Below are 57671 nucleotides of genomic sequence, written 5' to 3' on the forward strand. Positions count from 1 at the left end.
TTTAATTGAAACAGTCAATGACCAACTCAAAAATATTTCTCAAATAGAGCATTCAAGACACAGGAGTATCTGGAATTTTCTGGTGAATCTTCTGGCTGGATTAGTAGCTTACTCTTATTTCCCGCAGAAACCTTCTCTTGATCTAGAGCCCAAAGCTTTATCGGCTCTCCCTCCTACTGTTTTTTAACCCTGATTCAGCAGCTAGAAGATAGAGCCTAATCCATTTTAAATCTCATGACGCACAAAGCGCCAAGCTTTGCTGAGCGCAATTTATTTTTTAGCGATCGCGTATGGTCTTGGTTTCATCTTGTCGAACTCAGGTTGCTCAATGGCTTTTGGGAGAACCAGTTAGCTTATCTCAACTTAGTCCTCGGGAGTTATCCTTAGAGCCAATTCGAGCTGATGCCCTAATTCTGCTGCAATCGTCAGAGTTGGTGCTACATATTGAATTTCAAACCGAACCCCAAGCAGAAATACCCTTTCGCATGGCGGACTATCGTTTGCGAGTTTATCGTCGCTACCCCAATAAGCGAATGCATCAGGTAGTGATTTACCTCAAACCGACTAGTTCAGAATTGGCCTATCAAGAGAATTTTAGTGTTCCTGGCACTCGGCATGAATTCCAAGTGATCAGATTGTGGGAACAACCAAAAGAAATCTTTTGGCAATCGACTGGCTTGTTACCCTTAGCAGTTTTGGGTCAAACTAAGAGTAGAACAGAAACTTTAAGGGAGATAGCTCAAAGAATTGAACAAATTGAAGAACGTCGTCAACAAAGCAATATAGCAGCTTCAACGGCGATTCTGGCAGGATTAGTCTTAGAAAAGAAAGTTATTGAAGCATTATTGAGGAACAAACTTATGCGCGAATCAGTTATTTATCAAGAAATTAGAGCTGAAGGTAAAGCTGAAGGTAAAGCTGAAGGTAAACAGGAAGGAGAAGTTTCTTTAGTGTTACGTCTTCTGAAAAAACGCATCGGGAAAGTTGCTCCAGATTTAGAGCGGCGGATTAAAAGTTTATCGATCGCGGAATTGGAGGATTTAGGCGAAGCTTTATTAGATTTTGCCACTATAGCGGACTTAGTAAATTGGCTGAATTGATATTAGAGATCGCGCAAACTGTCCAATTCCATAAATTTACTTTTGACTTTTGACTTTTGATTTCAAATCCCATGACTTTTTCCAATCACCCAACTACGACGAAAAAAGCGAGCTAAAGTAGATTCTTCGAGAGATAAATAAATCGGTCTTCCGTGGGGACAAGTACGAGGATTTCGGGTTATTTGCCAACGATCTACAATTTCCTGCATCTTGGCTTTAGTTAAAGGTGTGCCATTGCGAATTGCACTACGACAAGCCGTGGCTACTTGCGCCGCCTCTAAGTCTCCTCCCCAGCTCAGCTCAATTAAAGCAGCCTGACAATCTTCTCTTGTTGCCAACATCGCAGGAGCATTACGAATTGCCCATAGTTCCTCACCAAAGGGTTCAATTTCTAGCCCTAATATTTCCAGTTGTTGTAATTGAGATGGCCGAAGATTATTTAAGACAATGGGAGTGGCTAAAGACACAATTTCCCACTGGTCTTGTAATTGCTCGTATAAAATTCTTTCATGGGCAATATGTTGTTCGATAATCCATAAACCATGGGGATGCTCGGCGATGATATAGGTTTTATTAACCTGTGCGATCGCTTTTAATTTGAGCTGACTAATATCATGAGGTAGCTTGTCTGAGAGGGTTGTCTCCTCATTGAAATTGTAAATAGCTTTTGGTTCAGCAGCTTTGAGAACTTTTTTGATTCTGCGATCGCCCTCACCCTGAGGAGAATAATCATTATTGAGCCGTAAACTCTTTTCAATAGCATGACCAACTTTTTCTTGCCAATGGCCAAGAGAATGGAGATAGATTTCCTCTTTGGCCGGATGACGATTCCAATCGATTTGATCTGGATTGACATGGAGATGCAAAAAAGCAATGGGAAAGCGATCGCGAGGTAAAGTTCTACTCATCCCCGAAATCATAGCTTGTTCTAATTCTTGATTGCGAATTACTCGGCCATTTACTGCCACTTTGACCCAATCTGGCTTGTAACGATGGGCGCGGTCTGGCAGGCCCAAAACCAGCTCCAGGCTTGATTCTCCATCTCCAAATTCGCGAAAATATCGTAAATCGCCTGTGGTAATTTTCCTCAGGAATTGCGGCAAAATATGCCGTGAATTGACCCCAGGACTGATATGGAACCAAGGCTGATTATTTTGTTTAACTTGCCAAGTAATAGTCGGATGAGCCAAAGCAATATATTGAATTAATTTTTGAATTGCTTTGAGCTGTTGGTTAACTGGCGGTAAACCTCGACGACGTACCGGCAAAGAACTAAAGAGATTGGTTACTGTAACAATTGTTCCTGAGGCGATCGCGATCGCTTCTTCTTCAATAACCTTTCCTTTTTGATAACCAATCCGCCATCCCACAGCATCCAGCCTGCCCGACAAACGACTACAAATAGCGAGCTCCGATACTTGAGAAATACTATGAAGCGCTTCCCCACGAAAGCCTAAACTAGTTATATTCCACAAATCTTGGCTAGTGCAAATTTTGCTCGTACTATGGGGAGCGGCACAAACTCTTAGATCTTCTAGGGTCATCCCTTTGCCATTATCAGATACTTGGACTTGCCATAAACTCGGCAACAGAGAAACACTGATTCTTGTCGCTCCTGCATCCAAGGCATTCTCCACCAATTCCCTAACTACAGCCGACAGAGAATCAATTACCTCCCCAGCAGCGATCAAATCAACTACCTCAGCAGGTAAAACTTGAATACTCATGCAAAAAAAATTGAAAATTGCTTGCCCTCGAATGGGGGAAAATTGAAAATTGAAAATTGAAAATTGAAAGTTGTAATTACTCAATGTTTAGTGGATTTTAAATATTCCTGAGAAATCTCCCATGCGGTATTAATCAGTTGCATTGATTGTTCTGATCCCTCTAAATCTGGATGGTGTTTACGACACATTTGGCGATAAGAATCTCGACCAAAAGCAATAAAAGCCACCGCGCACCAAACCAAATCTAGCCCGTCAACAATTATATTTTGATAGATATGATACTGTTCTAAATAACTTGCCACCAATTTCTGATAGATTTTTTCCGCATTGGGTAATTCGGCTTTAACTTTGTCAATACTTAATTTCGACCCTTGATTAAGATCTTCTTCGACATTAATCACTGCATTTCCCTGTTGCATAGTCAATGTTGGGACAGTTTTTGGTTTTTCCTCAACTAGTACTTTGTTAGAAACAGAAGAGTATAAAGTACTCAACAACTCTTGATTGTCCTGGCATTCTTCAGCCAATTCCTGAAAATTTTGAGCTAGATCGGCAATTTTGTTGAGCTTATTTAATTTTGTCTCCAATTTTTCTGACTGAGCACATAAATCTATGATTTCTTGATCTAATTTACTTTGGCGACCATATTGCTTTTGGAGACTATCTTCCAAGTCCTTAATCTTCTGGCTAATGATAGCTTGTTCTTTTTGGTTAGCTTCTTTCTTGGCGGAGATCTCTGTCAGTTGGGCTTCTATTTGAGGAATCATTTCCATGAAGTTCATCTTTATGATGGCAATATCATTAATGGATAATGGGCAACAGTCATTTGTCAAAAATCTATCTTAGTACTAGTAATCTTAATTTCTCAAGCTTATTCTGTCGTTTAAATTTCAGAAAATTAAAAGAATAGCTGTCTTCTCTAGGAAAACAGCTAAGATGCAATGATTATTGTTATTAAAAATGTGATTAGCTATTAGCTAATTTTAGTAATCGAAGTCACCGCCAGGAGCAGCAGGAGCTTTTTCTTTCTCAGGTTTGTCTACTACGATACATTCGGTAGTTAAGACCATTCCCGCGATGGAAGCAGCATTTTGCAGTGCAGAGCGAGTAACTTTTGCCGGATCAACAATTCCAGCTTCAAACATATCAACGAACTCATTAGAAGCTGCGTTGTAACCAACATTAAAGTCTTTCTCTTTAACGCGCTCAGCAACAACTGCACCATTCTGGCCAGCGTTTTCGGCAATTCTTCTAAGAGGAGAAGCTAAAGCACGGGATACGATCAAAGCACCAGTTAAAGCTTCGTCTTTAAGATTGGCAGTTGCCCATTCTTCTAATGTAGGAGTGAGGTGAGCCAGAGTAGTACCTCCACCAGGAACAATACCTTCTTCTACAGCTGCTTTAGTTGCGTTGATCGCATCTTCCAAGCGTAGTTTGCGGTCTTTCATTTCAGTTTCGGTAGCAGCACCAACTTTAACTACGGCAACACCACCACTAAGTTTTGCTAGGCGCTCTTGAAGTTTTTCTTGGTCGTAGGAAGATTCTGATTCTTCGATTTGACGACGTAGTAAGTCGCAACGAGTTTTCACTGCTGCTTCGTTACCTTCTGCAACGATAGTTGTGCTGTCTTTAGTGATATTAATGCGACGAGCAGTACCAAGCATTTCGATTTTGGCACTTTCGAGTTTTAGCCCTGCATCTTCAGAGATTACTTGTCCACCAGTGAGAACAGCAATATCTTCGAGCATTTGCTTGCGGCGATCGCCAAATCCAGGAGCTTTAACAGCAGCTACATTGAGAACACCACGAAGACGGTTAACTACCAAAGTAGCCAATGCTTCTTTTTCGATATCTTCAGCCAAGATGAGAAGAGTTTTACCTTGACGAGCTACCTGCTCAAGAATGGGTACTAGATCTTGTACTAGAGCAATTTTCTTGTCAGTAATTAGAATGAAGGGTTCTTCTAAATCTGCTTCCATGCGCTCAGTATCAGTTACGAAGTAAGGAGAAATATATCCTTTATCGAAACGCATCCCTTCGGTAATTTCTAATTCGGTAGTCATGGATTTACCTTCTTCGAGAGAGATAACTCCTTCCTTGCCGACCTTATCCATTGCTTCGGAGATCATTCTACCGACTTCTTCGTCGTTACCAGCAGAAATTGTTCCTACTTGAGCGATCGCTTTAGAATCAGCTACAGGCTGAGCATGATCTTTGATTTTATCGACCAAATAATCAGTTGCTTTGTCGATGCCGCGTTTGAGGGCGATCGGATTTGCTCCAGCAGCTACGTTGCGCAAACCTTCTTTAACGATCGCGTGAGCTAGTACAGTTGCAGTGGTAGTACCATCACCGGCAACGTCGTTAGTTTTCGAAGCTGCTTGACGAATTAAGGATACACCAGTATTCTCGATATGATCTTCTAATTCAATTTCTTTGGCAATTGTCACCCCATCGTTGACAATTTGGGGTGCGCCAAATTTCTTCTCAAGAACTACATTACGTCCCTTGGGGCCTAGAGTAACGGCTACTGCTTCGGCTAAGAGATCAATTCCTTTTTCCAATGCACGACGGGCTTCGTCGTTATAAATAATAGATTTTGCCATTAAATTTGATCTTCCTTACTTAAAAATGGTGGACAAGAAATTACATTTCAACAGATTCACAGTCAAAAGCTAACTTCTCACTGGTCAATGTTCACTTATCAATGACTAGGAGACTGCGGCAAGAATGTCTTTTTCGGAAAGTAGTACATACTCATCACCACCAAGTTTGATGTCAGTGCCAGCATATTTGGAGTAAAGAACTTTGTCGCCAACTTTTACTTCCAAAGCTGTAAAGCTACCGTCATCGTTGCGTTTGCCAGGGCCTACTGCTGCAACTTCACCTACTTGGGGTTTTTCTTTTGCTGTATCGGGTAAATAAAGACCACCAGCGGTTTTTTCTTCAGATGCACTTACTTTGATGAAAACGCGATCGCCTAAAGGTTTTACAGTAGATACGTTAATGCTAATAGCTGCCATAGAAAATCCTCTTAAATGGAGAAATAAGTTTGAGTTTAATTTCAATTACTTAGGGAAGAATGCTTCCTGAATTTTCTAGGATTAGCACTCTCCCCTTCCGAGTGCTAATTTAGCTAAATTTGCTACAATCTGGCAACTAGCTAGTCAGTGTGGTTTACCGTACTAGGAGGGCAGAGGGCAGAGGGCAGATGGGGGGAGTCAAGAGTCAAGAGTCAAAAGTCAAGAGTCAAAAGTCAAAAGTCAAGAGTCAAAAGTCAAAAGTAATAGGGACGTGATATTCCGATCTGTTTACTGCTATTTCCACTGGAGAATTTGCCTGCAATTATTATAATAATTAAACTAGTGAAATTGAGAAAGTGATTGTGGAAAATATTTTTACGAAGGAAAAGATTGGTAACTTGTCGGCGGAGATTGATCGGCAAATTCAAGAGCTTGCTCAAGCATCTCCTGCTGAGAGCCAAAAAGGAGTGACAGAAGAGCAAGAGCAACTGCCTGCCAGACAAAGTCAAGCTATTGCCGAAATTACTAATGAAAATCCTACAACCTTTTTGCAGACTTTTCGGCATGTGGCCAAAAGTGATCTCTGTGAGGAAGGAGGAGTTCTTTATGGTTAGTGGCAAAAATGGTCAGATCTTAACAATGAGGATGTGATCAACAGATTCACGGCAATTTTGGTAGGACTGGGATTTGCTGGTGGTGCTTTGGAAATTCTGTTGGTCTCGGTTGCTGTCATTGTGATTCATCTGGGAGTTAAAGCTTTTTGCGAACACTATTCCAATTAAGCTACACTCAAATAAGCGTCCTCATCCTTCCCTAACTTAATTAGGAATCTGGCATGGAATTAAACCTGCGTTTCCCAGAGATCGATCAAGTAATTGTTAAATTCGATGGCAACGAAACAAAAGCCCGAGAATTTATTTCTCCGATTAAGGGCGCAGCGCTCAAAGATATTCAATGGTATCTAGAAACCTATGCCGCCCAATATACTGCTGATGTCGATGACCAAAGGGCGCAGCGGATTGCCGAGGAGTTGCCTCTATGGGGTGAGGCTTTGTTTGATGCTGTTTTCTGCGATCGCGCTGCCCAACGCTTGTTTAATGACTTTCAGGATCAAGATGAACCAGGTAAATTACTGACTATCAGCACTAGTCATCCTGCCGTCTTATCCTTGCCCTGGGAACTATTGCGGGATTCGGCAGGTACCTATTTGGTTAACGATAATCCTCGAATCTCAATCCGTCGTCGCTTTGCCGGGGCAGGTGGCGGCCGCAGATCTCTCAGGGTACAACCCAAAGATCGCTTGCACATGCTGTTTGTGATTAGTCGTCCCACAGATGCGGGTTTTATTAATCCTCGCGGTGAGGCGATCGCAGTTTTGGAAGCTATAGAAAAAGAAGCCGCCGGCAAAATAGAAGTCGAGTTTCTCCGCCCAGCGACTTTGGATAATTTGGTAGAACGCCTAGAAGATCGGCGCCAACCTTCGGTGGATATTGTTCATTTTGATGGTCATGGTGTATTTGATCCTGATGGCAATTTGTACGAGCAAGCGAAGAAGAGCGATCGCAGACTGACGAAGGAAACCACCGCTGCTAATGCAGCCAATATGGGCTATCTGCTGTTTGAAGATCGCGAGGGCAAACAAGCCCTAATTACAGCAGAAACCTTGGGGGATATGCTCAATCGTCAGAAGGTGGGGTTGATGGTGCTATCGGCCTGTCAATCGGCGAAAATGGCAGGAGAAGATGCCATGGGCAGTGTAGCAGCAAGATTAACCCATGCAGGCATTCCTTCGGTTTTGGCTATGACCCACTCGGTGCTGGTAACCACGGCACAGGAACTTTTTGCCAAATTTTATCAGCGTTTGACTCGCGGGGAAGCCATGGGGGAAGCGCTGGACAATGCCCGACGACATTTGTATCTCAACCAAGAAAGGGGCGAGCGACAACGGGGCGAAACCAGAATCACTCTCAAATTGCAGGATTGGTTTTTACCTGCACTTTATCAAGCAGGAAGGGATACACCTTTGTTGACGGATAGTTTATCTGAAGCGATAGAACCTGTCAAATGGGGCAATTTGCCGAAATTACAGGAAGCAGGCTTTTTTGGACGAAGTCGGGAATTATGGTTAATTGAAAGAGCCTTGGTAGGTAAAACCCGTCGTTTGACGATTTCTGGGTTTGGGGGGCAGGGCAAAACTTCTTTGGCCGTCGAAGCTGGGCGCTGGCTCTATCGCACGGGAATGTTCGAAAAAATCTGTTTTGTTGATTATACGGATTTTCAGAGCATCGACGCGGTAGGGTTGGCAGTTAGTATTTTGAGAACGGTTGTGGAGCAGAGTTTTATCGATGGGGATGCGGTCACGACCTATTTACAGAGGGATAAACTGCCACTGCTGATTATTTTGGATAATTTGGAAGTTCTAGAAAACGAAGGTTTGCAAGCATTGCTAGATGTTGCCAAAAAATGGTCGGAAGCGGGTAATTGCCGAATTTTACTAACAACCAGAGCCGGAAATTTCAATCATCCAGATTACCCTACCGAAGGTAGTTTAATTCATCAGGCTTTGACTTTGCAGGGTTTGGGTTCTCCGAAATATCCAGAAGATGCCCTAGATTTTTTTCAAACCCTAATGAAATTTCCCCCGGCACCGAAATTCGATTTGCCCCAACGGAATGCGCTGATAAATTTATTCAAGCTGGTCGATTTTCATCCTCTGTCGATCAAGTTATTGGCAAGACAGTTAAAAGAACGCCGTCCTGCGGACGTAGGGCAAGCTCTGGAGCGGTTGCTTGAGGAAACGGCTGAGGTAGAGGAAAAGGATAAAAGTTTAATTGCTTCTTTGAATTTGTCCCTAGAACGGCTCGACCCCGAAGCCCAGAAGTTTTTGCCGCGCTTGGGGATATTTCAGAGTGGAGCGATGGAAGATGTCTTGTTGAGAGTGACTGGGTTAGGGAAAACAGAGGAAGATCTTGAACTTGAAAAAGCTAAACAGTTAGCAGAAGCAATATTAAGCAACGATCCAATTCTTATTGGCCGTGCTCTCGGTTACGATGTTCCTGACGGGGCTGAATTGACTCAAGAAGGGGTAGAGCAGCTACAACAATATGCCAGAGAAAATGTAGAGAATGCTAGAGAAGTAATTCAGATGCCCCAATCTGAATTGGCAGCAGGAGCCAACGAGGCAACTTGGGCAACCTTACGTCAAGCATTGGAAGCTACAGGGTTAATGCAGACAGAACGCCTACCAGGAGTTACTGCGCCCTATCTCAAGTTTCATCCCACCCTAGCTCCTGTGCTTCTCTCCCGTCTCACCCCGGAGGAACTAACCGCACTGACTATTCGTTATCAAGCGCAATATTATCAACTATCTCGCGATTTGTATGTCCAAGATAGAACCAATCCCCTAGATGCTCGTGCTGTAGCTCAGCGAGAATTGCCCAATTTGCTAGCTGCGGTGAACGGAGCTCTGGATGCAGGAGCAGAATCAGCAGTTGAGTTTGTTGATAAAGTAAACAAATTTCTCGACTTTTTTGGCCTCAATAAAGATCGCGCTGCCCTCACCCAACGCGCTCAAGACCTAGGTCAACCAGGTTCCTATGCCTGGTATCTCGCCCGCAGTAATAAAGGACAGCAATTGTTTAATGCTGGTCGCTACGAGGAAGCCAAGCAACTGTTTGCTGAGATATTAGCGGGATTGGGGGAAGAGGCGAGTTACGAGCGCTGCTTTACTTTGAACAGGCTAGGAAGATGCTTGATGGCTCAAGGTCGCTCAGCGGAAGCAGCAGAATGCTACCGTCAGGGAATCGCCACGGCAGAACAGTTACCAGTTTCTAACAGCGTGAAAAGACAGATTGGGACATTCCAGACTGATTTGGGGGATGTGTTGACGGATATGGGTGATTACGGCCAGGCTAGAATTGCCTACCAGGAATCACTAGCGATCGCAAAAGAACTTGGTGACACCAGGCAAAAAGCAGTAGCAAACATACAACTGGGAACTCTAGCCCTAGTGCAAGGCAAATTAGCAGAAGCAGCAAAAGCCTATCAAGAAGCACTAAAGATATTCCAGGGACTCAATGAACCAGCATCCGAAGCAACAGTTTGGCATCAAATGGGTATGGTGCACGAAGAAGCCCAACAGTGGGAAGCGGCGGAACAAGCATACCGAGAATCGGCAAAAATTAAAGAATACCAAGGTAATCTAGAGGGTGCTGCCCAGACTTGGAATCAATTAGCTATGGTCAATGAAAATGCTGGCAGACTGAAAGAAGCAGAGACCTGGTATCGCAAAACCTTAGAGCATTGTGAAGCTTTACCAGATAAAGGAGCTAAAGTATTCAACAACCTCGCTGATTTGCTACAAAACCAGCGCGATCGCCTGCCCGAAGCACGACAATTAGCAGAAGAAGGACTGGCGATCAAAAAAACCTTAGATCCGGCAGCGGCTGAGATTTGGAAAACCTATGGACTTTTAGCAGCAATTGCAGATAAGCAGGGCGATACCGACCAAGCTAGAGAATATCGTCGTCTATCTCGCCAAGAATACAATCAGTTCGCGGGAATGCCCTATCAATTGCAGCAATACGAGAATTTGATTGCAGGAGTAGTTGCTGCGGTGGATGATGCAGAAGTGAGGCAACAGTTGGAAGATGATATGGATCAATTACCAGAAGTTTGGGCCAGTCTGGTCACTGCGATCCGTGCCATCTTAGAGGGAGAACGAGATGAAGAACTGCTATGCGAACCTTTGGATTATAAGGATGCAGCGATTGTCGGTGCTATCCTGCGGAGGATTGGGTAGGGGCGATTCGCGAATCGCTCCTTATGATTTTTTTGAACCTAAAACCTAACACCAATCTTGACGAGCAAATAAATTACCAAGTCGCGGAAATTCAACTATGCAACCTGCCTTACATTTAACAACTAAAGTTTTACCAGGAAACAAAATCGAAATTGAAATTCCTGAAGGATCAATTGGCGACACAGTCGATGTATTTGTTGTGATGCCGGAAAAACCGCAACAGAAGAAGCAATCAGTCTTAGAATTAATCGAAGAAAGCCGCAGTAAACATGCTCGTAGAAGTGCAGAAGATATAGATCGACAACTGCAAGAGGAACGGGATTCATGGGACAGCTAGTAATTCCATCTGGCAGCAAAGTTTATGTGGATACATCGGTTATCATCTACACTTTTGAGGAAAATATAGACTATTTTGACCTTCTAAGACCTTTATGGGAAAAATTTCAAGAGCAAGAGATCGAACTTATTAGCAGTGATTTAGTATTAATGGAAGTTTTAGTTTTGCCTTTGCGGAATAATAACAAGCCTTTAATTTCTGACTACGAACAATTGTTGCTAAATTCAGCAATGCAGCTTGTTCCTATTAATCAATCTGTTTTACGACAAGCATCTAATCTACGGGCAAATACTAACCTCAAATCCCCGTTACCCGTTTCCTGTTCCCTGTTCCCTATTCCCTGTTCCCTAAAGGAAGATCTTCTGTATCTCACTAATTCGAGAAGGGCTATAATGTGATCAATCATTACAACTTAATACCCAACACCTGAGTATGAGCACCTCTAGCCTGAGTGACCCCAATAGTTCTTTCTGAAGCTTCAATCATCGGACGACGTAAACTAACCACAATAAATTGGGCTTCTTGAGCTTGTTTTTTCACCATCCTCGACAATTTTTCCACATTGGCACCATCTAGGAACATATCAACCTCATCAAAAGCATAAAAAGGTGAAGGACGATATTTTTGTAACGAGAAAATAAAACTCAAAGCAGTCAAAGATTTCTCTCCCCCAGACATCGAACTCAATCTTTGAACAGGCTTGCCTTTGGGATGGGCCACCAATAATAAACCACCATTAAAAGGATCATCAGGATCTTCTAACTGCAAATGACCATCACCTTCGGATAGTTCTGCGAAAATAATTTGAAAATTTTCATCCACCGCATCATAAGCTTCTTTGAAGGCTCGAAAACGTAGGGTTGTAAATTTTTCGACCCGCAGCAATAATTCGGTTCGTTCTGCGGCGATCGTATTTAATTTTTCCGATAATTCTTGTAATCTGGCTTCAGTTTTTTCATATTCTTCCAAAGCCAGCATATTTACTGGCTCCATTGCCTCTAATCTTTTTTCGCCATTACGGATTTGTTTTTGCAGTTGTTCGAGTTTCTCCTGCAAAATAGCATGGGTAATTTCGGGTAATTCTGACCCATCTTTTTGATTAAAAAGTTTTTGATAGAGTTGATTCCAGAGTAATTCTTTGTTACTAGCTGGCTCGGCTGCGATCGCATTGACCGGATCATCTTCTTCTAGGTTATGAGAATCACTTTCACTGGGCGAATGACCTTCATCCCGACCCATCAACTCATGTTCCCTTTCGGTGATTTGCTGTTGTAAATTACTTAAGGTCTTATTTCTCTCTTCTTGAGTAGTTTGTAATTTTTCTTTTTGCCAAGATTTTTGTTGCTGTTGAGTTTGGAGATTTTTAAGTTCATTCTCAACGCGATCGCGTTCTTCTTTGGTAGCTCCTAGCTGTTGGTTGAGCTGCTGTAATTGGATTTCGAGTTCGCTTATTTTGACGGCCAACTCTTGTAGTTGATTAGCAATAGTCTCCTGTTGATTAGTCATTGCCGCTTGTTCTGCCTGCAACTCCACTATCTGTTGTTGTGCTTCTAGGGTCTTCTCACTCAGACGTTGTTCCTGATTTGTCAGATCCTTGAGCTGGATTTCTGCTTGACGAAATTTTTCTTCTTTGGTTTGGAGATCTTGTTCGTGATTTCTAATGCCTGCTTGAACTTGTTGCCATTCGCTTTGGTCATGGGACTCTTCTAGCTCGTTGAGTCGCTGTTGGAGCTGTTGTAATTTAGTTTCTTGTTCGGGAATGGTGTCCGCGATAAATCGCGATCGCGACTGGATATCATCTCGTTCCTGACGATGATTCGCTAGTTGCCCGGTAAGATATGCTTGCTGAGAAGTTAATTGCTGAATCTCCTTCTCCAATTGCTGTAAAACTAATTGCTTCTCCCGATGTAATTGTTTGGCCTCGCTGAGACTTTCGGCTAATTTTTTGATTTGAGCTGACTGCTGAGATATTCTCAAATCATTATTGGTGAGGATAGATTCTATCTCTGATAGTCTTACTTTGAGAGCATCTACTTCGCGAGACTCATTAGTTGCCACCTTGCCAAAACGCAAACTAGAGCGAGCAGATTTACTACCTCCCGTCATTGCCCCACTAACTTCTAAAATTTCCCCTTCTAAAGTGACAATGCGATGTTTTCCCAGGAGAGAACGGGCATTGTCCAAAGTATCGAAAACCACAGTCTGCCCGAAAACATAAGCAAAGATATTGCGATATTGAGCTTCACAATCTACCAGATTAACAGCCAAATCGATAAAGCCGCGACCAAAGCGCATCGTTGCCATATTTGCTTGATGGGGCGCTCGAATCTTATTTAGCGGTAGAAAAGTTGCCCTGCCGGCCTTTTGTCTTTTTAATAATTCAATCCCCTCGGCGCCAACGCGATCGCTTTCCACAACAATATATCCCAGTCTGCCTCCAGCAGCCGTTTCCAAGGCTAGGTGATATCGTTTTTCCACTTGTCCCAACTGGACAACTAAACCGTGAACTCCTGGTAAATTGGCATTGAGAATTATCTTACTGGCATAGGTTCCTTGGGCTTCTTGTTGAGCAGTTTTAGTCGCTTCTAATTTATCTAATTCTCGTTGTTTATTTCTTTGCTCGACTAGCAGTCTTTGTTGGGTTTCTCGTTGTAAATTGCGATCGCTTTCCAATTCAGCCAATTGCTGAGCAAGCTCTTGAATATTTTGCTCAGCGTCAATTACTTCTTGGGCTAAAAATTGCTGAGTGGCCTGCTTCGTAACTAATTCCGCTTCAACTTGAGATAAAGAGCCAATCTCTTCATTGATTTTTAGCTCTAGCTGGGACAATCTTTCGGTGAAAGTTGCTTGCTCTGTTCGTTGGGGATTGAGATTATTTTGGAGTGCCGAAATCTCACGGGTGAGGTTTGCTTGTTCCTGAACCCAAGCTTCACTGGCGATCGCGATCGCATCGGCAATTTCCCGTCTTTCTTTTAAAAGATTTTTTGCCTGGTGATACTGTTGCGATAACTGGGGGAGCGTCTTTCTTTCAAGAATTTCCCGATTATCGGTTAATTCTGCCAATTCTTCCTGATATTGCCAGAGATTTTGTTGGGTTTTCTCCAGCAATAATGCTTTCTGTTCTACTGTCGTAGTGAGCTCTTCTTGTCGCTGTTGCAATTGATGTCGCTTAGCTTTTTGGGTTGCCAAGTCCGAAGCAACTGATAATTGTTGATCTTCGCCCAAAGCTTTGACTTGAGAGTTGAGTTCTGCGAGATTTTTTGAGTTTTCGGCGATATTGCGATCGAGACCAGTTAATATGTCTGTCAAAGAAGCAATCTTGCTATTTCCCGTGGTAATGGCAGTTTGCAACTCATCGCGTTTTTGAACCAGACTTCGCCAAAATAAAATAATTTCTTGTTGTTTCTTTTCCTGAACATCTTCTTTGAGTTTGCGATATTTTTCTGCCTTGACGCGATCGGCCGCCAAACGATCCCTAGCCCCAATTAATTCTTGCTCAATAATATGGTGATGCTCTTCCCTTTCCCTTACTTTATCCAGAGTTTTCCTAGTTTGGTCAATTTTGCGGTCAAAAGCGGCTACTCCTGCCAATTCGTCGATAATTTCCCTTCTTTCGCGGGAATTCATACTAATAATTCGTGTAACATCCCCTTGCAGCACGATGTTATAACCTTCGGGATAAACTCTCAGTCTTTCTAGCTTTTCATGGATCTCCGTCGCCGTACAAACTTCCCCATCACTATAAAAAGTCGAAGAATAACTACCTTTCTTACTGACTCGCAATCTTCGAGTAACAGTCCATTCCTTCGGTTTTGCTTCCTGGTCTTCCTTCTCTCCCTGGCCTTCTCCACTCTGGTCAATCTGAGACTTACCATCCAAGAGATTAAATCTCAACACCTTGCGACCATCTACTTCTCCATTTCCCCCATTTTCTATTCCCTGCTCATCCTTATTGTCTTCATCCTGCGAAGACTCGACAGATGGAGGTTTCTCAGACTCTTCTTCCTCAAATTCCCCTTCCCAGTCAGACAAATCAAAAGTAACCGCAACCGTAGTTTCTGCGGCTTTACCATTAGTATTCTGTTTATGGTTGACCAAATCGGGTAGGCGATCGGCACGCATTCCTTTAGAGCTAGCCAGGCCAAGACAAAATAGCAGTGCATCCAAGATATTAGACTTTCCGGAACCATTCGGCCCCGACACCACGGTAAAGCCTGGCAATATGGGAATTTTTGTTGTTCCACCAAAGGATTTGAAGTGAGATAATTCTACACGTTTGATATGAACCATAAAAGGGGAGGGATGAGGGATGAGGGATGAGGGATGAGGGATGAAGGATGAGGGATGAGGGATGAGGGATGAGGAAGTAAGGCAATTAGGAGTTTAGGTTCAATTTAAATATAGTGGGCATTGTAATAGCGCAAACATATTTCGTCTAGGGTGCGGACAACCGTAGCAAAAGTCATTTGTTACATATCTGTAGCGGTTATTGGGGGAAATCTTTGTGTTTTTTAACAGTTGTCAACATTTCGCCATAATCTAGCACGGCTTCTCTCATTTAACCTAGGATATCTAGAAACAATAAATATTGATCAAGGAAGAAATTAGATGTCTAACGACCATGAGATCAAAGGTAGCTGTCTATGTGGGGCAGTAAAACTTTCTACAACAAGCATTAATAAACATATAGCAGCTTGTCACTGTAGTATGTGCCGCAAATGGGGTGGTGGGCCTTTCTTGGGCGCAGAATGCGAAAGTGAGATTAGTTTTTCTGGGCAAGAAAATATCGGAAGTTATCAATCTTCAGAATGGGCAGAACGAGGATTCTGTAAGAACTGTGGCACCCACCTGTTTTATAGACTAAAAGGTAAGAATCATTACTTCCTCCCCGCAGGTATTTTTGATAATAGCGAAGAGCTGGTTTTTGCTCAGCAGGTTTTCATCGACGAGAAACCAGAATATTATGCTTTTGCGAATAATACCGAGAACATGACAGGAGCGGAGTTATTTGCTCAGTTTACTCAAATGGCTTCATCGCAAGCGCAATAGGTTCTTACTAGAAATATCATTTTAGTTAGCTAAATCATAAATCCCTTTAATTAGGCCACGGCAAACATCAGTTAAAAATTCTCCATCAAGGGTCTCGATGGTATCACTAGACTTGTGATAATGAGGATTACGAAGAAAGGCTGTATCCGTGACCATCATGGCACGGTACCCTTGCTCCCAAAAAGGACTATGATCGCTAAATCCTGTTCCAGATATCCATTTCCCATTATTCGGTACTGGTAACCATTGACAATCGAGATTATGCTGACGCAAACTCTTGTGCAGTCGTATTGTGTCAGGAATAGTAATCAGGTTGCTGACTAGAGCGATAAAATCTCCTTTGCTCGGATAAAAATATTTGATGATATCCGCGGGATATTGTTGTGAATTATCTTGAGTACTGCGATATCCCAACATTTCTAGGGACAACATTAAACGCAGAGCTTGTTTATTTTGCTTGAGATAAGCAGCATAGGCTTTACTACCCAATAATCCGTATTCTTCCATATCAAAAGCTACGATCCGAATCGGGTATTTTAGTGGTTTCTCGGCAAAAGCAGCTGCTAATTCTAGTAACACCGCAACTCCTGTACCATTGTCATCTGCTCCGGGGGTTCCGGGAACCGCGTCATAATGAGCACCAATTAAAATTGGCGGCAATTGCTGTGGGGTTGCTGCGGGAAGATTGAGAATTAAATTTTGGTATTTTTGCCCTCTAACCTCAAATTCATGGGTTGTTACTTCTCCCCATTGAGATAATTGTTCCCTAATATATTGTTGAACAAAAAAATGCCCTTCCGAGGCCAGATAGGGATCTCGTTTCCGGACAATTTGGGCCAAATGTTTATATAGTCTATCTTTCATTGCTTGCGGAATATAACCGAAAGATTATTCGCTGGCATGGCAACAACTTCTTGCAATTCCAAATCTTCTGATTCTGCGATCGCGACCACATCTTCTAAATTTCTCACTCCCCATTGAAAATTGCGACTGCGTAAAGAGCGATCAAACATTTCATTGCTAGGAGAAATGTGTTGCCCATTTCTTTTATAGGGGCCATAAAGATAGAGAATTCCCCCAGCTGATAAGAGCCGATTTGCCCCTGCCATGAGACCCAGACAGGCTTTCCAGGGAGAAATGTGAATCATATTAATATTTGCGATCAGGCAAAAAGCCTGGCACTGTGTGATCGCATCGATCGAGATTTTTTCATTTTCGATCGCCCAACAGGAGGTCATCGCATCAATATCAAGCGGGTCGTGAAGATTGTCACTGGGGTGATGATTACGCCAGGCCGCTATGCTATCTCGGGATAACGGATCAGGATCTGAGGGATACCAATCATGATTAACTAATTCAGCAGCAAAAAATACGGCATGTTGGCCCGTACCACTAGAAATCTCTAGAATATTGCCTTCGGGGGGAAGTATTCTTTGTAATATTTCTAAAATTGGTTGACGGTTGCGTTGAGTAGCATCCGCATATCTCCTGGCATCTAAATTCATTTGGTTAATGATAACTTGTATAAGCTAAATACATAACATAAACAGATAGAATGGCGAGCAATGTATTAAAAGCGGTCGCAACTACATTACTAGAGAGCCTTAATAGAAAACGAGAACTTATTTGTGCACCGATTAAACCACCAAGTCCCAAAATAAAACCTTCAAAAAACAGAATATTTCCTCGCAATCCATGACCCAAACAAGCAGAAAGGGAAGTAATCATAATCACGCCCAAGCTTGTTTGGATCGCGACGACAATTGATTCCGATAATAATACCATCTGCAATGGAACCAAAATTACTCCGCCACCAATTCCATAAAAGCCCGCCAGAAATCCTGTTAATCCTCCAGTAAAAATTCTAGCCAAGAACTTTTTCAGATCACCTTGCACGATTTTGGCGATCGCAGGAGAGAATCGGGCGATGTTATCGATTAATTTATGGTTTATTTTATGCTCTATTTCCGATTCTAAATCTTGAGCAACTAACTTATTACGAAATTGAGACAAGAAAATATTAATAACTAAAAATAGACTAAAAGTCCCCAGCAAAATATAGTCAGGTATTTCGCTCGACAAAAATACGCCTAATTGCGCAGTGAACAGCGATGGCAAGCCCAATGAAATTACCCGTTTCAAATTCAGATTTCCCATCCGATAATTATGAAAACTGGCAGAAATTGAAGTCATTACAATGGCCAAACTACTAGTAGCTACAGCTTGCACTGGGGAATAGCCCAAAGCTTGAATCAAAGGCACAAGCACGACTCCGCCCCCTAGTCCCATCACCCCAGCCAATAGACCCGAACCTAAACCTAAAGCAGCAAGGACTGCAATCCCATAAATATCCATAACTCAGTCATTATTTTCCATCATTCATCAAGTTAGTAACCAAGCAAAAACTTTTTACCCATTACCCATTACCCATTACTCGTCTTCTGCTTGTGCTTCGGCGATAAACAATCTGGCCAATTTATCGTAAGTACCGGCACCGATAAACTGAGGGTATTTATGGGAACGACTATATATCCAAATCAACTCTTCACCAACGAAAATACGAATATCCTGGAAGAGACTTTTACAATTGGGGATAAGAGATTTAGCATGATTGAGAGCATCAGTCCAACGGGCAAATTCGACATCGCAGTCTTGAGCGATGACTCTAAACATATACTGATATTCTTGGGTCATTTATAAATTTTGGGAGAAGACAGAGGTGAAATTTCAAGAAATTGTCAATCGATTAGGGGAGCTAGCATCAGAAAACAGTCTCGATCGCGATTCTGCTCTCAATCCAGACATCAAAAACGTTGCAGCTATAGACCAAGCCCAAGCCGAACATCTTAGTTACATCGAAGGTGAAAAATTTGCCCCGATGTTAGAAAAAACCCTTGCAACAGCTCTGATTCTACCTCAAAACGACGTTTTAAAACAGCAAGCCACCGACAGAAAAATTGCTTGGATTGCCACTACTCAACCTAGATTAGTTTTTGCTAAAGCGATCGCACTTTTCTATCATCCCTATCGCCCAAATCCTGGGATTCATCCTACTGCAATCATTGCCTCTAATGTAAGCTTAGGGAAAGAAGTCTCTATCGGAGCCTATGTTGTCATTGAACAAGGAGTTGTCATTGGCGATCGCGTTTGTATTCATCCTCAAGTCACAATCTATCCCGATGCGATAATTGGCGATCACACAATTCTCCATGCCAACTGTACTATCCACGAAAGAAGTCAAATTGGCAGCAATTGTGTAATTCACAGCGGCGCAGCAATTGGTTCTGAGGGATTTGGGTTTGTCCCTACAGAGCAAGGGTGGTATAAAATGGAACAGTCTGGAAAAACTGTCTTGGAAGATGGGGTTGAGATCGGTTGCAACACAGCAGTAGATCGACCTGCGGTGGGAGAAACCAGAATTAAGCAAAATACCAAGTTAGATAATTTAGTCCAAATAGGACATGGGGTAACTGTTGGCCAAAATTGCGCCCTAGCTTCTCAAGTAGGCATAGCAGGCGGCTCGACAGTCGGCGATCGCGTTTTACTAGGAGGACAAGTGGGAGTAGCCAATCAAGTTACCATTGGCACAGGCACAATTGTGACAGCCCAATCTGGAGTAACCCATAACATTGCAGCCAATTCCTTAGTTTCAGGGACTCCAGCCTTTCCCAGCAAAGATTTTCGTAAGTCCTATGCAGTTTTTAAGCGCTTACCAGAAATTTATCAAACCATTAAACAAGTCAAGAAATCATTGCTCGGTCAAAAATAATTTAAGCTGATCATTAATATCACAAGTATCACATTTGCCCAGGGCAATTTTAACTAAAAACTATGGAAAGAGGATTAATTTGGCTACCCCTACTAGGATTATTTATTTGGCTGGCCCGTAAAGGTTGGCAAGAATATCAAAAAGTAGAAGGCTATCGCATTTGGTCAGAAAAATTTGACAAAGCAAAATATGACATTTATGCCGTCATCGGCAAGAAAGACCGCAACTTAACTTGGGGAACCCCAACACCGAAAGGAATTTTGGATCTACAAACCTTTTCCCTCAATAACGTTGCCAGGATTAACTTATTGTTAGGAGATAGGGTGATTGATTTCAATGATATTCCGACCGAAAATATCAAAGCAATTCCTAGTTTGGAATTCCAACTAACAAATCAAGAAAATTCTATTAAAATTCCCTTTACCGACCTTGAACTCGCGGCTAAATGGGCAAAATACCTTATCAACAGCCATTAAAAGACTTTATTTATCCAAAATAGAAAAACATCATAAAATAAGGAAAATTCTTCCCAGAACAAGGATGTTATCCCATTTTATAGGGCAAATCTCTGCTGTCTTCGTTTAATTTTATTGCAGTACCTCAAACTGAGAGAAAAATCCCTATATAATTTAGTGAGCGCTATGAAAATATTAGGAACAAAAGGCTTCATATTGCAGTTCTGCTAACCTCGTCACAGTTCATACTAGTTTTTAGTACGATGATAAACAATAATAAGACAATAATAATGTACTCTCTGCTTGGTTTGAGTTTGGCTACTGGGCCTTTTCTCATCAGCATCTTGCTATTGCGGTTTTTAGCTGATGTCTTTCATAGTTTTGGTCAAATGGGCGAGGAGATATTTCGGGCTGAACAATTGCCACTGCTTTATTTAGCAAATTTTGAAGATAAGGCCGATTATTAGCCGATAATCAATAGATTATTCAAAGATCTGAAATTATCCTCAAAATCTCTTGAGTAGATCAGCGTGCCAAAAGATCGTAGGATTTTAAGCAATAGAGGTTTGTTCTTGGTAATTACTGTTGTTGCTAAGGTTGGCAAACACAGTTTATCAACAGTTTTAGAATATTTGCACTAATTTTTTGGGGTTTTTATGAGTTCGTTGCTTCAAGTTTCATCATCAGAAGTTAGTCCTCTTTCTAGCTCTGGACTTCCTTTACGTCGTAGATTGAAATCCATTGAGCAATTATGGGAATCAGTATTGCGTTCTGAATGCGGGCAAGAAATGGTGGACTTGCTCCAGCAAATGCGGGCAATTTCTTCTCCTGAAGGGCAGGTTCAAGATCTTCCCGACTCCTCTGTCCCCAAACTAATTGAACAATTACCCATAGAAGATGCAATCCAGGCTGCTAGGGCTTTTGCACTCTATTTTCAATTGATTAATATAGTTGAAAAACATTACGAGCAGCAAGAACAAAAACTATCTCTAGGCAAAACTAAAGTAGAAGCTAATTCTTCTAGCAATGGCAATGCCCAAAGTCTGGCACCAAAGCCTATAGAACCTTCCCGGGTACCTGGAGCTGACGGGCTGGAAGAAATTTGGCTTGAACAAAGCAGTCAAGTTCCTCGTGCAGAGTCGTTCCGTTGGTTATTTCCCCATCTCAAAGAAATTAACATGCCACCGCGAATTATTCAAAGGCTCTTGAATCAATTGGACATTCGCTTGGTCTTTACTGCCCATCCGACAGAAATTGTTCGCCATACAATTCGCAAAAAACAAAGGCGCATTTCCGATTTTCTGCGCAAACTAGACTTAGCAGAAGATTCTGGACAAGAAATGGGCTTAGCTAGTTCTTGGGAAACAGAAGAAGCAACAAATCAGTTAATGGAAGAAATTCGTCTTTGGTGGCGTACTGATGAGTTGCACCAGTTTAAACCAAAAGTGATTGACGAAGTAGATTACGCGCTACATTATTTCCAGGAAGTTTTGTTTGATGTAATTCCCCAGCTATCTCATCGTCTCAAGCAATCTTTGAAAAGTTCTTTTCCTGATTTAGCAGCTCCTCCAAATGATTTTTGTTATTTTGGCTCCTGGGTTGGTGCCGATCGCGATGGCAATCCTTTTGTCACTCCCCAAGTCACCTGGGAAACGGCTTGCTATCAAAGAGGTATTGTTTTAGATAAGTATCTCAAGGCTGTTGATCAGTTGCGGGAACTTCTCAGTTTGTCATTACATTGGAGTAATGTTCTACCAGAGTTATTAGATTCTCTCGAACAAGATCGACAACAAATGCCAGAAATCTACGAAAAATTGGCAATGCGTTATCGACAAGAACCTTACCGCTTAAAAATCGCCTATATTGAAGAAAAATTACGAAATACTAAGAAGCGGAACCAAGTTTTAGCTGATGGTTCAGGCAAGCCCCAAATTGATAACATTTATCATAATGAAACTGAATTTTTAAAAGATTTAACTTCCATTCAACAAAGTCTTGCAGCCACCAATCTAACTTGTCGTGATTTGGACAATATGATCTGTCAAGTAGAGGTTTTTGGCTTTGTTCTTACTCAATTGGATTTCCGCCAAGAATCTTCCCGCCATTCGGATGCGATCGCAGAGATTGCTGATTATCTAGGAGTCTTACCAAAATCCTACACTGAGCTAACCGAATCCGAAAAAACTGCTTGGCTCGTCAAGGAATTACAAACTCGTCGCCCGCTAATCCCTGCGGAAATGCCTTTCTCGGAAAAAACCACCGAAATTATCGAAACATTTCAAATTCTACGTACGCTACAGCGGGAATTTGGTTTGGGGATTTGCAAAACCTATATCATCAGCATGACTAATCATGTTAGTGATGTCCTTGAGGTGATGCTCCTGGCTCAGGAAGTAGGATTGTATGACCCCGCAACGGGAAGTATTACGCTGCGGATTGTCCCTTTATTTGAAACGGTAGAAGATCTCAAACGAGCTCCATCCGTGATGCAGGAATTATTTGAGTTGCCATTGTATCGTGCGGCTTTAGCGGGGGGATATGAACAAATAGAGCAAATAGAAGATGCCGAAATTGTCGAAACTGTCACACCAGCCTTAAATCCGACCAATCTTCAGGAAATCATGTTGGGTTATTCTGATAGTAATAAAGATTCAGGATTTTTGAGTAGTAACTGGGAGATCCACAAAGCGCAAAAAGCGCTACAAGGAGTAGCTTCTGATTATGGCATTTCCTTAAGACTTTTCCACGGCAGAGGTGGCTCCGTAGGCAGAGGTGGTGGCCCTGCTTATGCCGCGATTCTCGCCCAACCGACAGATACCATCAAAGGAAAAATTAAAATCACCGAGCAAGGTGAAGTCCTAGCTTCTAAATATTCTTTTCCTGAGTTGGCTCTTTATAACTTAGAGACCATTACCACTGCTGTGATTCAATCTAGTTTATTGGGCAGCGGCTTTGATCGGGTGGAACCTTGGAATGACATCATGGAGGAATTGGCAACGCGATCGCGATCAGTCTATCGTTCTTTAGTATACGAACAACCAGATTTTGTCGACTTCTTTCTCTCTTCGACTCCTATAGATGTTATCAGTCAGTTACAGATTGGTTCTCGCCCTTCCAAACGCCCCGGAAAAAATAGCAAGCAGAAGAAAGATATTAGCAGTTTAAGAGCAATTCCCTGGGTTTTTAGTTGGACCCAAAGTCGTTTTTTACTTCCTGCCTGGTATGGAGTCGGTACAGCATTGCAAGAGTTTCTGGAGCAAGAACCAGCAAAAAATCTTAATTTAATGCGTTATTTTTACATAAAATGGCCTTTCTTTAGAATGGTAATTTCTAAGGTTGAAATGACTTTGGCCAAAGCAGATATGCAAATAGCTGAACATTATGTTACTAGGTTGGCAAGTGCAGAGGATAAGGAACGTTTCCTCAATTTATTCGCTCAAATTAAGGAAGAATACAATCTCACGAAAAAATTAATTCTCACAATCACTAACCAGAAAAAACTTCTTGATGGAGATCCTGAATTACAAAGATCAGTGCAGTTGCGCAATGGCACAATTGTTCCCTTAGGATTTTTGCAAGTTGCACTAATTGAGAAATTGCGAGAATACAGTAAAGGCTCTCAACTAGTTCATTTTCGTCCTTCTAGCAAAGAGGAATTGCTGCGCGGCGCCATGCTAACAATTAATGGGATTGCTGCGGGCATGAGAAACACAGGATGATATTTTTTAGTTAACAACTAGATATTTAGTTAACAACTAACAGTTGTCAGTTATCCCCATTCGTCCCGTCAAGCGGGATACGTGGTCAGTTAGTCATCATAGTTGAATTTGAGTTTGACAATGAATAATAACTGACCGCAAAAAATGGCGACTGTTTGCTTCCAAACACTTACTGTACAAACAGCAAAGGGGGTCGCAAATTTACAAAGTAATTTAATTAAAAAACTAAACTACAAGGCAAATTCACAACTCCCCTAAGATGGAATTACGAATTCAATAAATCAAAACTAAACTAGTACAGACAACAGACAACAACAATCAAAAAGCTTACAAGCTTGATACCAAAAACCCTTGACTTTTGACTTCCGTGCAGTGGCACTAGGCAGTTTTGCGATAAGGAACTTTACTCATATCAACATTGCTTGCAGATGTTGGAGAACCAGTAATGGCTCTTCTTCTCATGCTGCGAACCATGTCCATATATAGAGCGGGATCTCCGACTTTGGGCTTCTGATCTCCAGGAGTATAGCGACGAACCACACCAGTCCATGTACCAGAAGGGAACCCGAAGACTTTACGATAGTAAGCATCATAGCGAGGAGATTGGACATTAAAAGGAACTTCTCCAATGTCCCGACCAGGTAATACCCGACGACGTTGATAAGGAACAGTATCAAACCCAAAATTATCGAGATACTCTTCACTATCGAGAAGGGCATCAATAAAGGCTTCCAATCCTTTAGAAGCTACGATAATAGACCAAGAGATCTTTTCTGCTTCACCGTAAACGTCTCTTCCCAAAACTCTTTGTACACATTGCTCAACAAAACGATAGTTACTGTTGAAACCGTAAAAAGTGCGTTTATAGGTATCTGAAAGTAATAATCCACGGATAAAATCCCTCACAGTAAGCTGACCACTGCGAAGTTGAGACTCTAAAAATGGCTCACGATCTGATTTAAAAACATGAAAGAAAATTTGACGGTAGGCAGCTTCAATCAAGTTTCCCATGTCACCAGGGGAAAGCAAATTCTCTGCTGTAAAAATCTTAGGCTGATCGTCACTCCCGACCTCATATCCATCGATACGAGCGTTAATTGTCTTCGGTGCGTAGCCTAAAAGAGGAATAGACAAGTCAAGACCTCCCTAAATCTTGCGAAATATTAAAATTATTAACCTCAATAATACGTTAGAGAGGTGCCTTAAATTAACTATGGTTACAAAATCTTACAGATTTTCCGCTTTAAGACTATCTGCCCACTCATAAATTTAAGATTTGTAACGCAAAACCTTACCAACCAGTAAGAGCATAATTGTTGTTTTGATTTTCTTCTGAGGTCTTTGGCGCGGTGATATTTTCTAAAACACGGGATTCGATACAAAAAGTAGCAGTATTAAATCCACCAAATCTTTTGACAGTACTACTCCGTAGACGGCAATTGGGATTGGCAAACCAAAAACGCTCAATAATGCTCATGGTCTCGTATTCTGTGATCAGAACTAGACCGTCTTCTTCATCCATCTCATATTGTCCTGCCACGGGAACTATTTCGGCATAACCTCTTTCCCGCAGTAGTTTACCTTTTCTCAGATTATCTGGTTCAGGAATTAAAGCAAAGACAGTACTACCTTGATGATTTTCATTCTCTTTATCCCAAGCCATTGCGCCATCCCAAGTGACAAAAGCACCACCGATCGCAAGGTTGTGCTCCACATCATGCATCGTGCAAATTTCTTGAATTTTCGATTCTGCTGCTTCTAAAAATTCCACATTAATATCAGAGTTGCCACTTTCGGCTCTTCTAAAGGGAAGATGATGAGTGGTTCTTTGCGATCGCCACTGTCCAGCACTAAGTTGGAAAAATTCTTTGGCGTCTACGATTTTATCCATCAAAATATTTTAGTTATTAAATATGACCTTACTTTTAGAATAAAACAATAAATAAGTTATTTTCTAGATCTATAATTAATTAAAGCTTGATTCCTCAAATGTAAAGAATTTCAACTTTCAGACGACGATCTCGTTGTGACAAAACTGATTCGGCAACCAATCAGTGTAGAATGAGTTACTGGTCTTTACTCATATTTTTTTCAGCTTCTTATGATTTCTAGTAACGATTTTCGTACTGGCGTGACTATCGAGTTAGATGGTTCGGTATGGCGAGTGGTGGAATTTCTTCATGTTAAGCCAGGTAAGGGCTCAGCTTTTGTTCGCACTAAGCTCAAAAACGCTCAGACAGGAAATGTGGTAGAGCGAACTTTTCGTGCTGGGGAGACCGTTCCCCAAGCAAATATTGAAAAGCGTACGATGCAGCACACCTACAAAGACGGTGAAGAATATGTCTTTATGGATATGGAAACCTATGAAGAAACTCGGATTAACCCAACTAAAATAGGAGACCGTACGAAATATATTAAAGAAGAAATGGAAGTTAATGTTGTCTTCTGGAATGAGGAAGTTTTAGACGTCGATTTACCAACATCTGTAATTCTCGAAGTGACTGATACCGATCCTGGAGTCAAAGGCGACACGGCAACTGGAGGTTCTAAACCCGCAATTGTCGAAACTGGTGCCCAGGTAATGGTGCCGCTATTTATTTCCATTGGGGAAAAAATCAAAGTTGATACCCGTGATGGTTCTTATTTAGGTAGAGAAAATTAATTCAGAATCTCTCTTTTCCTAACCGAGAAAATGTCAATTAATAGATAGGTTTATAATTCAGTGTCAGTAGATTTTCAAGAACTCCGAGAATTATTATCGGCAATCTCTAAAACCGATATTACCGAACTCACTCTCAAAAGTGATGATTTTGAACTTACATTACGCAAAGACTCAGCAGCTTATCCCGCCAAAAACGCAAATGTGATTGAGCAAGAAATGTTCTCTGCTGCCCCAGTAGTTACCAAAACTGCGACTAATCTTGAGCCAACTGCAATAGCAACAGAACCAACTGCCTCTTCCCCAATAGATCAAAGTAAATTACTTGATGTGACTTCCCCGATGGTGGGGACTTTTTACCATGCACCGGCACCGGATGATCCTCCTTTTGTGGCCATTGGCGATCGCATTTCTTCGGGGCAAACTGTCTGTATTATTGAAGCTATGAAGCTGATGAATGAATTAGAATCAGAAGTCTCAGGTCAAATTGTCGAAATTTTGGCAAAGAATGGTGAACCGGTAGAATTTGGCCAGGTTTTAATGCGTGTCGATCCAGGATAATGACAAGGATGAGGGATGAGGGATAAGGGATGAGGAAAATGTTCTTTGTCCTATCTCCTTAGAATGGGAATTATGGAGTTGATTACAATTATTTTGTCAGGGGTATTATCGGCCCTAGCCAATGGGGGGTGGATCGCTGATGCGATCGCAAAAAATACTCTCAACTCGAATCTCGACTCCGTAGAGACATTGGAAGTGCGGATTGATAACCGTCCCAATTACCAGTTAATCAACGGCAAACTGGATAAGCTGCGAATTGCAACCAGAGGAATTCTAATTGAGCAAGGGTTGAGAATTGATGTTTTAGAATTAGAAACCGATCCGATCTCTGTTGATGTTACAACACTTAGAAACAGTAACTTCAAAGATTTACCAAATTCTTTTCGGCAACCACTACAAGCTGCCGCGAGGATTGTAATCACCGAAGCCGATTTGACTACAGCCTTACAATCAGAAACCGTAGTTCAACAATTACAAGAAACGATTAATGGTTTAGTTGCTCAAAGAGCAGGTAATTCTACTCGTAGCTATGAATTATCGGCACTTCAAATAGATTTGCTTCCGGAGAATAGAATCAAATTAGAGCTACAATTAAGCCGTTTAGGAACTGATAAAAAGCAAAATCGAGAACTAGCTCTTGCTCTAGAATTGGGCTTTGAGGTCATTGCTGGGGTCAAAGTAAATCTTGTAGAGCCCCAAGGAACTGTCAATGGACGTCCGATGTCAGAAAGATTATTGGGGGGATTTGCCCAGGGAATTAGCGATCGCTTAGACTTAACTAATCTAGAAAGTTTGGGAATATTAGCTCGTCTCTTACAATTAGAAATAACAGAAGACAAAATAGAGTTAGTCGCTTTCACCCGAATCGAACCCCAATCGGCCAAGACAAACTTATCAGAACAAGTTAAACCGTAAATAGTCTTCTCTAACCTTAGGAGAATCATCCATGCAAAATGGCAAGCAACATAATCGTTTTCCTCGTATTTGGTTCGCTGGAATAGCAGGGGTAATTTTTGCTCTTGGTGGCGTGGCTTGGTGGGCAAAATACTCTTGGGAGAATGCCAAGCAGCCCTCTAATCCCGCAACTATCCAAGAAACTCCCTCTAACAGCCAAAAAGAGCCGATCGCTCAGATACAAGAACAAGTGGCAATCTGCTGGCTCAATCCCACAGAAAATACGATCGAGTTAGTGCAGAAAACCCTCAGTTTTCCGAGCTCGGTAACTTCCGACACCATTCTCGAATCAGCTTTCTCTCAGTTATTATCAGGTCCCAGTAAGTCTGCTGATTATACAACCACTATTCCCGAGGGAACCAGGTTGTTAGCTCTAGCTACCACAGAAGAAGGAGTCAAAGTAGATCTTTCGCAAGAATTTGTGGTTGGTGGGGGTAGTGCGTCAATGACGAGTCGGCTTGCTCAGATAGTTTATACTGCTACTAGTTTAGACTCCGATAGCAAGGTTTGGATTAGTGTCGAAGGAGAGCCTTTAGCTATTTTGGGAGGAGAAGGTATTACGGTAAGTCAGCCAATGACCCGCCAAGAATTCCAAGAGCATTTTACTTTGTAAGAGATTGTGATTTTTTCTAGAAGTATTTTTAAATTATTCCTTATTTCTTGTTGCGATATTTATCGACAATTTTGTCGAAATACCAATTTAATAATCCGCCAATTATACTATGTAATTTATTTAAAATGGCCATTTCCCAGCCAGGAGCGATCGCAAACTTTTCTTGAATCATTCCTCTAATAATTTCTTGAGCAATAGCATTCGCACTCCATAGTTGAGCAGTTTCCGTCATCAGCTTAGTTTCCGGTGGCTTAATCTTATTTTCAGCTGCTAATTGGGGTGTGTCCGTATCGGGGGGATAGACTATGGAAACTTTAATGTGATGAGGCTTGAGTTCTCCTCGCAGAGATTCGGCTAATCCTCTAAGGGCAAATTTAGAAGAGCTATAGGCTGTATAGCCATACAGACCAATTAAACCTGCTCCAGAAGAAATTAAGACAACATGTCCTTGTTTAGCAGCGATCATTCCCGGCAGTACCGCTTTGATGGCATACAAAGAACCAAAGTAATTGACCGCCATTGTTTGGTGAAAGGTTTCTATTGATAACTCTGGAAAATACCCAGGAACGGCAATTCCTGCTGAGGTAATGAGAATTTGCGGATGGCCTAAATCTGCGATCGCCTTTTTTAGTGCGAATTCTAAAGCTTCCTGTTTAGAGACATCTGCGGTGACTGCCAAAATCCTTTGTTGAGGATTAATCACCAAGGAGGAGATTTCCTGTTTAGCAGTTTCCAGTTTAGCGGAGTCCCGAGCAATTATTGAGATATTTGCCCCTTGTTGAGCTAACAATTTTGCGATCGCTTTGCCAATACCACTAGAGCCTCCAGTAATTACAGCATGTTGCCCAACAAATTTTGCTTGAGATTTTGACACTTATATTTCTTACCTAAATTGTTAAGTAATTAAATACAAAAACTGTCAAGATTACAATAACTTTAAGTTATCTTAACAAAATCGATAAGATGTAGCCTAATTAACAGTAAGATTATTTCTATTTGTTAGAGTGGGGATGAGCCTCGTAAATAAATAGTAAAGTTTTTTAAGGTCATGAATAATTGTCCCTGTTGTTCCAATCTTTTATTAAAACATTGGAAACAAGGTAAAACTTATTGGTATTGTGGCAGTTGCCGCCAGGAAATGCCTAACCTAAATCTAATTAATTTAGTTAGTAGCTATCAAAAAGAAGGGCTGAGAATACTAAGTCAAATATCCAGTTCTACGCCAAACCTGTCAACGGTACCAGATTATTCCTTAAACAATGAGCAGTAATTAATTAATTAACCAATTTACTGTTAGCCAAAAATGCTTTGTTATTTAACGCTCAACACTAAAGGTTCGGAAAACTACACTACCAAAGATAGATTCTTCGTTTCAGTATAGAGAGTAAGGACGCACCCACTGAGGAGAGATTATTCAGCTGATCCCACTCAGGACAGTGTATGTAGTAAACCATAAAAAAACTTTTAGTTTTGTAGTTAAATTTTGGAGCATTCTTTTATATGGCAAAAGTTGTTGGTATAGATTTGGGAACTACGAACTCTTGCGTCGCAGTTATGGAAGGAGGGAAACCCACCGTAATTGCCAATGCAGAAGGATTTAGAACCACTCCCTCAGTTGTCGCTTACGCTAAAAACGGCGATCGCCTTGTAGGGCAAATTGCGAAGCGGCAAGGTGTTATGAACCCAGAAAACACCTTCTATTCCGTGAAACGTTTCATGGGGAGAAAGTTTGATGAAGTCACCAACGAATCAAAAGAAGTCGCTTACAAAGTCGCCCGAGATGGCAATGGTAACGTTAAGCTAGAATCTTCTGCCCAAGATAAACAATTTGCTCCCGAGGAAATATCGGCTCAAGTTCTTCGTAAACTAGTTGAAGATGCTAGTAAGTATCTAGGAGAAACCGTCACTCAAGCAGTAATTACCGTTCCTGCTTATTTCAACGACTCCCAACGTCAAGCAACCAAAGATGCAGGTAAAATCGCAGGGATCGAAGTCCAAAGGATTATCAACGAACCGACAGCAGCATCCTTGGCCTACGGCTTAGATAAGAAAAGTAATGAAACCATTCTCGTTTTTGACCTTGGTGGTGGTACTTTCGATGTTTCTATCCTAGAAGTAGGAGATGGTGTATTTGAAGTACTAGCAACTTCTGGGGATACCCATCTTGGTGGTGATGACTTCGATAAAAAAATTGTTGACTACTTAGCAGAAGAATTCCAACGCAACGAAGGAATTGATCTTAGAAAGGATAATCAAGCATTACAACGTCTGACTGAAGCTGCCGAAAAAGCTAAAATTGAGCTTTCTAGCACTACTCAATCAGATATCAACCTACCTTTCATCACAGCAACTCAAGATGGCCCAAAACATTTAGATATTTCTTTGACCAGAGTCAAATTTGAAGAGCTCTGTTCTGATCTGATTGATCGTTGTGCTATTCCTGTCAGACAAGCTGTTAAAGACGCGAAGATTAGTAATGATGCGATCGATGAAGTTGTAATGGTGGGAGGTTCGACACGAATTCCCGCAATTGTTGATCTTGTAAAAAGAGTTCTTGACAAATCTCCTAACCAAACAGTTAATCCTGACGAGGTAGTTGCGGTTGGGGCAGCGATTCAAGCTGGAGTACTAGCAGGAGAAGTCAAGGACATCCTACTTCTTGACGTAACTCCTCTATCCCTTGGAGTAGAAACCTTAGGTGGGGTAATGACTAAAATTATTCCCCGTAACACGACTATTCCTACCAAAAAATCCGAGACTTTCTCCACAGCTGTAGATGGTCAAACTAATGTAGAAATTCATGTTCTGCAAGGGGAAAGAGAATTTGCTAAAGACAATAAGAGTCTAGGGACTTTCCGTCTTGATGGCATTCCTCCTGCACCTCGTGGTGTACCTCAAATCGAGGTTACCTTTGATATTGATGCTAACGGAATCTTAAATGTAGCCGCTAAAGATAAGGGTACAGGAAAAGAACAGTCAATTAGCATTACTGGAGCTTCTACTTTGCCTGATGAGGAAGTTGATCGGATGGTCAACGAAGCTGAAGCAAATGCGGATGCCGACAAAGAACGTCGTGATGCCATTGATCGTAAAAACCAAGCTGATTCTTTGGTTTATCAAGCAGAAAAACAAATCAATGAATTGGGAGACAAAGTCCCCGAGGCGGACAAAACTAAGGCAGAAGGCTTAATTAAAGATCTCAAAGATGCTCTTGCAGCAGAAGATGATGAGAAGATTAAGACTCTAATGCCGGAATTACAGCAGGTTCTCTACACTATTGGCAGCAGTGTCTATCAACAAGCAGGGGCAGATGCACCGGCTGGAGCTGAAGCGACCGGGACAGATGCGGCCAGTGAAGATGCTGGCGCGGGTGCCGAAGCTAGTGCCAGCGGAGATGATGTTATTGATGCCGAGTTCTCCGAGACGAAATAAGTGTCTAATTAAAAATTAATGAATTTATATATGCAGGATAGTAAGTTTTACTACCCTGTATTTTTTTGCTGCCGGTTCAGATTACCACTAGATCAAGATGGTTAGAAAAAGTTCAACTAAATATTGGGCTCAAAATCTTCTTTTTCTACTCCGCAAACAGGGCAAACCCAATCATCGGGTAAGTCTTCAAAAGAAGTGCCAGGGGCTATTCCATTATCTGGATCGCCGATATCTGGATCGTATTCGTACTGGCATACCGAACAAATATGCGTCGTCATAGTCATAAATAATCAACATTGCAATAATTTCTTATTTAACCAAGTTTCATCAATAGGTTAACGAAAAATATAAATTACTTAACTGATCTTGAGCTGGTTCTGCTTTTGGAGCGTTTTTTCTTGATTGTCAATGATCTAGATCACACCAGACCAAATTAATTTAAGCCAGACTTGGGGAAAACACTATATTCGATAATTCATTCTATTCTGTATATGAAATTTTTATTGCTGAGGGTACTGCTACTTTCCCGCAGGAAAGATCGAGGTTTTACCTTGCCGATGGTTATTGGGATTGGACTGATTATGGTTTTATTGAGCTCAATCAGTCTAGTTCAGTCTAGTGAGGAAAATCTAATTGCCATCTCAAAAGTGCAATCATCCACTTCTGTAGCAATGGCAGAATTGGGAATAGCAAGATATCGGGAATTACTTAATAATAATCGAGTTTTAGCAGTTAACAGTTTGAATAATTGGGTTAACGTAAATGACGAGACTTGTAATGTGATAACTGACGCTGCGAACGACGATGATGGGTGGGCAAATACGGATGACTGGAGACCTGTTACCATCGATGAAACTGCGCTTATTCCCCCGACTGACCTTAACAACGATGGAAATATCACAAATAATCTGGCAATAGGTAGTTATAGAATAGTTGACTACAGATTTCAGAATGACAATGATCCGAGTGACGACGATAAGCGTGATGATGACGGCAACTATGAGGATCTGGGGGAAGACGGGATATTTGATCAAACTAGTGATGCTGCCAATCCATTTGGGCCAAGAGGAATTTTAGCTGTTCAAGGACAGGATATTAATGGTAGTGTGGCTCAAATCCAGGTCACAATACCAATAGGGGTAAATACAGAGGATTTAGATTCCCTAGATCCGGGAATTTGGATTCATCAAAGTGCCGAGCCCAACCTAGGAACCATCAATAGAGTTGATAATTCATTGGTCATTAACGATTTAGGAAACTTGGTATTCTACAGAACAACGACAGGAGACAATATGTGCACTGACGTTGCTGGTCCTGAAGATGCTAGAGAACCTCGTGATTTGCCTCCTTTGGCAGTTCTGCCTGCTGTTGTCAATAATATTGCAGCTGATATTACCGGTGATGGTGCTTTTGATATTGTTGACAATGAGTTGATTCTTGGACAACCTTCAGGTGCTTCTGCCGCAAATCCTAATTTAGATGCTGATGGTATTGAGCGTTATTACTATCAAATCCCTGTTGGCGGAAATTTGAATGTGACAGCGGGAGAAAGCTTGTTGTCTGACGGTAATGCAAGGGTAGTTATAGTCGTTAATGGAAATTTAGATATCGATGGTGCTGCTGGTAATGTGCATGTTGGCAATACCAGCGACAAGATATTTATTGGTAATATCAACGACGGTAACCTTGTGGCAAACCCTTTTTACGCTAAATCTAATTATCTAGAAATCCATGTCAATGGAGACGTCAATTTAAGTGGTGATGGTGACTTATATATCAATGGATTAATTAGGGCGACGGGGACTGTTAATATTACCGGTAGTCCGAACATTAATCTTCGTGGTTCAATCTGGGCTGAAGATTGGGACAATGGTGGCGGGACTGTCAATCTTATTAGAGAGGCTGATTATGATGACTACAAATTCTACAGTATTGTCCCCCAAAGAACTCCAAGACCATTAACATTTGCTCCTACTGGATGGGAACAACAACAGGTAACTAATTAAGGATAAGTAACTAATTAACAGGAGGGTAACTAAATGATGTGGCAAAAAATAATTTTACAATCTAAGAAGAATTCATCTGATAAGGGTTTTCTGACCATAGAAATTATCGTTGCAACTCTTGTTGCTTTCTTTTTTCTGATGTTTTCTCTTCAAGCTTTAGCAGCAGCTATGCTGATGAAATTTCAGGCACAGCAAGATCAAAGAGCCGACAATTTAATTCAAGAAGATATTGAAAGACTTGGTGGTTTAAGTAGATCATTGACCTTGGGTCTTGATGCTCAATTAGCAGCTGATTTGCCGACTGCTTGCAATGTTGATATTTTTGCAAACGGTTATGCTTTTGCTCTGCTTAATTCTATTCCAGCAGAATTTGCTAATGGCGCACCTGCGCTAGATACTCCATTATTAGATGATGTTGTGGGCGGAGTAGAATTAAGATTATCTCGAACTGCATTAGGTGGTAATAGTGTTGCGCCTCATCAGACTTTGGGAATTTATTATCGAGTCATAAGTAGTAATAATAATGTTTTTGATGATGGCGACGATGTTGAGGTTGCTAATCGCTACGTAGAGATAATTCCCGATGAAGCATTAAGATGCCCATAATGGTTTTGTTTCAAAAGATAAGATGGGAATTATAGATCTCTGAGGGGAAGACTAGGCGCTCAGACCAAGCTTGACAATAGGCGATCGCCTAAGTCACCCAATCATTTCCCATAATTATAATTATCAATTATCGGCTAATCCTTAATATATAAGCACCTTTTCCGCCTTGATCATAAGCATTAACAATTAAACGATAAGTCCCAGCATTAGGAATCGTCACCTGTAACTGAGAATTGCTATTATTTTCATTAATATCGTCATTTTGCTCTAATATATTGCCTTCTTCATCCATAATTGCTAAAAATGTGTCAAAATCTACACTCTCTAAGCTAATTACAAAGGATTCTCCTGCTTTGACGGCTAAAGGGTAAGAGTCATAGAAGCTTCCGTCATTGGGAATGACTTTATCTCCTTCTTCTAAAAAACCTCTTTCTATTTTGTCAATTATAAGAGAATTACTTGGTTGCGAGTTCGATGCTAAAGGAGTAACGTTTTCATCTTCAGTAGTATTGGGTTCTAGAATATTTTCTTCGATTGGCTGTTTTTCTGGAGCTACGCTGGTTGCTTGATTGGTTTCTTGACCCGCAGGTTCTGTGATGTCTGGAGCGATCTCTGCTACGGGATTCTCCACAATTGAGTTGGGAGTTTCCGCTCCTGGGTCAGGGGATGAATCCTCATTAACTACAAGCTCTTCGGTGGGGGAAATCTCTTCTTGATTTCCGGCGTAGGCGATCGCGCATATTTGCTGATACACGAGGTCTTCCCGACAAGATATGCCGACTTCTTGATTGCGATCGCTAAAAATTGCCAACCGGTGGCGGCGATCGCGAAATCCATCATCGACCACTAGCTGCATAACTATAGCTTCGGCTGTTACTTTCCCATAACTAATATTCTGGGGGCGAGACTCTCGCCGATTTTCACTATTAGTATCCGCGATCGGGGTTAATTGCTCCTTGGCGGCAATCTCTACAACTTCCGAATAAGTTAAGGGACTCAAAGGAGTTTGCTGGCGCACAAAAGTAATTGCCTCCTCTAAAGCTTGCAATCCTTTATTAGTTCTGATGGGTTTTTCCCCTGGCAATTTCAACATTATGCCGTCGTAATACTGTTTTTGTTCTTCCAACCAATCAGCATAATCACTTGGGCTTTCGCGAGCCCGATTGATTTGGGTAGTAATGTTATTTTCTAGAGTGGCTATAGACGCAGCTTCATTTTGGGCTATTCTTAAACCCTTGGGAGATAACAATATATTGCCTGTCATGGCATGAGAGGTTTCAACCTCGGCAATCGCAGTATGACCAACATTGTTAAAACCACTTAAAAATATAATAGTGAGGAAAGATATTTTACTAAAAGTGTAATGAAAACTCATTTTATTCATCAATAATTACTCCCGATTGACTAGGGAATGTTGGATTTACTAAACCTTGCCCCAAAAGTTTAATCTACATATTTATAATTTGCTAAATTTTGGTGGCATTGCAAAACTCCAATAAAAAAGGTGACAGGAATCATAGTAAAAAATGTTCCCCATCACCATCAATTATTCAATAATTATTAATTATTTATCAACTCTCTTCCTGTTCCCAAGTTGGAACATTGCTATCAGAATCCGACTTCGAGCCATCTTCTTCAGGATTTAATCCAGTGTAAGCTCTAGCAGTCTGATCATCGAGAATAACATTCTCGTCATCCTTCAAATTATTATAAGGTCGCAAAGACGATGGTTCAGGGCTAACTGGATTGACAATTGTTTCTTCTCCTCCCACTCGATAGCTATCTAATTCTCCACCACCATAACCGTAGAGAGAACCGTTACGAGGTAGGGGATTCTCAATTTCTCCACCACCCCTGAAGACTCCTGGTTCTTCATGGGTATTGAAACCAGTTCCAGCAGGAATCAAGCGACCGATAATAACATTTTCCTTGAGTCCTCGAAGCCAATCAGATTTGCCTTCGATCGCCGCTTCAGTTAGTACACGAGTAGTTTCTTGGAAGGAAGCTGCTGAAATAAAGCTATCAGTATTCAAAGAAGCCTTGGTAATTCCCAAAAGCAATGGCGTATATTGAGCAGGAGCACCTCCTGTAATCGACATGGCATCATTCACCTGTTCGATTTCTCGTAAAGCAACTAATTCTCCAGGCAGCATAACGGTGTCTCCACCATCATCAATTCTTACTTTAGAGGTCATTTGACGGACAATCACCTCAATATGTTTATCAGAAATATCAATTCCTTGACTCTGGTACACAGATTGCACCCCAGTTACCAAGAAAATTTGAGCTTTTTGTAAGCCAATCAATGCGGCTTCATAACAACCTTTAGTCTCTAAATGGTAATTAAAGAACACTTCCAGAATCTGATGGGGATTAGCTGGCCCGTCAGTAAGCATTTCTCCGACTCCAACCTTTTGTCCATCCGCTACAAGCGCGTTTTGACTGGGGCTAACGGGATAATCGGTAATTGTCCCATCCTCTTCAATAATTTTGATATCTACGGTTTCCCCTTCTTCGTAGACAACTTGACATTCTCCAGGACGGCGACTGAGAATACAACTTTCTTTGGGTTTACGGGCTTCTAGGAGTTCTTCAATTCGAGGCAGACCCTGAATAATATCCCCTGTTTTAGAGCGCTCAAAAACCAATAGTACTAAATTATCTCCTCTTTGTACCAAATCCCCATTGTCAATATGTAAAACCGCACCAGCGGATACTCGATAAGGACGGGCATGGCGAATGACTGCGGTGGTTTTTCCTGCGGCATTTTCCTTGAGTTCTAAGAGCTGCCCTGATTCTTCTAAAGAAAAGCCTGGGGCAATTTCACTTCCTGACACCAATAATGTCCCTTCGTCATGGATACATTCACTTTTGGGAATGTCGAGATCATAGGAAACTTGATCCACCTCACGAACTACTAGAACCCGCCGGATGGCTTCCCCTGCTTCACGAATACCTCTAACCGTTCCTGATGAGCGACAAATAATTTCAGTACGAGCAATCGTTTCCCCTCTGGCAATTTCTTGTCCATCTGTCACTAAAACCCTAGTTTCAATATCGCCACTATGGGGATCAGCATCGGTATCTCTGCGTAATACCAGAGCTTCAATAATTACCATTTGCAATCTTTGAATCTCAGGATCTTCGGGGTCTGGTTTAAGCTCTATGTCAGCACTCAAATTAGGAATTACGTCAATATCATCAGCCGAATCGATTTCCAGGGTCAATTGCGTACTCAACAAAGATACACCACTAACCGATTTAACCCTCTCTCCATCTTTATAGAATATTCTTTGGAGCGATCGCAGTTCAATTTGACGACCATCTTGGTTATTAATCGAAGCTTGTGACGGCACAGCAGGCTTGTCAGCTACCTTAAATTCTTGCACTGGGCGCAATAACAGGGCAGCTCCTTCTGTGGTGTCCACAATTTCGCCATATTGAAGTTCTTCTACTGTAACTCCAGGTAAAACTTCACTCCCAGGTTGAACCAATTGCCCATCAAGTTTGGGATCAATCTCATCAAGCAGATGAACCGCTCCGGGTTTAATAATAATTTCTCGGAGAATATCATTTTTCTGAACAACTTCCACAACACCAGATGATTGAGCAAAGATATCCTTGACAACCTCGGTTCCTGCTTCCACAAATTCCCCATCTTCAACTATCAACAAGGAAATATCTTTGTTGACTTCGTGACTTTCCTCGGGAATCCAAAGTAAAGAACCACCTTTGGTAATTTCATAACCTTGTTTGCGCCCACCTTTACCGATTTCTAGGCCGCCATATTTGAGGATGCCGCCAGTTTCTGTTTCATAGCGATCGTCAATTAATTCCGCTACTACCTGATGATTTTGAACCTTGGTTCCCGGTGTAGTTTTCAGTAAGAAATCTTGACCATCAGCAGTGCTAATAATATAGGATTCTCGACCACTATCACTTTCAACCTTGACTTCTGAGCTATCTAATAACACAGAAGCCGTAATAACCTCAATTTCTCTGGTATTAGAAACCACCCGAACTACCCCACCATTGGAGGTAACAAGTTTAGTTTGAGCGAGAATATCCCCTGGATTAACTTGATCTCCGTTCTGAACAACAGGTTCGGCTCCCGGCAATAAATTATAGACTTCTCCAGATAATACCCAGAGTAAACCCGAATTTTTTGCTACTTTTGTCGTATTGCCTTGGCGATCAGTTTTTTCATCGGGAATTAAGTTCGCAAACAAAACTTCCCCTGCCAAATTAGAAGTTACGTCTTTGGTGGCTTTTTCCGTAGATTTCTTCACCGATACCTTGGCGACTTCGACCAGCAATTGATCTTTTGTTACCAACTCTCCTTCCTTGACGTAGAGATAGGAACCGGCTGTCAAGGGATAGGAGATTTTCTTGCCTTTTTTGGGCGCGAGAACTAAATTACCAATAGTTTCGACTTGCTCTCTCTCATCTCCATGACGAGTCCGTACTTTACGAGTGCTTAAACCTTTAGCAAATTCTATGGTGCCATCTTTTTCAGCTTTAATTTGTCGAGCAACTTCTCCTGTAAAAACCCCTCCTGTGTGGAAAGTCCTCATGGTGAGCTGAGTTCCCGGCTCTCCAATAGATTGTGCGGCAATAATACCAACAGCTTCTCCCATATCAACGATTTTGCCATGGGCCAAACTCCAGCCATAGCAACATTGACAAACAGAACGAGCTGCCTCACAAGTTAAAGGCGAGCGGACAATTACTGAGCTACAGCGATCGCCAATCTCTTGGGCTAAATCACCGTCAATATTTTGATTGCGTTTGGCAACAACCTCTTTGGTTTCAGCATCGAGGGCATCTTCAGCCAATACCCGACCTAAAAGACGATTCTCCAGGGGAATCAACGTGCGATCGCCATCTTTCATGGCTTCGATAAAAATACCCCTGGGTGTTCCACAATCGACTTCGCGAACAATGACATCTTGAGACACATCTACTAGACGACGGGTCAAATATCCAGAATCGGCGGTGCGTAAGGCCGTATCAACTAAACCCTTCCTGGCTCCATAAGAAGAAATAATATACTCCGTAACCGTTAACCCTTCACGGAAATTAGTTTTGATTGGCAAATCGATAATTTCGCCTTGAGGATTGGCCATCAAACCACGCATGCCGACCAGCTGACGCACCTGAGATAGGTTACCCCGAGCCCCGCTGAACGCCATCATATAGACTGAATTCAGAGGATCAGTAGCTTTAAAGTTAGTGACCACTTCATCCTTAAGATTTTCAGAAGTACCATTCCAAGTATCAATAACCTTCTGAAAACGTTCTACTTCTGTGATTTCTCCCTTAGCATAACGAGCTTCGGTTTTTTTAATTTCCACTTCCGCAGCTTCTAGTAGCTGCTGTTTGATTGGGGGAATTTTGAGATCATCAACGCTGATTGACACTCCCGCTCGTGTTGCGTAACGGAAACCCATTTCTTTAAGCTCATCTGCCATGGTCGCGGACTTGGCTGAACCATGATTGGTAAAGGCCCAGGCCATAAGTTTTTTGAGACGACCTTTATCAACAATGCGATTATAAAATTTCATTTTAACTCCCAATCTATGTTTCCCTAAATACTTAATCCTAATGAACTAAAAAATACCCCTAAGATACAGGCTCAAGTGCATCTTGAATAGTTTTGTTATAGATGATTCTTCCCATAGTAGTATTTACATATTGAGATAATGGTTTCCCCTCAGCTGATTCTCTGACTAAGCGCTGACGATAATATTTTAGAATACTGCCATCTGCCAATTCTTCCTGTTCGACAACCTCAGTGTCTGGTTGGGCAGTTTCTACTTCGCCTTCATAACGTACCCAGACAAAAGCATGCAAATCAATTTGACCTTGTTCAAAAGCTTTAACTGCATCTTCTAAACTGCCAAACTTCCTGCCTTCTCCCCGAGTTGCCTGAGGATTCTCAGCAGTTAGATAGTAGCAACCCAGTACCATATCCTGAGAAGGCGCGACAATTGGCCTGCCAGTCGCTGGAGACAAAATATTATGACAAGCCAGCATCAATAATCGCGCTTCAGCTTGAGCCTCTAGAGACAAAGGAACATGAACTGCCATTTGGTCGCCATCAAAGTCAGCATTGAATGCTGGACAAACCAGGGGATGGAGTTGAATTGCCCTACCTTCTACGATAATCGGCTCAAATGCCTGAATACCTAGGCGGTGCAATGTGGGTGCACGGTTGAGCATTACAGGGTGACCAGTAATAACTTCTTTTAAAACTTCAAAAACCTGGGGCTCCGACCGTTGGATCATTTTCTTGGCCGCCTTAATATTATTCACCATGCCACTTTGAATCAAGCGGTGAATTACAAAGGGTTGAAATAGCTCAATTGCCATTTCCCGCGGAAGCCCACATTGGTAAATCTTAAGTTTGGGCCCCACCACAATTACAGAACGGCCTGAATAATCAACCCGTTTTCCTAACAAGTTTTGACGAAAACGACCTTGTTTTCCTTCAATAATGTCAGAAAGGGATTTCAGCGGTCGATTATTAGCTCCCACAACAGTGCGTCCTCGACGACCATTATCAATGAGAGCATCCACTGCTTCTTGCAGCATTCGTTTTTCATTCCGCACAATAATTTCCGGAGCCAGAATCTCCTGCAATCTAGCCAAGCGATTATTGCGGTTAATCACCCGACGATAAAGATCATTGAGATCGGAAGTTGCGAACCTGCCGCCGTCTAATTGCACCATAGGGCGCAAATCAGGTGGTATAACAGGAATTACATTAAGAACCATCCATTCTGGACGAGCCCCAGTGGCAATGAAATTATCAATTACCCGCAATCTTTTAATTAACTTGGCTCTTTTTTGGCCCTTAGCTTCGCTAATATTTTCTCGTAGTTGTTCAGCTTCTGTTTCCAATTCAACTTCTTCTAAAAGCCTTTGAATCGCCTCAGCTCCAATGCCAACCTCCACGCCAATCAGGTCAGAATCTTCGCTATAGAGTTGCTCCTCAATTTCGATCCACTGATCTTCAGTTAAAAGTTGCTTACAGGAAAGATTCTGCGCATTGCCTGGATCTAATACAACATAAGCATTGAAATAGACAATCTGCTCAACATCTCGCAAGGGCATGTCAAGGATGATACTGAGATAGCTAGGAATCCCTTTGAGATACCAAACATGAGTCACAGGAGCCGCTAGCTTAATATAACCCATGCGATGGCGGCGCACCCTAGATTCGGTAACCTCTACCCCGCAACGCTCACAAACAATTCCTCGATGGCGAACTCTTTTATACTTGCCACAATGGCATTCCCAGTCCTTAGCGGGGCCAAAAATGCGCTCGCAAAACAAACCGTCCATTTCCGGTTTTAGAGTACGGTAATTAATTGTTTCGGGTTTGGTAACTTCTCCGACAATTTGTCCATTGGGCAGACTCCTCTCTCCCCATTGACGAATTCTTTCTGGAGAGGCAATGCCAATTTTGACGTAATCAAAGCGTTGTTCTTGTTGGTTTCTCATTTTTGCAGAAGGTATCGGTTAGGAATCAAACAAAGGAAGTCTAGAAAGCAAGAGAGTCAGGAAAAAATAGCCATATTGTCCCTTAATGCTGGGAAGTTCCCTGGGAGATTAAAAATCTCACAATCGAGAAATTAATCATTTTCAAGCTTCTTCTTGTAAATCATCTTTGGTTAAAGATTCATAGGTTGGTCTATTGGGGGTACGGCGAGGAGTATCTGCCATCAAATTAACCTCGATATCACGACTATTGCCATCTTCTAAGTTTTCCAATTTATGCACCGCAATATCTAATCCCAACGACTGCAACTCTCTCATCAGTACTTTGAAAGATTCAGGAGTCCCAGGACGAGGAATTGGTTTACCCTTTACGATCGCATTAAGGGCTTCATTTCTCCCTTGCATGTCGTCTGATTTGACGGTTAAAAGTTCCTGCAAAATATAAGCTGCGCCATAGGCTTCTAGGGCCCATACTTCCATTTCTCCAAACCTTTGACCACCTTGTTGTGCTTTACCGCCAAGAGGCTGTTGGGTTACCAAAGAATAAGGCCCCGTAGAACGAGCATGGATCTTATCATCCACAAGGTGAACTAGTTTCAACATATAGGCTTTGCCCACTGTCACAGGACGATCAAAAGCCTCCCCAGTACGACCATCAAATACTTTAATTTTTCCGGGGTTATTTTGGTCAAAAACCCATTTCTTCCCTGGTTTACGAGAGGATTCGGCAATTTTGCCATGCACTGTCGCCAAAGAAGTCTCTTTGCCATACATTTCATCAAAGGGCATTATTTTAAATCTCATCCCCAGATTTTCCCCTGCCCAGCCCAGAAGACATTCGTAAACTTGACCGACATTCATCCGTGATGGCACCCCAAGAGGATTGAGCACAATATCTACTGGACTACCATCCGGCAGATAAGGCATATCTTCAATTGGTAGGATACGAGAAATAATACCCTTATTGCCATGGCGACCGGCCATTTTATCCCCAACTTGAATCTTCCGCTTCTGGGCTACATAAATTCTGACGACCATATTGGCCCCAGGGGGTAGTTCATCTCCTTGTTCTCGGGTAAAGACCCTCACGTCAACAACGCGACCTTTTTCTCCATTGGGCACTCGTAGCGAATTATCTCGCACATCTCGGGCCTTTTCGCCAAAGATAGCTCGCAATAATTTCTCCTCAGGAGGCTGATCTGATTCTCCTTTAGGAGTAACCTTGCCGACCAGGATATCGCCTGCTTCCACCCAGGCCCCAATATGAATAATTCCCCGCTCATCGAGATTGCGAAGCGTATCTTCTCCTACATTGGGAATTTCTCTAGTAATTTCTTCAGGGCCTAATTTGGTTTGTCTGGCTTCAATTTCGTATTTTTCAACGTGAATACTGGTATAGTAATCCTCATAAACCAGTTTTTCACTTATGAGAATCGCGTCTTCATAGTTGTACCCTTCCCACGGCATATAGGCAACGGTGACATTCTGGCCTAGGGCAAGCTCCCCTCCTTCTGTGGAAGAACCATCTGCAAGTACTTGTCCAGGAACTACATCTTCACCAACATAAACTAAAGGACGTTGATTGAGACAAGTATCTTGATTAGAACGCTGATATTTTTGCAGTTTATAAATCATCTCCTGTCCTGGAGCTGGAGCATGAGGATCGTTCTCTCCCTCAGAAACTCTTACTCTGACAACTTCAGCATCAACATAACTCACAATGCCATAGGTACGAGATACTACGACCATTCCCGAATCTCGGGCAGCCTGTGCTTCTAATCCTGTGCCGACCAGAGGGCGTTCGGGACGCAACAGAGGAACTGCTTGACGCTGCATGTTAGAACCCATAAGAGCTCGGTTAGCATCATCATGTTCTAAGAAAGGAATCATGCTAGTTGCTACTGAAACAATTTGCACAGGAGAAATAGCAACATAATCTACTTCTTGAGAACTGCAAGTAGAAAATTCCTGACGATAACGAATTGGAATGGTCTCACCTAAAATATAACCATCAGCGTCTGTGGGAATATCTCCAGGGGCGACCCGCAAATCATCTTCTTCATCAGCAGTTAGATAGACAGCATCTTGATCTCGCAAGACCTTACCATCTTTAACTGGATAATAAGGTGTGGCAATAAACCCATAGGGAGTTACTTTGGCATAAGTCGCTAAGGAGCCGATCAACCCGGCATTAGGTCCTTCGGGTGTCTCTACAGGACAAATTCGACCATAGTGAGAGGGATGAATATCCCGAACGGCAAATCCTGCTCTTTCTCTAGTTAATCCTCCTGGCCCTAAAGCAGACAAACGACGTTTATGGGTTAATTCTGCTAGGGGATTGGTTTGATCCATAAACTGGGATAGTTGGGACGAACCAAAGAATTCCTTAATGGCTGCGACTAAGGGTTTGGGGTTGACCAAAGCGGCTGGAGTCAGACTATCAGCCTCACTAACAGTCATTCGCTCACGAATGATTCTCTCTAAACGGTTTAGACCCACTCTGACTTGGTTTTGTAACAACTCACCTACGGAGCGAACCCGACGATTACCTAAGTGATCGATATCGTCAGTATTTCCTGAGTCAAATTCCAAGCCAATTAAATAATCGATCGCGGATAAAATATCGGTAGGAGTCAGGACACGTAAAGTGTCTGCGACAGTTAAGCGAAGTTTCTTGTTGAGTTTGTAACGACCAACTTTGCCTAAATCATAGCGTTTGGAATCAAAAAACCGCGATTCTAAAAGTTGCTGTCCGCCATTAACAGTTGGGGGTTCCCCAGGGCGCAATTTCCGATATAGTTCGAGCAAAGCCTCTTCTTCACTGGGATTGCCTTCTTTATCTAGGGTTTTCTGATAAAAGTCGGGATGACGTAAACCATCCATGATTTCGTTGTCACTTAACCCGATCGCCTTCAGCAATACTTGGGCTGACAATTTACGTGTTTTATCGATTCTGACCCAGACTAATCCATTTTTGTCAGTCTCGAATTTCAACCAAGCTCCTCGGTTAGGAATTAAAGAAGCAGAATAGGTTCGACGACCATTTTTATCAGTTTCTGCTTTGTAATAAACCCCAGGAGAGCGCACGATCTGGTTGACAATTACCCGCTCTGCACCGTTAATAATGAAAGTCCCGCGATCGGTCATTAAAGGCAGATCCCCAATGAAAACTTCCATCTCATTGATTTCACCGGTTTCTTTATTGATCAGACGAGTCGGGACGTACATTTGTACGTTATAAGTACTATCTCTTCGCTTAGCTTCGTCTACATGATATTTTGGCTCCTTGAGGCGATAATTTTCGCCCAAAAAATGTAACTCATATTTTCCGGTATAATCGGCGATTGGAGAAAAACTATTGAGCTCGTCTATCAATCCTTGTTCTAGAAACCAACGGAAGCTAGAACGTTGAATTTCAATCAAGTCGGGAAGAAGAGTATGAGATAGATTGGTCATGGGGATTTTTGTGCTTTGGTTTTTGGCTTATCTAGAATAGAGTTGCTAAAAGCTAGCAAGAATCTGACTGTGCTAGCTGATTAAGAATCTCTATGTTCTGAATTGTTAATTGAGTTTTAGTTAGAGATTTCAGCCAGTATCTGGAGTTTGAACCGAGAAAAACTTTTTACTACTGAAGTTGAGTAAGAACAACCTTGACAGTCATGAACAATTATAAAAATTTTAATTAAGTTTAATATCAAAAAGCTCACAGGCATTACTGGTGGTTTGATGAGCAATTATGTCAGAAGAAACCCCCCTTAAGTTTGCCAGACATTCGGCCACATAGGTAACATAGGCTGGTTGATTCGGCCTCTTGCCTCTTTTCGGTACAGGGGCTAAAAAGGGACAGTCGGTCTCGATGAGCAAGCGATTATCAGGGACTATTTTAGCGGACTCTTTAATTTGGTGAGCATTTTTAAAAGTCACTGTGCCGCTAAAACTAATATAAAACCCAAGATCTAAAAACCAGGAGGTTTCTTCTGGCGTTCCACCCCAACAATGCATTACTCCTTTAACAGTGCCGAACTCATCGACAAAAGCCTCAATTTGCTCTTTTAAACTTAGAGCAGCATCCCGGCAATGAATTATTACTGGCTTATCTAGTTCTTGGGCAATTGACAGTTGGGTTTGTAATGCTAATTTTTGTTGTTGGGCATTGTCGGCCTTATAAAAATCCAAGCCAGTCTCTCCAATAGCAACCACCCGATCATCAGACCCAGCTAATTTTCTTATTTGTTGACCAGTTTGTTTGTCCCATTTATGAGCATCCAATGGGTGCAAACCAACTGCAAACGACAATTCAGGGAATTTATCTGCTAGAGATTGAATTCCCTGAAATTCACTTGGTTCTACACATGAATGTACTAAATGGACTACCCCTGCTTCTTGCCAACTCTTGCGGAACGAACTGAGATCTCCCTGGAAAACATCAAAGTTGATGTGAACATGGGTATCAATTAATTGCATAAGCTCAGGTATTTATGTATTTTTAGACCTAAATCTAGCGCCTTCCAGTCTAGTCCTGGGAGTCGGGGGACTTCAATGCGATTGCAGATGAACTCCCAAAACCCGTTTTAGGAAGCAACTGCTACTTTTGCGACAGCTCTAGCGATCCGAGATTTCTTTCTGGCACCGTTGTTCCGATGGAGAACTTTTCGCTTAACTGCTTTATCAATTTTGCTATAGGTCGCCGACATAGTTTCTTGCACTACCGCCATATTTTCTGGAGTAGGTTCTGCTGCATAACTATCGACCGCAGTTAAGGTTTTTTTGATGAGGCTTCTTAATGCAGATTTATAAGCCTTATTACGCAGTCTATTACGCTCTGCGATCGCGATTCGTTTAATTGCTGATTTCGAGTTAGCCACAGTTTTTTTCTACAGAAGAATCTTCTTTGTTAATAATTAGTAATTTTATCAATAAATCAGAATTCTCATCATAACAGAATTGAAGAATTTGCGTCAATCAATTTTTCTTTTCGACCACCCTGGCCTGATAAACAGGTAAGTCGAACCAAAATGTGGTCCCAACCCCCACAGAACTCTCAATATGAACTCGACTATTATGCTTATCGATAATGTTTTTGACGATCGAAAGACCTAGGCCAGTTCCTTCTAAAGTATGTACTCGATTCTCTACGCGAAAAAAACGCTCAAAAATTGCTTCTTTATCTTCTTTGGGAATCCCAATTCCTGTGTCTGCAACCTCAATCCTTACTTGGGAAGCTTCTCCCTCATTTGGGGTCTGATAAGCACGAAGTGTTATTTGCCCTCCAGATTCTGTAAATTTAAGCGCGTTACCAACCAAGTTAGTAAATACCTGCAAAAGGAGATCGTAATGGCCTAAAACCTGGGGAACAGAGTCTTTGATATCCTTAATCAGCTCAATCCCTTTATCCTTAGCATTTAGTTGATGAGTCCTGATCGTTTGCTCTATGGGCTGCACTAAATCTACTGCTGTTAAATTATAGGTATGAGAAGATTCCAAGCGAGATAAATCGAGAACATCATTGACTAAGCGAGTCAGGCGGTCCGTCTCATGGTTTGCCGTGTCAAGAAATTCTTTTCGCTGTTCTGGAGAAAGATCTTCTCCATATTCTGACAAAGTCTCTATAAAAGATTTTATATTAAACAAAGGGGTTCTTAGTTCGTGAGATACATTGCTAATGAATTGGCTTTTGGCGTCATTCAGTTCAGCTTCACGGGTAATATCTTGCACCGTGATCGCAATTCCCCTGATATGTTCGCGATCGCGGGTTCCGATGGTCGCGCGATCGCGATCTAAAACCTGACTCAATAAGACTCTCACTGTGCGTTTTATGGGTTTATGCAGCGTAATGCGAAATTCATCACCTACAGGAAAATTCTCTTCGGAGCCCGAATTCGGCAAAACGAGAGGGCAATGGGACTCGCTGTTTGGCGCAATATTATTTTCCTGATTGTCCAAAATATAGCTATCTGCGACCATTTGATATAATGGCTTGGTTATTTTAATTGTTAATTCTGAAGGCAAATAATGCAGGACATTTTGCCTAATAACACTATTATCTTTCCAGCCAAAAATTTCCCTTGCTGTCGTGTTAGCCAAAATAATTCTTAAGTTGGTATCAATTAAAACCGCCCCATCAGCTATCGTTGAAACTAAGGTCTCTAATTTGGCTTTTTCCGAGGTTAATTCTTCAATATTCTGCTCTTCATATTTTTCTAGTCGTTCGGCCATTAAATTAAAACTAGCAATCAATTCCCCCAACTCCCCTCTTAAGGGCAAATCAATCCTTTGCTTGAAGTTTTTGGCCGCAATATTCCTGACTCCTACCAAAAGCTCGGTAATCGGCCTGGTGATCATCAAGGCATTAAAGACATTGCCCAGGATGACCATGGCCCAGATAGTGATAAAAACTGAAATAGTGACATCACGAGTTAGATTGGAGGAGGCAACTATAGTGGGATTGGGATTAATGCCAATGGCGACTACCCCTAAATATCTACTATCCTGATTTAGGGGGACAAAAACATCTGTAACTTCTCCTCCTGGGGTTAGATGCTGACGAATAAATGGCAGCGGGCTTTTTGGCTTGTAGTCATCGGGTAATTGAATACGACGTTCAATCGTGAGAGAATTCTTGACCTGCGCCCGGGAATAGGGGATCCCAAAAAAGATATGTCCTGTCTCATCGGCATACATAATATAGCTGACGCTGGACGTGCTACGAAAAAACCTCCCAGAAAACTGCGCTAGACCCGAAAAGTCTTCTTCTGCAATCATAGGGGCAGCATTGCCGGCAATTAACAGACCGAGGTCATTGCCAAAACGAGTATCATTAATTCGCGCATCTTCTTGGATTGTATTGACAGCCCAAAATGTCAGCCCACTCATGACTAGAGATACTACAAGAGTGGCAGCTGCCATAAGCTTAGTTTGAAGGGTAAACTCGGCCCACCAACTAGAGATCGCTTCTTTGATTTGGGAAATAATGCTCAAGAATTTGGCTATGCACTTTGACTAGAGACGTTTACAATATTACACATTGCACCTCCAGTTTACCAAGGACTATCCTAAAGATTTTCTGGAAAAGATTGCTATATTGATTATTGCTTAAAGCGGTGTCCAATATCTCGACGATAATAGAGACCCTCGAAAGTAATCGCCGACACCGCGGAATAAACTTTTGCGATCGCAGACTCAAAGTCATCCCCAATCGCAGTAATACCCAGAACTCTACCTCCATTAGTCAGCAATTGTGAGTTTTCCAGCTTTGTCCCGGCATGGAAAATCATGGCCTCGCGAATCGATTCGATCCCCGTGATCGCTTTGCCTTTCTCGTAGGCATCAGGATAACCACCAGATGAGGCCACGACACAAATAGCAATTCCTGGTTTCCAGGCCAAAGGAGGTTGCTCGGCCAATTTTTGTTGGGCGCAAGCGAGCATTAATTGCTCAAGGGGAGTCTCTAACAAGGGTAATACGGCTTGGGTTTCGGGATCGCCAAAACGACAGTTGAATTCAATAACTTTGGGTTCTCCCTGAGGCGTAATTATTAAACCCGCATATAAAATTCCTCGATAGTCAATACCTCGTTTGTTAAAAGCATCAATCGTCGGTTGCAAGACTTCGGTTTGGATCCTCTGCATTATTTCAGGAGTTACTAAAGGAGCAGGAGCATAAGCACCCATGCCACCAGTATTTTTGCCTGTATCTCCTTCGCCAATTCTTTTATGATCCTGAGCTGGCAGTAGAGGGATAATTGTCTGGCCATCAGTCAGCGCCAGGACAGAGGCTTCTTCTCCCACTAAAAAGTCTTCGATGACTAGGGTGTTAAAACCCTGGTTGAATAAGTCATCCACCGCAGCAATGGCAGATTCTAAATTCATCGCAACAATAACTCCTTTCCCAGCAGCTAAACTATCTGCTTTGACAACTATTGGTGCGCCTTCTTGCTTGATATAAGCTTTCGCTGCTTCTGCATCAGTAAAGGTTGCTGACTTGGCTGTGGGAATCCCTGCTTCTGCCATTAAATCTTTGGCCCAAGATTTACTAGCCTCAATTTGCGCCCCTGCCTTAACTGGGCCAAATACCAGAACATTGTTAGCTTGCAAATAATCGGTAATTCCTAAGGCCAAAGGGACTTCTGGCCCTACTACTACTAGGGAAATATCATATTCTTGTACGGCTTGAGCAATTGCTGGGAAATCATCTACAGCTAAATCAAGATTCCGACAATTTGCCATTGTGGCTGTTCCCCCATTCCCCGGAGCACAAAATACCTGCTGAACATTAGGCGATCGCAATAACGTACCAGCGATCGCATGTTCTCTACCGCCACTTCCCACAACTAATATATTCATTTCCTGTTTTCCTGTTTCCTAAAAATACAAATTTTCAATTAATTAAAAACCAGAGGCTGCGGTTTTTCAATGCCATAACCTTGAGCATAGTTAATTCCGATAGCCTGGATTTTTTGTAAAATTTCATCATTCTCAACAAATTCAGCTACTGTTTTAATATTCATAATCTGACTGATACTATTGAAACATTCTACGGTGGCATAATCTATGCGATCGCTTGCTATATTCTTGACAAAGCTACCATCAATTTTTAAGTAATCTATCGGTAAATTTTTGAGATAACTCAACGAACTCATGCCACTGCCAAAATCATCCAAGGCGATCGAACAGCCTATTGATTTTAGTTCTTGAATGAAAATTGCCGCATGATTGAGATTAGAAATTGCAGCGGTTTCTGTGATTTCAAAACAAATTGTTTGGGGCGCGATAAGATGATACCGGGTAAATTGTGCTTGAAGAAATAGCCGGAACTCTTTACTGTTAATACTTGTACCTGAGATATTGATCGCATACAGTTCTTTTGCCGGATTTGACCTGTGATTATTTTTTGATTGCAAATAGGCTTGGTAACTAGCTAAAAAATTACTAATCACCCAACGATCTATCATCGGCATAAGATTGTAGCGTTCCGCTGCAGGAATAAAAGCCTCAGGTGAAATTAACTTTCCTGATTCTCCTAGAAAACGCAGTAAAATTTCATGATGCTTGATCTGTACATCATCATCTAGCGCAATAATTTTTTGAGTATAAAGACAAAATCTGTTTTCCTGAATAGCGGAATTTAATCGGGCAATCCATTGTTTCTCTCGACGGCTTCTAGCTACTTCATGATCTTGCTGATGATAAATATGTACATAATTACGACCTTTTTCCTTGGCAACATAACAAGCAGCATCGGCCAAGCCCATTAAGCTAGCCAAATCTTCTGTATTTGATTCTATGGCGACCACTCCAATGCTGACTCCGATCTTAAAAACTTGGTTATTCCAAGTAAACCGAAATTTTTTAATTAATTTTCGCAAGTCATTGGCAATCTTTGCGGCCATTTCTAAAGAGCATTGGTGAAGCAACAGGCCAAATTTATCGCCCCTCAAACGGGCAAATACATCAGAATCGCGAATTCTCTGACTCAATAAGATTGTTACTTGTCGCAGCAATTCGTCTCCCGCTTTATGTCCACAGGTATCATTAACAATTTTGAATTGATCTAAATCTAGACAACAGAGAATATGATTAGATTCTTGAGGGGTAAACTTGGCGATCGCCTCAGCTAATTTCTCTTCAAAGCTCTGCCTGTTATATAACCCGGTTAGGCTATCATAATTTGCTGGACAGGGTAGCTTATCAACTGTTTTAGGAGACACACAAACATTTTGCTCTTCCAACAGGGTCAGTGATTTTTTTAAGGTCTTAATAGTTTCATATAGCCTTGGCAGGTTGAGAATAATATTAATAGTTTCTTCTCGAATTATCCCGACCAATCTTTCATTATCATCAACTATGGGTAAATGTTGGATCTGATGTAGACGAAAAATAGATATTACTTGATAAACGTCTTGAAAATCATCTCTTTTGAGAGTTATTAGCTGCGATGTCATAACTTCTGCCACTCTTGTCTGAGCTAAATCTATCTCGCATGAGACTAATTTCATAAGATCTTTTGCTGTTAAAATCCCGACCAAAACAACACTATCAATTACTAATATATAACTAGAATGAAATGCTTTATCCTGTTTTTTTTCATTCATCCTAGAGATTGCATTAATAACAGATTTCTGAGGTGAGATAGTTAGGGGACTAGGTTCAATAATATCTTCTAACTTAGGCAAATCTACATAGTCAGTATCTCTCATAAGCAAAGCATTAAATTTTCTTTGTTAATTTTTTAAAAATACTTCTGCGAAACATTATAAAGATTTAGAAAAGATAGCAACTTTTCCTGATTACCCCGTAAATACCGACAAACTAGCATTTAACAATAATTAAAAAGCTATAAATTAAGACTTATCGCCTATTGCTTATTACTATTAATTTGCAATATTCTTCCTGAGATATTTTTTTTGCTGACAACGCTTTTTACTTCTTTTGTTTAACGCAAATTATAGTCCAAATTCGTATAAAATAATAGCCTTAATCTTCAATTACAAGAATTAGCACTATTGGCTATTTTTTGCACTCAAACAGCCACAAGGTATTAAGCTATTATTTTTTAGTTTAAAAGCATAAATTTTCTAGGCCCGAATAATTATATTTTCAATTTTATTGGTGCTTGTTTAATAACATAAAATTAATTTTTAATAGTATATGAAGCGTTAAGATAGTAGCTCTTAGAAAGCTTGATTCCTGCATATTGTGAAATGAGCAATCGTAACTTAAAAGTAGAATTTCACTTTTCTCTATAGTTATGAGGTCTTGATCTATGGCTAGCAACAATCTGCCAACACAACAGAGTTCTGGCAAAGTTAATACCCGTTTTAGTTTAGTTAACAGTCTCCTAGCTTATCCTGATCGCGTAACCACTATTTTGGAGGATCATGAGGAGATGCTCGATTATGCCCTGGTTCAGTTACTAGAAAATATTTCTGAATACATGAAAATGCAAAATCGTTTTAACACAGCTCATTTTCTAAATACACTCACTAATCAGATTCAGCAGAATTTGGATTGCCATAGACCAAATTGACAAAAAAAACGAGGTCTTTTCAGACCTCAAACGAGTAAAATTTATTTTTTATATGATTGCTTAGCTTATGCCAAACCAGTATTAGTATTTTTTATGCCTGTAGCTAGTTCCACCTTAATAATTTTGCCACCCATTTTCATGATTCTTTGTTGTTCACGAAACCAGTTATCAAAAGGAACTAGTTTGGTAAAGTAAGTATTCTGCAATTCCCGTTGAGTACGAATTCTTGTTTGACTGGGAACACAAGCTGTGACTTTAAATAGACGCATAGATTGATTTCTCCTGAATATTAATTTTTGAAAACCAAAATTCGGGAGTCAAAAGTCAATACTAGATCATTAAAACTTTGTTTTTCTTTCGCGCCCGAAAGACTCAGCTCATAAGAACTAGCACTCACTCTAGACATCCCGAATTGGGTGTTTGCTTTTACCGCAAACTTATTGATTCTCTTGGGTTAAGCAATTAGCTCAAGCCAGAGCAAATATAGTCAAGATAAACGCCCATCTCTTTACCAGCAGCATCACCAACTAAACCAGCGGTAACTTCTTTCATGGACTGGATAGCCTGCACAGTAGTCCCGGCAGGAACACCTAAAGAACTATAAGTTTCCTTTAAGCCATTGAGTACACGCTCATCAAGAATGGAAGGATCGCCAGCTAGCATAGCATAGGTTGCATAGCGAAGATAATAGTCCATATCACGAATACAAGCAGCATAACGACGAGTGGTATACATATTCCCACCAGGACGAGTGCTGTCAGTGTATAGCAAGGATTTAGCTACGGCATCTCTAACAATTGCAGCAGCATTAGCGCTAATAGCATTAGCAGCACGAACTCTGATTTCTCCAGTCTGGAAATAAGCTTTGAGCTTTTCCATAGCCGAGCCATCTAAATACTGACCTTGCACGTCAGCAGAGTTAATAACAGAAGTAATTGCGTCTTGCATAATTTTGTTTCCTTAATCTTACCTAGTCTGAATATCTTTTAGTATCGAAGAAAATTGTGACATCTCTAGATGACTAAAGGATCTCTAATCCTAGAGTAATCCTCCGATAACATAGTCAAAGTAAGAAGCAGCTTCACCTGCATCATCTCCAGACATCAAAGAAGAAGCTACATTCTTCATCTCACGAACACCTTGAGCTACCGCATCAATGGAAGTTCCTAGAGATTTGTACATTTCCTTAGCACCTACTAGCCCAATCTCTTCGATGGGAGTAACATCACCAGACACGATACCGTAGGTTACAAGTCTTAGATAATAATCTAAGTCTCTTAGGCAAGTTGCGGTCATTTCCTCACCGTAAGCATTACCACCAGGAGAAACAACATCAGGACGTTTTTGGAATAAAGCGTCTCCTGCTTCTTTGATGATGCGCTCACGGGATTCTGTGAGAACTTGTGCAATACGTAAACGGCTATCGCCAGAAGACACGAATGCTTTAATTCTTTCTAATTCGCCAGGGCTCAAATAACGAGCTTCAGCATCAGCACTCACGATGGATTTCGTGACAATACTCATCGATGGATTCCTCCAAAAAAAGTTAAATCAGTTTTTTAGGGACTAATCACCTCTTAATCAAGAGGATCATATCTCCTTTATTATGGGAAAAAATCAGAGCCACCCTACTCTACTTTACAATGAGAAGTGCCTGTTACTACTAATTGGTCAGATGTTAAATCTGGCATCAGTACTATTTTTCTGATGAGCAAAACATTACTATCAAAAGTCGGGCGCTTGACAAGCTTAGGTTTTTGCTTGTCCAAGACATGTTCAGCAGAGAGATGCTCTATGTATCACTTGATTTTTATTCTCGAGCTACAGAATAGTATTGCAGCTTGTTAAACCAAGAATTACAAACCTAGGGGCTTATTTAACAAAGCTTTACAACAAAATTAATTTTGGCAAGACCTTGTAAGCGGCAATTCTGATTCTCTTGAGCTCAAAAGCGGTCGCGTTTTACCCGCATTTTGCTTGTCAAAAGCGATCGCTACATTCAAAAAAACCAAACAACTAACCCCTAGACATTAAGTTTAGCTGGGGGAAAGCTCGGAACAACGATGTCCTTATTTTGTTTAGTTAAGGTGTTATAAAGTTTTTCTGTATTGGGGAAATTAGCAGCAGGCAAGGTGGGATAACGACGATAAGGAACTGTATCTTCACCAAATGCTTGTAGATACTCCATACTTTCGACTAGAGATTCGATAAAAGCTCTCATGCCTTGAGTCGCCAAAATCTGATTGTATTTTTGAATTTCCCTTTGAGTTAAAGGTGCACGCCCCAAGAAATGCTTAGTACCCAATTCAATCACTTTTGTGTTGGGATAGGGAGCATAAAATTCTTTGAGGTAAAGATCAGAATAACCTAAACCTTGAATAAACTCTTTAATGGTAATTTCACCATTGCTGACTTTACTCTGCAAAGAGGTAAATTCCCGCTTGATGGTGAAGGGCGCTAAATCCCTTTCAAAGATTTGTCTGTAGGCTGCACTGATAACATTTTGAACTCTTACCTTATCACTTAGATCGGTAAGCTTGAATTGCTTAGTTTGATACCGTTGTACATTAACACCTTGATTAACTCGGAAATTGATGTCTGGAGCAGTACGCATCTTGTCAACAGCACCCAACTCGATGAAACGAGGTGTTACTTTCTTGTCAACCTTAGCATTGAAGTCACCGATCGCAACTTTACCAGGTCTATTCGCGCGCAACTGCAAGCCGCCTGGGGTTAAATATCGCTCATAAGGAACTTTATCTTCGCCAAAAGACTCCATGTATTCTGGGCTATCAATTAGCACATCAACCAGACCATATAACCCTGTTTTAGACGCGATATCGAAATAGCGGTTCATCTCTTGGCGACCATAGGTAGGACGACCGAGAAGACGACGGTGAATATATTCGATCGCTTTGACCACATAGAAAGGAGTCCAGTAAGTATTGCGAAAAACATCAGTTTTGGCCAGCATCCTCACAAATCCCCGAACAGTAATTGACTGTTCAGCAAGCTGAGTCTCCCCTTCTAATAATCTTTGTCCTTCATAAACACTACGACCAAAAACCTGCTGGTAACAAGCATTAATAATGACACTAATTTGAGAAAGATTGAGATCTTCAGAGACATCATTGATCGAAAATACTCTCGAACCCAAAGAGCCAGGAGATTGATTTCTCGCAGTTGGATTGCTAATTTGATTATTGATCGCTGGCCCACGATGGATTAGCAATCGCTTAGTATCCTTGTTAAATGGAGCTGGAGAAGAACTTGGTGTGCGAGTTTCCTTGGGGAAAATTGCGCCAAATCTGATCTCTAAAGGATCATTTCCCGAACCATAAACATGTTGATCCGGTAGGGGTTGCTCGTATTTGGCAAAGGTCGTGAGAAATTCTGGGAGTTTGCGAAAAGGAGCACTGTAGTTAAAGAGATTCTGCTGCATACCCCAATTGCGGCATTCTTGGGCTTCCTGTCCCAAACCACGAATGTAGGGAACAGTCTCTTCCCCAAAATAATCAGCATACTCTTGGGAATCAACCAACGCATCTACTAATGCTGCCAACCCACCATCAGAGACGATCGAGAAGTAGCTTTGTACTTCTTCTCGGGAAGAAGGGCCTCTACCCAAAATATGACGGAATGCCAATTCTAAAGCCCTGCTGTTAATAAATGGCTCAAAAAATTGCTTTTGGTAAATAGGGGTTTTACATAAACGGCGCACGAATTCCTTCATCGAGATCGTGCAGTTTCTTACTTGAGATTCCAAGTAAGAAACTGAATAGCCGTAAGCTTTAGTGATATCTCGCTCAAAAATTTGTCGATAGGCGGCCTTAATCACAGATTGCTTTTCTGATTCAGAAAGCCCTGGCTTCATGACGAATTTTTGCCTTCTTTCGGCGGCGTTAAAGTAGCTTTGGGGTAATTGCAAACCCTGTTGATCCCTTGAAGGACGTTGCCGTAATTTTTCAGAAGGGGTTGCTGCTTTGAATTCTGTCAACAAAACATCAAAGTATTGGGTAACAATTTCCTTGGCTGCTTCATCACGACGAAAATAGCGGATCGAAGCTGCTCGCATTTCCTGTAGAGCAACAATTGTTGCATCAGTCGAACAGGCATTTTCAATAACTTCGCGCAATCCTCGAACGTTAACCACCAAAATATTGGGGTCACCAGCTACGATCGCGTAGGTGGTATAGCGCAAAAACCAGGATAAATCCCGCAATGATTTTTGCATATTTCTCGGCCCGTATTTGTTGACGCTGATTGGCCGAAATCCAGAAGGAACAGGCCCACTACTGGAAAACAATCCGCTAAAAAGCCCTCCACTATCTT

The 57671-nt window shown here is 41.6% G+C and carries 46 protein-coding genes (1 of these 46 running past the window's edge); 20 read left to right on the forward strand and 26 right to left on the reverse strand.

Translation table 11 applies throughout. From position 1 onward, the window contains the following. Together XEN7305_RS20275 and XEN7305_RS20280 are read left to right on the forward strand one after the other, a co-directional pair. Window positions 1-187, forward strand: a 187-nt coding sequence (locus XEN7305_RS20275) for a transposase (RefSeq protein ID WP_006508142.1), incomplete at its 5' end; no start/stop codon positions are given. Between the two features lie 103 nt (window positions 188-290). Further along, the gene (locus XEN7305_RS20280; protein ID WP_006511383.1) at window positions 291-1100 is read left to right on the forward strand and encodes an Rpn family recombination-promoting nuclease/putative transposase; all 810 of its coding nucleotides are present in this window, start codon (window positions 291-293) and stop codon (window positions 1098-1100) included. Window positions 1101-1162: 62 nt separating this feature from the next. Here XEN7305_RS20280 and mutL read toward each other — a convergent pair whose 3' ends face one another. From mutL to groES, 4 genes are all read right to left on the reverse strand, one after another. Next, window positions 1163-2827 (reverse strand): DNA mismatch repair endonuclease MutL, encoded by a 1665-nt coding sequence (gene mutL / locus XEN7305_RS20285; protein ID WP_006511384.1) that lies wholly within the window; start codon window positions 2825-2827, stop codon window positions 1163-1165. 80 nt (window positions 2828-2907) lie between these two features. Then, the gene (locus tag XEN7305_RS20290; RefSeq protein WP_006511385.1) at window positions 2908-3600 is read right to left on the reverse strand and encodes a hypothetical protein; all 693 of its coding nucleotides are present in this window, start codon (window positions 3598-3600) and stop codon (window positions 2908-2910) included. Between the two features lie 210 nt (window positions 3601-3810). Next, on the reverse strand, window positions 3811-5433 hold the full coding sequence (gene groL / locus XEN7305_RS20295) for a chaperonin GroEL (RefSeq protein ID WP_006511386.1): 1623 nt from the start codon (window positions 5431-5433) through the stop codon (window positions 3811-3813). 105 nt (window positions 5434-5538) lie between these two features. Beyond that, the gene (groES, locus tag XEN7305_RS20300) at window positions 5539-5850 is read right to left on the reverse strand and encodes a co-chaperone GroES (RefSeq protein WP_006511387.1); all 312 of its coding nucleotides are present in this window, start codon (window positions 5848-5850) and stop codon (window positions 5539-5541) included. Between the two features lie 362 nt (window positions 5851-6212). Here groES and XEN7305_RS20305 point away from each other — a divergent pair, with 362 nt between their 5' ends. The 5 genes from XEN7305_RS20305 (at window position 6213) to XEN7305_RS20320 (ending at window position 11386) form a co-directional block, all read left to right on the forward strand. Next, window positions 6213-6464 (forward strand): hypothetical protein, encoded by a 252-nt coding sequence (locus XEN7305_RS20305; protein WP_144053333.1) that lies wholly within the window; start codon window positions 6213-6215, stop codon window positions 6462-6464. 33 nt (window positions 6465-6497) lie between these two features. After that, window positions 6498-6632 carry a hypothetical protein gene (locus XEN7305_RS30060; protein WP_255325073.1) on the forward strand — a complete coding sequence of 45 codons (135 nt, stop codon included), beginning with the start codon at window positions 6498-6500 and terminating at the stop codon, window positions 6630-6632. 53 nt (window positions 6633-6685) lie between these two features. Beyond that, window positions 6686-10651 (forward strand): CHAT domain-containing protein, encoded by a 3966-nt coding sequence (locus XEN7305_RS20310; RefSeq protein WP_006511389.1) that lies wholly within the window; start codon window positions 6686-6688, stop codon window positions 10649-10651. 97 nt (window positions 10652-10748) lie between these two features. Next, entirely contained in the window at window positions 10749-10988 is a 240-nt protein-coding gene (locus XEN7305_RS20315) for a hypothetical protein (RefSeq protein WP_006511390.1), read from the forward strand. Beyond that, window positions 10976-11386, forward strand: coding sequence for a PIN domain-containing protein (locus tag XEN7305_RS20320; protein WP_006511391.1), 411 nt, complete (start codon window positions 10976-10978; stop codon window positions 11384-11386). The genes XEN7305_RS20315 and XEN7305_RS20320 overlap by 13 nt, the downstream gene beginning before the upstream one ends. 7 nt (window positions 11387-11393) lie before the next feature. Here XEN7305_RS20320 and XEN7305_RS20325 read toward each other — a convergent pair whose 3' ends face one another. Further along, window positions 11394-15278 (reverse strand): AAA family ATPase, encoded by a 3885-nt coding sequence (locus XEN7305_RS20325; protein WP_006511392.1) that lies wholly within the window; start codon window positions 15276-15278, stop codon window positions 11394-11396. 318 nt (window positions 15279-15596) lie between these two features. Between XEN7305_RS20325 and XEN7305_RS20330 the strand changes: the two genes are divergently transcribed. Then, complete coding sequence (locus tag XEN7305_RS20330; RefSeq protein WP_006511393.1) at window positions 15597-16037, forward strand: GFA family protein; 441 nt, start codon at window positions 15597-15599, stop codon at window positions 16035-16037. Between the two features lie 21 nt (window positions 16038-16058). Here XEN7305_RS20330 and XEN7305_RS20335 read toward each other — a convergent pair whose 3' ends face one another. The 4 genes from XEN7305_RS20335 to XEN7305_RS20350 form a co-directional block, all read right to left on the reverse strand. Then, window positions 16059-16901, reverse strand: coding sequence for a M20/M25/M40 family metallo-hydrolase (locus tag XEN7305_RS20335; protein WP_006511394.1), 843 nt, complete (start codon window positions 16899-16901; stop codon window positions 16059-16061). Then, complete coding sequence (locus XEN7305_RS20340; protein ID WP_006511395.1) at window positions 16898-17542, reverse strand: DUF938 domain-containing protein; 645 nt, start codon at window positions 17540-17542, stop codon at window positions 16898-16900. The genes XEN7305_RS20335 and XEN7305_RS20340 overlap by 4 nt, the downstream gene beginning before the upstream one ends. Window positions 17543-17546: 4 nt before the next feature. Then, on the reverse strand, window positions 17547-18392 hold the full coding sequence (locus tag XEN7305_RS20345; RefSeq protein ID WP_006511396.1) for a sulfite exporter TauE/SafE family protein: 846 nt from the start codon (window positions 18390-18392) through the stop codon (window positions 17547-17549). Between the two features lie 75 nt (window positions 18393-18467). After that, window positions 18468-18731 (reverse strand): hypothetical protein, encoded by a 264-nt coding sequence (locus XEN7305_RS20350; protein ID WP_006511397.1) that lies wholly within the window; start codon window positions 18729-18731, stop codon window positions 18468-18470. A 25-nt stretch (window positions 18732-18756) separates the two neighbouring features. Here XEN7305_RS20350 and lpxD point away from each other — a divergent pair, with 25 nt between their 5' ends. The 4 genes from lpxD (at window position 18757) to ppc (ending at window position 23980) form a co-directional block, all read left to right on the forward strand. Then, window positions 18757-19806, forward strand: a complete 1050-nt coding sequence (gene lpxD, locus XEN7305_RS20355) for a UDP-3-O-(3-hydroxymyristoyl)glucosamine N-acyltransferase (protein ID WP_006511398.1) — start codon at window positions 18757-18759, stop codon at window positions 19804-19806. 62 nt (window positions 19807-19868) lie between these two features. Further along, window positions 19869-20282, forward strand: coding sequence for a hypothetical protein (locus XEN7305_RS20360; protein WP_006511399.1), 414 nt, complete (start codon window positions 19869-19871; stop codon window positions 20280-20282). A 269-nt stretch (window positions 20283-20551) separates the two neighbouring features. After that, window positions 20552-20728 carry a hypothetical protein gene (locus XEN7305_RS29375; protein ID WP_006511400.1) on the forward strand — a complete coding sequence of 59 codons (177 nt, stop codon included), beginning with the start codon at window positions 20552-20554 and terminating at the stop codon, window positions 20726-20728. A 189-nt stretch (window positions 20729-20917) separates the two neighbouring features. After that, entirely contained in the window at window positions 20918-23980 is a 3063-nt protein-coding gene (ppc, locus tag XEN7305_RS20370) for a phosphoenolpyruvate carboxylase (RefSeq protein ID WP_006511401.1), read from the forward strand. Between the two features lie 378 nt (window positions 23981-24358). On the opposite strand, the gene XEN7305_RS20375 is transcribed toward ppc, so the two are convergent. Together XEN7305_RS20375 and XEN7305_RS20380 are read right to left on the reverse strand one after the other, a co-directional pair. Next, on the reverse strand, window positions 24359-25114 hold the full coding sequence (locus XEN7305_RS20375; protein ID WP_006511402.1) for a phycobilisome rod-core linker polypeptide: 756 nt from the start codon (window positions 25112-25114) through the stop codon (window positions 24359-24361). A 157-nt stretch (window positions 25115-25271) separates the two neighbouring features. Continuing rightward, on the reverse strand, window positions 25272-25871 hold the full coding sequence (locus tag XEN7305_RS20380; protein ID WP_006511403.1) for a phycobiliprotein lyase: 600 nt from the start codon (window positions 25869-25871) through the stop codon (window positions 25272-25274). Window positions 25872-26081: 210 nt separating this feature from the next. Between XEN7305_RS20380 and efp the strand changes: the two genes are divergently transcribed. The 4 genes from efp to XEN7305_RS20400 are packed head-to-tail and all read left to right on the forward strand — an operon-like array spanning window position 26082 to window position 28767. Then, the gene (gene efp, locus XEN7305_RS20385) at window positions 26082-26642 is read left to right on the forward strand and encodes an elongation factor P (RefSeq protein WP_006511404.1); all 561 of its coding nucleotides are present in this window, start codon (window positions 26082-26084) and stop codon (window positions 26640-26642) included. Window positions 26643-26702: 60 nt separating this feature from the next. Next, entirely contained in the window at window positions 26703-27200 is a 498-nt protein-coding gene (gene accB / locus XEN7305_RS20390; protein WP_006511405.1) for an acetyl-CoA carboxylase biotin carboxyl carrier protein, read from the forward strand. Window positions 27201-27245: 45 nt separating this feature from the next. Continuing rightward, window positions 27246-28115 (forward strand): DUF2993 domain-containing protein, encoded by an 870-nt coding sequence (locus XEN7305_RS20395; RefSeq protein ID WP_144053334.1) that lies wholly within the window; start codon window positions 27246-27248, stop codon window positions 28113-28115. Between the two features lie 31 nt (window positions 28116-28146). Beyond that, window positions 28147-28767 carry a GerMN domain-containing protein gene (locus XEN7305_RS20400; protein WP_006511407.1) on the forward strand — a complete coding sequence of 207 codons (621 nt, stop codon included), beginning with the start codon at window positions 28147-28149 and terminating at the stop codon, window positions 28765-28767. 40 nt (window positions 28768-28807) lie between these two features. Here the strand turns inward: XEN7305_RS20400 and XEN7305_RS20405 are convergent, their stop codons facing one another. Then, window positions 28808-29641, reverse strand: a complete 834-nt coding sequence (locus tag XEN7305_RS20405) for an SDR family oxidoreductase (RefSeq protein ID WP_006511408.1) — start codon at window positions 29639-29641, stop codon at window positions 28808-28810. A 626-nt stretch (window positions 29642-30267) separates the two neighbouring features. On the opposite strand from XEN7305_RS20405, the gene dnaK reads away from it, so the two are divergent. After that, on the forward strand, window positions 30268-32199 hold the full coding sequence (gene dnaK, locus XEN7305_RS20410) for a molecular chaperone DnaK (protein WP_006511409.1): 1932 nt from the start codon (window positions 30268-30270) through the stop codon (window positions 32197-32199). Between the two features lie 116 nt (window positions 32200-32315). Here dnaK and rd read toward each other — a convergent pair whose 3' ends face one another. Continuing rightward, on the reverse strand, window positions 32316-32477 hold the full coding sequence (gene rd / locus XEN7305_RS20415; RefSeq protein ID WP_040898872.1) for a rubredoxin: 162 nt from the start codon (window positions 32475-32477) through the stop codon (window positions 32316-32318). A 279-nt stretch (window positions 32478-32756) separates the two neighbouring features. On the opposite strand from rd, the gene XEN7305_RS20420 reads away from it, so the two are divergent. Then, window positions 32757-34205, forward strand: a complete 1449-nt coding sequence (locus XEN7305_RS20420; RefSeq protein ID WP_238569013.1) for a hypothetical protein — start codon at window positions 32757-32759, stop codon at window positions 34203-34205. Between the two features lie 33 nt (window positions 34206-34238). After that, window positions 34239-34811, forward strand: a complete 573-nt coding sequence (locus XEN7305_RS20425; protein ID WP_006511412.1) for a hypothetical protein — start codon at window positions 34239-34241, stop codon at window positions 34809-34811. 127 nt (window positions 34812-34938) lie between these two features. On the opposite strand, the gene XEN7305_RS26955 is transcribed toward XEN7305_RS20425, so the two are convergent. The 9 genes from XEN7305_RS26955 to XEN7305_RS20475 form a co-directional block, all read right to left on the reverse strand. Further along, complete coding sequence (locus XEN7305_RS26955) at window positions 34939-36195, reverse strand: pre-peptidase C-terminal domain-containing protein (protein ID WP_006511413.1); 1257 nt, start codon at window positions 36193-36195, stop codon at window positions 34939-34941. A gap of 187 nt (window positions 36196-36382) precedes the next feature. Then, complete coding sequence (locus XEN7305_RS20440; RefSeq protein ID WP_006511414.1) at window positions 36383-40375, reverse strand: DNA-directed RNA polymerase subunit beta'; 3993 nt, start codon at window positions 40373-40375, stop codon at window positions 36383-36385. Window positions 40376-40433: 58 nt separating this feature from the next. Next, complete coding sequence (locus XEN7305_RS20445) at window positions 40434-42317, reverse strand: DNA-directed RNA polymerase subunit gamma (protein WP_006511415.1); 1884 nt, start codon at window positions 42315-42317, stop codon at window positions 40434-40436. A gap of 141 nt (window positions 42318-42458) precedes the next feature. Beyond that, complete coding sequence (gene rpoB, locus XEN7305_RS20450) at window positions 42459-45770, reverse strand: DNA-directed RNA polymerase subunit beta (protein ID WP_006511416.1); 3312 nt, start codon at window positions 45768-45770, stop codon at window positions 42459-42461. Window positions 45771-45992: 222 nt separating this feature from the next. Next, entirely contained in the window at window positions 45993-46778 is a 786-nt protein-coding gene (locus XEN7305_RS20455; protein ID WP_006511417.1) for a TatD family hydrolase, read from the reverse strand. 107 nt (window positions 46779-46885) lie between these two features. Then, window positions 46886-47179, reverse strand: coding sequence for a 30S ribosomal protein S20 (gene rpsT / locus XEN7305_RS20460; protein ID WP_006511418.1), 294 nt, complete (start codon window positions 47177-47179; stop codon window positions 46886-46888). A 97-nt stretch (window positions 47180-47276) separates the two neighbouring features. Then, a complete protein-coding gene (nblS, locus tag XEN7305_RS20465) occupies window positions 47277-49220 on the reverse strand; it encodes a two-component system sensor histidine kinase NblS (RefSeq protein ID WP_006511419.1) in 1944 nt (647 codons plus the stop codon). Window positions 49221-49399: 179 nt separating this feature from the next. Next, entirely contained in the window at window positions 49400-50656 is a 1257-nt protein-coding gene (gene purD, locus XEN7305_RS20470) for a phosphoribosylamine--glycine ligase (protein ID WP_006511420.1), read from the reverse strand. A gap of 38 nt (window positions 50657-50694) precedes the next feature. Beyond that, window positions 50695-52509 (reverse strand): EAL domain-containing protein, encoded by a 1815-nt coding sequence (locus tag XEN7305_RS20475; protein ID WP_006511421.1) that lies wholly within the window; start codon window positions 52507-52509, stop codon window positions 50695-50697. A gap of 566 nt (window positions 52510-53075) precedes the next feature. On the opposite strand from XEN7305_RS20475, the gene XEN7305_RS20480 reads away from it, so the two are divergent. Continuing rightward, the gene (locus tag XEN7305_RS20480) at window positions 53076-53339 is read left to right on the forward strand and encodes a hypothetical protein (protein ID WP_006511422.1); all 264 of its coding nucleotides are present in this window, start codon (window positions 53076-53078) and stop codon (window positions 53337-53339) included. Between the two features lie 65 nt (window positions 53340-53404). Here XEN7305_RS20480 and XEN7305_RS20485 read toward each other — a convergent pair whose 3' ends face one another. The 4 genes from XEN7305_RS20485 to XEN7305_RS20500 form a co-directional block, all read right to left on the reverse strand. Next, complete coding sequence (locus XEN7305_RS20485) at window positions 53405-53608, reverse strand: phycobilisome linker polypeptide (RefSeq protein WP_006511423.1); 204 nt, start codon at window positions 53606-53608, stop codon at window positions 53405-53407. Between the two features lie 193 nt (window positions 53609-53801). Continuing rightward, a complete protein-coding gene (gene apcB / locus XEN7305_RS20490) occupies window positions 53802-54287 on the reverse strand; it encodes an allophycocyanin subunit beta (RefSeq protein ID WP_006511424.1) in 486 nt (161 codons plus the stop codon). A 90-nt stretch (window positions 54288-54377) separates the two neighbouring features. Beyond that, entirely contained in the window at window positions 54378-54863 is a 486-nt protein-coding gene (locus XEN7305_RS20495) for an allophycocyanin subunit alpha apoprotein (RefSeq protein WP_006511425.1), read from the reverse strand. A gap of 499 nt (window positions 54864-55362) precedes the next feature. Continuing rightward, a protein-coding gene (locus XEN7305_RS20500) for a phycobilisome rod-core linker polypeptide (protein WP_006511426.1) crosses the window boundary here: on the reverse strand, window positions 55363-57671 show its 3' portion. 340 nt of this gene lie beyond the right edge of the window; 2309 of the gene's 2649 nt are visible here — the last part of the coding sequence; its start codon lies beyond the right edge, outside the window; the stop codon is at window positions 55363-55365.

It is taken from the genome of Xenococcus sp. PCC 7305 (assembly GCF_000332055.1).
In the GTDB taxonomy this organism is placed as follows: domain Bacteria; phylum Cyanobacteriota; class Cyanobacteriia; order Cyanobacteriales; family Xenococcaceae; genus Xenococcus.

Bases quoted from the DNA above. Each gene is read 5' to 3' on its own strand.
- XEN7305_RS20425 (WP_006511412.1), top strand. From the start codon at position 34,239: ATGATGTGGCAAAAAATAATTTTACAATCTAAGAAGAATTCATCTGAT.
- XEN7305_RS20495 (WP_006511425.1), bottom strand. From the start codon at position 54,863: ATGAGTATTGTCACGAAATCCATCGTGAGTGCTGATGCTGAAGCTCGT.
- XEN7305_RS20360 (WP_006511399.1), top strand. From the start codon at position 19,869: ATGGAAAGAGGATTAATTTGGCTACCCCTACTAGGATTATTTATTTGG.
- XEN7305_RS20320 (WP_006511391.1), top strand. From the start codon at position 10,976: ATGGGACAGCTAGTAATTCCATCTGGCAGCAAAGTTTATGTGGATACA.
- rpoB (WP_006511416.1), bottom strand. From the start codon at position 45,770: ATGACCAATCTATCTCATACTCTTCTTCCCGACTTGATTGAAATTCAA.
- rd (WP_040898872.1), bottom strand. From the start codon at position 32,477: ATGACGACGCATATTTGTTCGGTATGCCAGTACGAATACGATCCAGAT.
- XEN7305_RS20455 (WP_006511417.1), bottom strand. From the start codon at position 46,778: ATGCAATTAATTGATACCCATGTTCACATCAACTTTGATGTTTTCCAG.
- purD (WP_006511420.1), bottom strand. From the start codon at position 50,656: ATGAATATATTAGTTGTGGGAAGTGGCGGTAGAGAACATGCGATCGCT.
- mutL (WP_006511384.1), bottom strand. From the start codon at position 2,827: ATGAGTATTCAAGTTTTACCTGCTGAGGTAGTTGATTTGATCGCTGCT.
- XEN7305_RS20400 (WP_006511407.1), top strand. From the start codon at position 28,147: ATGCAAAATGGCAAGCAACATAATCGTTTTCCTCGTATTTGGTTCGCT.
- XEN7305_RS20345 (WP_006511396.1), bottom strand. From the start codon at position 18,392: ATGGATATTTATGGGATTGCAGTCCTTGCTGCTTTAGGTTTAGGTTCG.
- groL (WP_006511386.1), bottom strand. From the start codon at position 5,433: ATGGCAAAATCTATTATTTATAACGACGAAGCCCGTCGTGCATTGGAA.
- XEN7305_RS20440 (WP_006511414.1), bottom strand. From the start codon at position 40,375: ATGAAATTTTATAATCGCATTGTTGATAAAGGTCGTCTCAAAAAACTT.
- XEN7305_RS20280 (WP_006511383.1), top strand. From the start codon at position 291: ATGGTCTTGGTTTCATCTTGTCGAACTCAGGTTGCTCAATGGCTTTTG.
- XEN7305_RS20310 (WP_006511389.1), top strand. From the start codon at position 6,686: ATGGAATTAAACCTGCGTTTCCCAGAGATCGATCAAGTAATTGTTAAA.
- XEN7305_RS20335 (WP_006511394.1), bottom strand. From the start codon at position 16,901: ATGAAAGATAGACTATATAAACATTTGGCCCAAATTGTCCGGAAACGA.
- efp (WP_006511404.1), top strand. From the start codon at position 26,082: ATGATTTCTAGTAACGATTTTCGTACTGGCGTGACTATCGAGTTAGAT.
- XEN7305_RS20420 (WP_238569013.1), top strand. From the start codon at position 32,757: ATGGTTATTGGGATTGGACTGATTATGGTTTTATTGAGCTCAATCAGT.
- XEN7305_RS20315 (WP_006511390.1), top strand. From the start codon at position 10,749: ATGCAACCTGCCTTACATTTAACAACTAAAGTTTTACCAGGAAACAAA.
- XEN7305_RS20340 (WP_006511395.1), bottom strand. From the start codon at position 17,542: ATGAATTTAGATGCCAGGAGATATGCGGATGCTACTCAACGCAACCGT.
- XEN7305_RS20485 (WP_006511423.1), bottom strand. From the start codon at position 53,608: ATGCGTCTATTTAAAGTCACAGCTTGTGTTCCCAGTCAAACAAGAATT.
- XEN7305_RS20380 (WP_006511403.1), bottom strand. From the start codon at position 25,871: ATGGATAAAATCGTAGACGCCAAAGAATTTTTCCAACTTAGTGCTGGA.
- groES (WP_006511387.1), bottom strand. From the start codon at position 5,850: ATGGCAGCTATTAGCATTAACGTATCTACTGTAAAACCTTTAGGCGAT.
- apcB (WP_006511424.1), bottom strand. From the start codon at position 54,287: ATGCAAGACGCAATTACTTCTGTTATTAACTCTGCTGACGTGCAAGGT.
- ppc (WP_006511401.1), top strand. From the start codon at position 20,918: ATGAGTTCGTTGCTTCAAGTTTCATCATCAGAAGTTAGTCCTCTTTCT.
- nblS (WP_006511419.1), bottom strand. From the start codon at position 49,220: ATGGCAGCTGCCACTCTTGTAGTATCTCTAGTCATGAGTGGGCTGACA.
- XEN7305_RS20330 (WP_006511393.1), top strand. From the start codon at position 15,597: ATGTCTAACGACCATGAGATCAAAGGTAGCTGTCTATGTGGGGCAGTA.
- XEN7305_RS20475 (WP_006511421.1), bottom strand. From the start codon at position 52,509: ATGAGAGATACTGACTATGTAGATTTGCCTAAGTTAGAAGATATTATT.
- dnaK (WP_006511409.1), top strand. From the start codon at position 30,268: ATGGCAAAAGTTGTTGGTATAGATTTGGGAACTACGAACTCTTGCGTC.
- XEN7305_RS20290 (WP_006511385.1), bottom strand. From the start codon at position 3,600: ATGGAAATGATTCCTCAAATAGAAGCCCAACTGACAGAGATCTCCGCC.
- XEN7305_RS20350 (WP_006511397.1), bottom strand. From the start codon at position 18,731: ATGACCCAAGAATATCAGTATATGTTTAGAGTCATCGCTCAAGACTGC.
- XEN7305_RS20325 (WP_006511392.1), bottom strand. From the start codon at position 15,278: ATGGTTCATATCAAACGTGTAGAATTATCTCACTTCAAATCCTTTGGT.
- XEN7305_RS29375 (WP_006511400.1), top strand. From the start codon at position 20,552: ATGTACTCTCTGCTTGGTTTGAGTTTGGCTACTGGGCCTTTTCTCATC.
- XEN7305_RS20480 (WP_006511422.1), top strand. From the start codon at position 53,076: ATGGCTAGCAACAATCTGCCAACACAACAGAGTTCTGGCAAAGTTAAT.
- XEN7305_RS20445 (WP_006511415.1), bottom strand. From the start codon at position 42,317: ATGAGAAACCAACAAGAACAACGCTTTGATTACGTCAAAATTGGCATT.
- XEN7305_RS26955 (WP_006511413.1), bottom strand. From the start codon at position 36,195: ATGAATAAAATGAGTTTTCATTACACTTTTAGTAAAATATCTTTCCTC.